This is a genomic window from Xenorhabdus littoralis (genome assembly GCF_033949345.1).
GTDB classification, from domain to species: domain Bacteria; phylum Pseudomonadota; class Gammaproteobacteria; order Enterobacterales; family Enterobacteriaceae; genus Xenorhabdus; species Xenorhabdus littoralis.
In genome coordinates this window covers 1-57671 of the sequence record NZ_VCDP01000045.1, presented here as the reverse complement: position 1 = coordinate 57671, position 57671 = coordinate 1, and the positions used below count along the sequence as shown (strand labels likewise).

Sequence of the window (57671 nt, the reverse complement as noted above, 5' to 3'; positions counted from 1 at the left end):
CGTTGTATGGAAGAATCTGCGGCTTCAATATCGGCATGTTGCCCGAATCGGCTGATCACCAGCCCTTCCTGTGGCTCACCAAATTGGCTGTCATCCACTTCTGGTTTATGGGTGTCAGCCCTGTTGAGCCTACGCTGATGGTTGGCTTGCACACGGCGTTGCTGCCCTTTGGAGAGTTTACTTTTAGCCACTGAACCTCACTTATTTCATCTATTTTGCTGATTATCGCTGTGAGTGATCAAAAACGTTATGATACATCACGGATACAGACTACCTATTTTGAAGGAAACTAGGATATATCATGTCAAAAAGTGAGAACAATCTTATCTGGATCGATTTAGAAATGACTGGGCTAGATCCCGAGCGTGATCGCATAATTGAAATTGCGACTATTGTCACGGACTCGGATTTGAATATCCTTGCGGAAGGCCCGGTGATGGCGATACATCAGTCGGATGAGCAACTGGCATTGATGGATGATTGGAATGTACGGACGCATACTGCCAGTGGGTTAGTTGAACGAGTGAAACAGAGTCAGTTTAATGATGCTCAGGCTGAAAAAGCGACGATTGCTTTTCTCGAACAATGGATTCCGGCCGGGAAATCGCCAATTTGTGGTAATAGCGTGGGACAAGATCGTCGTTTCCTGTTCCGTTATATGCCCGAGTTGGAAAAATATTTTCACTACCGCTACTTGGATGTCAGTACGCTCAAAGAATTGGGGCGCCGCTGGAAACCTGAGATGCTGTCTGGGTTCAGTAAGAAAAATACGCATCAGGCATTGGATGACATTAGGGAATCCATTGCTGAGTTAGTGTATTACCGCGAGCATTTTATCCAGAAGTAATTATCCAGAAGTAAAAAGCAGTACTCAGTACAAAATTGTACGTAAATTAATCTCTGCGTTGATGGTTAAACGGATAATCTGCCGATTTAATCATCAATCAGAAAAAAATTCTTTTTTTTTTGTATTTTAGGGCTTGTCAGAAGAATAATTCCTCGTATAATCCGCTCCCCGTACCGATGAAGAATTTCAAAAGTACGAATACCAAAATATTTCATATCGAAATGTAAGCGGGAATAGCTCAGTTGGTAGAGCACAACCTTGCCAAGGTTGGGGTCGCGAGTTCGAGTCTCGTTTCCCGCTCCAAATTTTCTTTCTCAGTTTTTCCTCTCTTCCCGAATTACCGAATCTGTATATAATCCCTGAAAAATTCTCAAATGCCTTGTTAATTCAAGAAAAAGATAGCATGCATGATAAATCATGCGCACTATCCCCGGCTATGCTTGTCGTCTTTCAAATTGCAGCTTTGTTGAGCGGGGCTGAAACAGATGTTCGCGGAGACCTTAAGGCGATTTCATTGCCATTCTTACTCTACGTGGTATGAGTGACAGTATGGCGAAGAGAGCCAGAATCAAACCAATCCACAGTGGTGATATCAATCCATATCCCGCTCCGATGCTTAACCCGCCAGCCCAAGCAATAAATGCCAGACCGCTGTTAATAACCGATACATGGACACTATTGATTAATGGGCCTGCATTCGCTACCCGCATAACACGGGTAATCATTGCTGGACTCATGGGAACACCCACAAGACCGATCACTAAAAAAGCAATGACGCTGATGTAGCGGTTCTCCGGGCAAAGCGCGAATATCAGCAGTGATACAGCCAATATGCTCAGCCCGATAGTCAGTACCGCGAAAGTATACCGATCAGCAAAGCGACCCGTAATCATGTTGCCAATGACATTCGCAGCGCCATAAAGACCGAGTACAAGGGGCACGATAGCAGGCAGTAATCCCGCAACTTCAGTTAGAATCGCGGAAATATAGCTGAAAGCAGCGTAAGATGCCCCTATGATTAAGGCACTTGTGGCATAAGCCGCCCAGAGTTTTCCGTTGCGAAATGAGGTGAGTTGATTGCCAATACGGATATCAGAAGTATTGCGCGAAGCAGGCACTAGCGCCCATACGATCAAGGTGCAAGCGATGGTAAATATGACAACTAACCAAAAACTCAAACGCCAGCTAAAATTCTGATCAATCAGGGTTGCTGCCGGTACACCTAGAACAGTTGCCAGCATCATGCCACTAAGCACAATTGACGAGGCTCTTCCCCGCATTTCAGTTTTGACTGCCTCGCCGCAGACTGCCAAAGAGATGCCGATACACGCTGAGCCGGCAACGCCGGTGATAACGCGGGCAATTGCCATCACCTGATAGCTGCTAGCTGTTGCGGCGATGATCCCGCCGATACTGTAGAGTCCCAGCAGCCAAAGCAGGGCCTGTTTGTTTGGCATTCGTAGTGTGACAAATAACGCCGTCAGGATCGGCCCACCAACGACCATTCCAACGGCGTAGAGTGAGATCAGATAACCAATATCCGCAACAGTGACATCAAATACCGTGGTTAACGATGGCATCATACCCACAACCATAAATTCAGAGGTCGTGAGTGTGAATATAGTCAATCCAAGCAAATAGATGAAGATTGGGATATCCCGCTGCTTCGGTGCTGGTGACATCATCCCTGACGAGGCTTTCGGCCTTTTTCCTTTTGATCGAACTTTATTCATGGTGTGGTTTGCCTAATGCAGCAGAACTTCGATTTGTGAACAGAAGCGTCAGCAATGCTGCAATAGTGTAAGCAACAGCGGCAGTTCCGAAGGCCCATATGTAGCCATCAATGGTATCGATTTGTGTTGCGGCGATAGCCATTAATGCGGATAGACCGACGGTCGGGCCGAGCTCCATGGCCGTGTTCATGACACCACCGGCTAATCCCGCCTGATGCTGTGGCACATTCATTGTGGAAAGTACCGCAGCGCCTGAAAATGCCAGTGAAATACCGACGGCTATCAGAACCAGACTGGGTAGCAAGCCCGCAATATAAGTCGTATTTCTATCAATACCGACCAACAATCCAAACCCGAGCGCAGAGATAATTAGACCCATACCTGTTACCCGGGCTGCGCCAAGACGACCAACCAGAGATGGTGCTATTTGTCCTATCGCGATGAGGGCGACGGCGAACGGCAAGAATGAGGTCGCCGTCATCAGCGGTGTCCATCCCAATTCTTGTTGAAGGTAGAGTGATAAAATAAAGTTGATAACGCCTGATCCGACGGCGGCAAGGAACATGCCAAACAATCCGGTGAGACGATACCGCTCCAAAATAAATCCGGGGGGAAGAAGTGGGTCACGGACGAGACGTTCGATCACGGCAAAGGCGAGTAATAAGCCAAGTCCAGTTAGCAGAGGGATCAGTACGATGGATGATGACCAGGAATGATCACCCGTCAATATCAGACCATAGCTACTCAGGGAAATACCGAATGTGGCAAGTATCGCACCAACCAGATCCAGCTTGGGACGATGTTGATGAGACTCGTCAATTCCAGCCGGCAGCAGGCCACGGGTACTTATTAAGCCAATGATCGAAACAACGACAGGAACGGCAAACATCCATCTCCAGGAAATCCACGTTGTTGCTACTCCTGAAATAACAAATCCCAAGACGGCACCAAGCACGGAAACGCCTCCCCATGTGACCATTGCCCGGGAAAAAGCACTTTGTTCCGGGAACAGCGCTCGCAGTACTGCCATTGCCGCTGGTGCTGTCAACGCTCCGCCCACACCTTGAGCAAAGCGCATGGCGACAAGTATTTTGAAAGAGGGAGCGAAACCGGCAATAATGGAGGATATGCCGAAAATAAATAAACCAATGGCGAGCATCCGCCGGCCCTGAAATCTATCTGCCAGCCGTCCGCCAAAGAGTAGTAGTCCGCTGAACGGGAGACCGTAGGCAGCAAGAACAAGCAGTAAGTCAGCAGATGTGAGATTGAATTCTACTGCAATTTTGGGAAGTGGGATCGTAATCAGTGCAATGGTGAAAATCAACGTGGTCTGTATGACTGCCAGTATCGTGAATGCTAAGCGTTGATTACTTTGAGTCGAATTTTGCCGTAGCTTATTGTTGTTTTTAGATGACAGATTATTCGATGGCATTATGAGAGCTCCTAATTGATAAAGTCGTAGTAAGAAACCAGTGACTTCACCAATGCAATACATTCAATTTATAGATTGAATGATAGATTAATATGACTTTAACTCTTCGTCAATGGAGAGCAGGTGATGATATTTTTTCTTTATTACCGATGGAGTGCAGATTACGTTTTAAACGTGATGGAGAACTGAGTTTTTTAGTGAAAGCCGCCAATCTTCGCCCATTGCGTCATTTAGCATATATTTTGAGCGCTTGGATTTTGATTGTGTGTAAAGGGCTTGCCATTGTTATCAAACAAAGCCATAATAGCGCCCATCTTATTTTCCTTTTTATAGAAAACGTCCTGTTAATCAATAGGTTACAGGTTTTATCATAAAGTTTTCTAATGTATGGATAATGAGAGCTGGTGGAAGTCCATCAATAATGCGGGAATAGCTCAGTTGGTAGAGCACAACCTTGCCAAGGTTGGGGTCGCGAGTTCGAGTCTCGTTTCCCGCTCCAAATTTGGGACGGTAGATTTTATAGTAAATTTTATAAAAGTCTGCAAGTCATAGAAAAAAGCGCCGGAAGGCGCTTTTTTCGTTTCTGCATATCTCATCTAACTTCATTAATGTCCAATTTTCATAATCACACTGCCTTTTTCAATTCTTTCAGCAATGTTTCCTTACGTCTCATCATGTCTTGTATCGCTTTTTGCTTCACATGACCAAAACCACGGACTTGATCGGGGAGTTCCGCAAGTTGCCGGCAGATTGCCAAATTATTGTTATTCATTTTTTCGAGCAGAAAATCAATTAATTGTTCATATTCGAGCAGTAACTTTCTTTCCTGTTTACGCTCTTCCTGATAGCCAAAAATATCGAAAACAGTCCCACGCAGTGGCTTACTTGCAGCGAGTAGATGTAGTATGGGAATGATCCACGAGCCATATTCCCTTTTTCCTCGCTGTCCCGTGCGGGGATCTTTGCGGTTAAAAAGGGGAAGGCTGAGGTGAAAGCGAATTTCATCTGTATTATCAAACTGTAAGCGGAGATTATCGAAAAAACCAGTTTTGACGTATAGGCGGGCAACTTCATATTCATCCTTATATGCCATCAGTTTGAATAAGTTTTCAGCAATAGATTTAGTCATATCTTCGGCATCAATCTGCTGAGCTACCAGTTGAATCTGGGCTATGCGGCTGAGATAGCGCATCGCATATCTTTCATTTTGGTAATCAACCAGCAATTGATATCGATGCATAATGAGATCGTCCAGACTTTTAATATCTTCTTGCTGATTGACAGCCAGATGTTTCTGCAAGATAGCTGGTTGTGCCGCCGCAATGCGACCGATGTGAAATGCTCGCCGGGCACTGTCGGCTGATTTTCCCAATTCTTGAATGGCACTGTTAATAGCAGATAGCGTGATTGGAATTGTACTGAGTTGCCAGGCATAACCGATTAATATGATATTCGTTTGGTTCCTGTCCCCGACCAGATGAGCCGCCATCATCTCTGCATCGAGGGAGTGTAATGTCTGAATGTGTTGGTTAAGGTTATCCAGCATTTTAGGGGTATCCAAATCCATCATAGGAACTCGAAGCATCGTGCCGATTTGGGTTTCATGGGTATTCAGTATGCATTTTGTTGCACCCCTCGACATAACTTCCAGTGAATTTTGCCCTGTTGATGCCACTAAATCAGCCGCGATAACCAGATTGGCACGTCCCCGATCGATTCTGACTTGATGCAGATTATTCGTATCATGAGATAAGCGAATATGGGTTATTGCTTCTCCGCCCTTTTGGGCAAAGCCGGTAAAATTAAGTAAACTGACGGCGCAATTATCCAACTGCGCGGCATTTGCTATCAGATGTCCGGCAGTAACAATGCCTGTACCGCCAATCCCGACCAGCAGGATTTCGTAAGGTGTCTCCATGGGGATAAGCGTTGGCTGCGGTAATTTATGGATGAGTTGTTCTAATTCGGTCTGTGAGATGATTTTGCTGAGATCGGGGCGAGGATTGGCATTTTCGACCGTGATAAAGCTGGGACAAAATCCTTTCAGACAGGATAAATCTGAATTACAAACGTGTTGATCTATCGTGCGTTTACTACCTAAAGGCGTTTTGACGGGAACTACCGCAAGGCAATTTGATTGTATTTGACAGTCACCACATCCTTCACAAATCAGCTCGTTAATAACGGCACGGCGCGGTGCTTTGGGTATTAAACCCCGTTTTCTTTTGCGGCGTAGCTCTGTGGCACAGGCTTGATCGTAAATGATAACGGTGACACCAGGGATCTCCCGAAAACGTTTCTGTATATCTTCGAGATAATCTCGTCCATAAAGTTTTACATTGGCAGGAAAGACTTTCTTACCTTTGTACTTATCAAGATCATCTGTTACGACAGCGACTTCTTTCACGCCTTCAGCAAGCATCAAAGACGCAATTTGCGGGATGGTGATGCTTCCATCCAGTGGCTGTCCTCCCGTCATTGCCACTGCATCATTAAACAACAATTTATAAGTAATGTGGCTTCCTGCGGCCACTGATTGGCGAATGGCTAAGTGACCAGAGTGAAAATAAGTGCCATCACCCAGATTCTGAAATACATGAGAACGATTCACAAAGGGGGAATGTCCTACCCAGTCAATACCTTCACCCCCCATTGGCAGGAGGCCGCTGCCCGTATTGCGATCCATCCACGCTGCCATGACATGGCATCCAATACCGATCTGGCCTTGGCTACCGTCAGGCAAGCGAGTTGAAGTGCTATGAGGGCATCCGGCGCAGAAATAAGGTGTACGCTTTGGCAGCGTGGCATCGTGTGGATTGAGGGCGGTTGACCATTCCGGGGGCACGGAGAGAAATAGGTTGAACTGTTGTAACCAGCCGGCCAGCGGAACGGCTACCCGTGAAGGGCGTAATTCAACGTCTGAGGGTAACAGTGTTTGACCAAGATGATTATGTTTACCTATCAAATGGACACTTTTCTGTAACTTAACCAGTTTATGTGCGAGCAGAATTTCAACAACGGCTGCTTTCTCTTCAATGATAAACAAATCGTTGACTTGTGTAGCGAGCTCGCTGAGAAACGGTGATAAAGGATAGACCAAACGGACATGGAGAAGAGCCACTCCCTGCCGTGCCAGTTTGGAAGGCGTCAGTCCTCCTGTTCGCAGAGCTTCCATGACATCCTGATGAGCTTTTCCAACGGTGACTAATAAGGCTCGCGGATGTTCACAGGGAGCAAGGAGGTAATCAATGGGATTCAGTTTGGCGAAGTCTTCAATGGCTTTGAGTTTATAGGCTAAGCGTTTCTCAATTTGCGGGCCGGGGAGATCAGGCCAACGCCAGTGCAGGCCATCTGGGCCGGGATCAACCTGAGGAATTTTATATTCAGGAAATGGCTTACTTTCCCTGACAGCGCTACTTTCCACGACTTCACTGATGGCCTTGAATCCAAACCATGCACCGCTTACGCGCGACGCAGCCCAGCCCCACAAACCGACATCAAGATAATCAGCAACTGATGCCGGATGCAAAATGGGCATACTCCATGCCATCATGGTGAGATCAGATTGGTGGGACATAGAGGAAGAAACACAACCGTGGTCGTCTCCGGCGATAACGAGTACTCCCCCGTGCGGAGAGGAACCATAAGCATTGCCATGCCTGAGTGCATCACCCGAGCGATCCACCCCGGGCCCTTTACCATACCACATGCCAAAAACGCCATTAATCTGCCTGTCTGGGTCTGATTCCACTTTCTGCGTCCCTATCAAAGCGTCTGCCGCAAGATCCTCATTGATGGCGGGTTGAAAGCGAATATTGGCTTGGATAAGTTCTGAATTATGTTGCCATAATGCTTGATCTAAACGAGCTAAGGGAGAACCACGATAACCTGAAACGAATCCTGCTGTTTTGAGATTGTGGATTTCATCCAGCTCAGCTTGAGCGAGCAGAAGGTCAACCAGAGCTTCAGTGCCTGTAACAAATTTAGATTGATAGTATCGAGCCATTTTTTTGACCCTCTCTGAAGAGAATAACCATCTAATTAGCGACCAAAATTGCAGTTAATCTATTTCCACAAAATGGTTACGACAAGCATAAATCTTATCACATGTTAGTTAGTTGTTTGTTTATTGTTAAATATTGGTAGGCTGATTGTTCTTGACGGCTGTTTTTAGGTATGACGTGAGATTATTGTCAGAGATGGCGAATGTCTTTTGAGCGTTTAGCACAGAAATGGACGTAAAGGGCTTGCCATCTTACCTTAACACATTCATAATGGCGCCCGTTCCTGATATGCAGGTGAAGAAAGTTATCTTGCAATTCATGCGGTTAACAAGTGTTAGAAACCAGCATTCAGGCATCTTAGGCTAATATTAGCCGTCAGCGACGCGGGAATAGCTCAGTTGGTAGAGCACAACCTTGCCAAGGTTGGGGTCGCGAGTTCGAGTCTCGTTTCCCGCTCCAATTTATAAAATCCCAATCCCAATCCCAATCCCAATCCCAATCCCAATCCCAATCCCAATCCCAATCCCAATCCCAATCCCAATCCCAATCCCAATCCCAATAAAGTTACCTCCTCACAATAATTTCAGCTAGCATTTCCTCATCAATTCTTCTGACTCCTTCCAACACAACACGATCCACTCAATTAATGCAGATATTCGACTGGGAACATAGTGGCTTTTCATTCTTAGCAGATGAACCGGCAATGTCGGTAGTTGCCAGTCAGGTAAAAGTCTGACTAATTTTTTATTGAGAATGGCTTCATTGAATAGCCAGGCAGGGCCAGCATGAATTCCCACTCCGCGACATACGGCTTGGTAGATGGCACCGACATTATTCAGATAAAAATTACCGGATAGCTCTACGTGTTCTACTACATGATCACGAGAGAGTTGCAAGCGGGTAAGGGAAGCATTTTGATGGAGCGAATAAATAACCGACTTATGATAATTCAGATCTTGAGGATGTTCCGGAGTTCCGTGTCTTAGCAGATATTCAGGGCTGGCGCATAAGACCCCGGACATATTGCCCAGATTTTTGGCGATCAGAGTAGATGCCGGTAACTCCCCGATACGTATAGCAAGGTCAATGCCTTCTTGCCGAAGATCCAAACACTGGTCTGAAAGCACTAAGTCGAAGGTAATATCAGGATTCTGATGTTGAAAAAGAGTCAACCATTGCGTGACATAGCGTTCCCCGAAATTTACCGGGGCGGTTATTTTGATTTTGCCAGCCAATGATTTATTACTGATATCACCCAGTACGCTATCCATTTCATCCAGTAAAGGACGCATTTGTTCATATGCTACCGTTCCGGCCGCTGTCAGACTCAGTTTTCTGGTCGAACGATTAATCAACTGGACTTTGAGTTGATGCTCAAGAATAGCTAAGCGTCGGCTGGCAACCGAGGGATCGAGGTGTAAGTCTTTTGCTGCTTTTGTCAGGCTTCCTCTCTCGACAATACGAAAAAAGAGATGCCAAAGTGTCAGATCATGATTCATGCTATTTCCGCAATTTATATTTGAGTATATAGCAATATTATTGCTGATTTTACATAAGTAAAATCAAACTTTCGAGCGCTCTTTATTGAAAGACACTTATTGAAAGACACTTATTGAAAGACATCGTGGAGAACATGGCATGCAGATGGTAGAGAAGAATTCATTGAGTCGCTACTGGGTTTTAGCGGCGGTTTGCATGGCAGGGCTAATTCTACCCTTGGAATATACTGGCCCGGCTGTCGCGTTGCCCGCGATCCAATCCGAATTGGGTGGCAGCGGAATTGCTTTATCCTGGGTTATTAATGCATTCGCTTTAAGTTTTGGTAGTGCTGTCATGGCTGCGGGAGCACTGGCTGATCAATATGGGCGCAAGAAGATGTTTGTGATCGGCATTGCGGGTTTCACGCTATTTTCGATCATTGTCAGCATTGCCAGTAATGTCGTTTTTCTGGATTTGGTGCGAGGTCTCCAGGGTTTTTTTGCCGCCTTAACGATGGCGGGAGGAAATGCTTCCTTGGCCCAGGAATTTGAGGGGCGGGCAAGAACCAAGGCTTTTGGATTGCTGGGAACGGCTTTTGGTGCAGGTTTGGCATTTGGCCCCGTGATATCAGGCGTTTTGGTAGAAACTCTTGGCTGGCGTTCTGTTTTTCTGCTGGGAGCTGTGTTCGGGGGCGCTGCACTGATAATCGGTGGTATTCATATGCGGGATTCGCGGGACCCTGATGCCGCTAAACTCGATATTAAAGGCTTGCTCAGCTTCACGTCATTTTTAGTATTGCTGACATTCGGCATCATGCAAATTCCACAAAGTGGAATAGGTAGCCTCACGGTTATCTCGCTACTCAGTGCCGCTGTAATGATGTTAGCTATTTTCATTGCCTGTGAGTTAACTCATGCTCGTCCAATGTTGGATATTTCCCTTTTTCGGTTCAAAAAATTTGTCGGGGTGCAATTCTTGCCATTGGCAACGGCAGTCTGTTTTATTGTTTTGCTGATATTGTTACCGATCCGTCTGATTGGTATTGAAGGCTATAGTGCCATTGAAGCGGGAGAGATGATGATTGCTCTGTCGGCTCCAATGCTTTTTATTCCCTTTCTTGCGGCATTACTGACCCGTTGGATTTCATCACCGATACTTTCTTGCATGGGCTTATTATGTGCTGCTATTGGATTGGCATGGTTAGCAAATATGCCCGTTGGAAGCGCACCGACAGCCTTAATGCTCCCATTGTTGCTCATTGGCGTTGGCACTGGTTTTCCTTGGGGATTAATGGATGATCTTTCAATCCGTGTCGTTCCGATTGAACGGGCAGGAATGGCGACGGGCATTTTCACTACAATGAGGGCTTGTGGCGAAGCTATATGTGTTGCGGGTGCATTGGCAATGCTGAATTTTCTTTTGCATATGAATCTGCAACAGGTTTCCCAACAATCTCCTGATGTCATTTCAGCCGCAGCGAATAATATGACAACCGGCAATTTTGAAGGTGCCAAAGAGGTACTTGCCAGTTTATCGGGACAGGATCTAATGACCATTTATAGTGGTGCTTTCAGTATCCTGACCTATACCCTGATGGGAATAACATTATTTGCTGTGGTTATTTCTTTTTATACTTTTAGACATTTTTAAATAGAAAATAATCTTATTTATATATTCTGATAATATAGCTTGTATGTTTTTATTTAAATTAACTTTCAGAATTTTTTTCATGACACCAGGGAATCTTTATCTTTTTTCATATAGTTATAAATTAAATGAAATAGAGTAAATTTTTTTAGCTCCGAGAAGTTAATATCTCTCTAACCATCTTTGAGAATCTGCTTTATAGATAGAATCATTACAATAGATGTTAGTGACACCAATAGATTCTCTCCCTTTGTGATATTTAACTTATGTGTCATCGTTACATTTGTCCTAAATAGGGGCAATTATCTTTATATTAATCGTAAGTGTTAATTAAAAAATCTCTCTGGTTGGTTCATATAGGCCACTTAAGCAGGGGATTGATGAGCGATATGCGCTCTCGTTTGCCTGCCGGATCATCGCAGTTGTCCCAGTAATGGAAGAGTGCCAGTATGCTGATGTTGCACTTTTTACCCACACTTTTTACCCAAAATAATCCGGCCCAAACAATCCAAAATAAATTGTCGATAAAGCGCTTGCTATCCTGTATCAACAAGTCCATAATGCCGCCTCATTTTTGAAGAGGCAGAGGAAAATTTCTCCACTAGCGTCTAGAATGGATAAGTAGTTTTTTATTTCTTTGCTGATTTCTGGTATTTTCCGGCACAATTCAATTCTCGTTTTTTATCCACAGTATTTAAGATTACGGTCACACTGAGTTACCTGATAACATTTTGCTTGTTACACAGAGTTATCCACAGGGCGCTTGTCAGTATTTGGATTTTTCTATTCATCATTAAAAATAATGAGTCATAATTAACTCATTGTTTAATTAAACTAATTAACCTCATTTAAAAAATAATTGATTAATATTTGTTCTTTGTTTGCCCGTTGATCAACAAAGCATTTTTATTTTATTCACAAGGAAACAGAAGGCTTTTTTAACAAGAAATTTGATTGATTGATTATTAAGCGTCTCGGGGTAATCCTTTAGTAATTGCTCGTATTAATCGTTTTTGTTGTGAGGTTTGTACTTCAATTGCATTGGCATTTCGACGGCTTATTTGCTGACCGATCGCCCAACGGATATGTTCATCCAAAACATCACTTATTCCAGTTCTGTTTTCCAATGCTAATACGATGTCATCCTGATAAGGCGCATTGCCCAAAGCAACTGAAATGTTGCGTAACCAACGCAAATAGCCAATCCGACGGATCGCCGACCCTTCCGTAATACGCAGAAATTTTTCCTCGCTCCAATTGAACAAATCAAGTAACTCAGGTGTATGCAGCGCTGCACGAGGACTGAAATCAGTCTCATCCGTTAATTGTGAAAAACGGTTCCACGGGCAAATAAGCTGGCAATCATCACAGCCATAAATCCGGTTGCCCATCAGTGGACGAAATTCTTCCGGTATTACACCTTCTAATTCAATCGTCAGATAAGAAATACAACGTCTGGCATCAATAGTATAAGGTTCAACAATAGCGCCTGTCGGACAGGTTGTCATACACGCGACACAGCGCCCGCATTGCTCTTCTTGCGGAGTGTCGATAGGTAAGGGAAGGTTAATCAACAATTCGCCAAGGAAAAACCAAGAACCTGATTCTCGATTTAATATAAGTGAGTGTTTACCAACCCATCCTAGACCGGCTTTAGCCGCCAGTGGACGTTCCATAATAGGAGCAGAATCAACAAAAGGACGAAAATTCAGAGTTCCTTGATATTCATGGGTGTTGCAATAGTCTTGGATCTGATCACCCAGTTTTTTGAGACGTTGGCGTAGCAGTTTATGGTAATCTCTGCCCAGCGAATAGCGGCTAACATAGCCCATTTGCGGATTGTTCAGTGTACTGGCAAAAGCGGCTTTCGCTGGCAGGTAATTCATGCGCACGCTGATAACGCGTAAAGTGCCGGGCAGCAGTTCGTGAGGACGGGCGCGCATCATACCGTGACGTGCCATCCAGTCCATTTCGCCGTGGTATTGTTTATCAAGCCATTCCTGTAATCTTGGCTCTTCTGTTGATAAATCAGTGTCACAGATGCCGATTTGCTGGAAGCCAAGGGAAATACCCCATTGCTTGATATTTGCTGCCAGAAGGTTCAGATCGAGAGGGGATGTCATGGAATATCAGTTTACTGCTGTAGGAGGAGCGTAGCTTAACATATACCTGTTGTCTTTCAAGTTGCAGCGGTACAGAAGATATTAAAGGATAATACCTGAGCTATGTTATGGTTATTGGTTAGACTATTTAACTGGTAAGCCTATTAGGTCAGACTCTAATTCAATAAATAAAATAGATATTTTTCGATGAAAGAACTCGTTTTATCACTTCCAAATGAAGAGGCTACTGTTGCACTAGGCAATGCAGTGGCAGCAATCGGCGATCGCGGCTATGTTATTTATTTATATGGCGATCTTGGCGCAGGAAAAACGACATTCAGTCGTGGTTTCCTACAGGCACTCGGTCATCAGGGACATGTAAAAAGTCCGACTTATACGCTGGTTGAACCTTATGAACTACAGCCACGATCTGTTTATCATTTCGATCTGTACCGTCTGGCTGATCCTGAAGAGCTGGAGTTTATGGGTATCCGTGATTATTTTGATCAGGATTCTATTTGCTTGGTGGAATGGCCACAACAAGGTGCGGGTGTTCTGCCTGCGGCCGATATTGAGCTGCACTTGAGCTACGATAGCGACGGGCGGCAGGCGCATTTTGTCGCGTTATCTGAATATGGTGAAAGTCTGTTGGATAATTTGAAGTCCTGATGAAGGAATACCCGACCATGCTGAATGCCGTTTTCGTGAATGCCCTTTTTGTGAATATTTTTGTGAATATTTTTGTGAAAATAAGTGTGAATATAAGCAAAAAATGGCATGCCCATTGGATGAAGGTTTGTGTTTTGTTTGTCATGTTGAGTCAACTGGTCATGACAACAGCCGTAGCAGCCACGTTGTCTAATGTACATGTGAGTAATAGCCCATCTGAAGCGATAGTCACGTTGGAATTCACTGGCGGGCATCCTGATTATCGGTTTTCCCCCCTGCATTCTCCTGAACGGTTGATGGTGGATATTCGTCAAGCGAGCAAAATAGCAGGATTGCCTATGCGTTTATCCGGTCAGGATTTAGTCAGACTGGTACGTTCCAGTCAGCCGCCTGATTCTCATCATCAGCGGATCGTGCTGGAATTGGCGCATAAAGTGACGGCGACGTCTTTAGTGAAGAAAGTCGGCAGTGGATATCAGGTGGCTATTACGCTGAAAACCAATATGCTGAAAACCAATATGTTGAAAACCAATGGCGTAGAGAACAAAACATCTACCTTTAAGAATAACGCTTCCCAGAATGATGCCTCTCAGAATGAAAGTAAGCAGTTACTGACAAAACCGGCTAGCCAAACTGCGCAAAGGAAAGGCATACATCCCGTTGTTATAGCCATTGATGCAGGACATGGCGGGCAAGATCCCGGTGCGATTGGGCAACGGGGATCAAAGGAAAAAAATGTTACTATCAGTGTCGCACGTAAACTGGAAATGCTTTTGCGCAATGATCCCATGTTTAAGCCTGTGTTGACGCGGAATGGAGATTACTTCATCTCTGTAGCAGGGCGTTCTGAGGTTGCCCGCAAGCATAGAGCCAATATGCTGATATCGATTCATGCAGATGCAGCGCCTAACCGCAGCGCCAGAGGCGCTTCTGTCTGGGTGCTTTCTAACCGTCGTGCAAACAGTGAATTGGGAAACTTGCTGGAACAGCATGAGAAGCAATCGGAATTGCTGGGAGGTGCAGGAGATGCCCTCGCTAATGGTACAGACCCTTTTTTAAGTCAGGCGGTGTTGGATTTGCAGTTTGGTCATTCTCAGCGCGTGGGCTATGACGTTGCGATGCAAGTATTGAGTCAACTGACTAAAATTGGTTCTCTGCATAAACGCACACCTGAACATGCGAGTCTCGGTGTTTTGCGTTCGCCGGATATTCCTTCCATTCTGGTGGAAACTGGTTTTATCAGTAATCAGTCTGAAGAAGAGTTGTTGGGTTCAGAACAGTATCAGGAGAAATTGGCGAAGGCGATTCATCTTGGATTGCGTCAGTATTTTCAGGCTAACCCATTGCAGGCGGCACCCAAGTAACCCATGTATGCCTATTGGGATAGGCTTTAAATTGTAAGTAAGGTCGAATATGGCTATCAAGATATTACCTCCACAATTGGCAAACCAGATTGCTGCCGGTGAAGTGGTTGAGCGTCCCGCGTCAGTGGTGAAAGAGTTGATGGAAAATAGCCTTGATGCCGGTGCTACACGTATCGATATTGATATTGAGCGTGGAGGGGCAAAGTTAATCCGCATTCGTGATAACGGGTGCGGAATCAGTCAGCAGGATCTCACATTGGCACTGGCGCGCCATGCCACCAGTAAAATTGCTTCACTGGATGATTTGGAAGCGATTGTCAGTATGGGGTTTCGTGGTGAAGCATTGGCCAGTATAAGTTCAGTCTCGCGACTGACATTGACTTCTCGTCCTGAAAGTCAGACCGAGGCATGGCAATCTTATGCGGAAGGCCGCGATATGGAAGTGACGGTTAAACCTGCCGCCCATCCTGTTGGCACAACAGTTGAAGTATTGGATCTGTTTTATAACACGCCAGCGCGACGTAAATTTCTGAGAACGGAAAAAACGGAATTTGGGCACATTGATGAAATCGTGCGTCGAATTGCGCTGGCTCGGTTGGATGTCGCCATCAATCTGAATCACAATGGCAAATTGATGCGCCAGTATCGGCCTGCCAAAGAAGAATCCCAGCATGAACGGCGCTTGGCGGCGATTTGTGGTACAGCGTTCGTGCAGCAGGCTCTGGCGCTGTCATGGCAGCATGATTCCTTGTCCATCAAGGGCTGGGTTGCTGATCCCATGAATTCGACAGTCGGAAGCGATATTCAATATTGTTACGTCAATGGGCGCATGATGCGGGATCGGTTGATTAATCATGCGATTCGCCAGGCTTATCAAGACCTGATTCAAGGGGAACAACAGCCGGCTTATGTTCTGTACTTAGAGGTCGATCCGCATCAGGTGGATGTGAATGTGCATCCCGCCAAACATGAAGTCCGTTTCCATCAGGCGCGTTTGGTACATGATTTTATTTATCAAGGTGTGGCTGCTGTATTGCAACAACGTGGCAAGGGAAATGAGTTGGCGCTCGGTTGTCAGGAGCCCGCTACAAACTGGATACCGGAAAATCGCCCTTCTGCGGGAGAAAACCATTTTCTCCAGAAAAATGTCACTCCAGCAGATACAGCATCAGCCCGACATCATGGCAGCGATAGCAAGAAAGAGCATGGAGAACGTCCGTATTCAGGTCGTGAAGAGCAACAATTGCATCATGGTGAAAGCTATCAGAAAAAACAGGGTGAGATGTATCAGAAATTGATGCAGTTTGCTCCGGAAGAAAAACGTCCGTTGTTTCCGGCAAAAAACATCCCAACGTCTAATGCATCAGCCTCCAATGTATCAACCTCCAACGTATCAACCTCCAACGTACCAGCATCTAATGCATCCGGCCTTGGCTCAAAACCTGTCACATCGGCACAATCGAATCAGGGGAAAAACAGCAGCCCCATTTCCGGTAATAACTATGATCTTGCTAATAAATATAATCTTGATAATAAATACAGTCTTGATAATCAATACGGTCTTGATAATAAATATAGTTTCGGAAAAGTATTGAGCATTTATGCTGACTGCTATGCGTTGATTGAGTCACAGTCAGGTATCGGGCTGCTTTCTCTGCCAGTTGCTGAACGCTGGTTGAAACAGGCACAACTGACGCCGGGAGAGCAGGGGCTTAAATCTCAACCGTTGCTGATCCCACTGAAACTTGCTCTCACTCAGGCAGAAATAAGTGTCTTGAAGCAGAATAGTGAGCTATTAAAGACTTTTGGCATTGAATCTACAGTCGCGCATGGAAAAGTAACCATTCATGCGGTATCGTTGCCTTTGCGTCAACAGAATCTGCCGAAACTTCTATCGGATTTGTTGGGCTATCTTGGAGAGCAGTCAGCAGTTTCTGCTGAGCAGATTGCAATTTGGCTCTCCTGTCATGTGGGTAGCGAGCATGAAACGTGGAACGTCGCCCAAGCTGTTCAGCTTTTGGCTGATGTCGAACGCCTTTGTCCTCAACTGGTGGGATCGCCGCCGGAAGGGGTATTACAGTTAATTGATTTACAAGCAGTGGTGGCACGTCTTAATCATGAGTGATTTAAAAACTCAACATCTGCCAACCGCCATTTTCGTCATGGGGCCAACGGCTTCAGGAAAAACGGCGTTATCAATCGCTTTGCGTCAGCATCTTCCGGTTGAATTAATCAGCGTCGATTCTGCGTTGGTTTACCGCGGAATGGATATCGGAACAGCAAAACCTTCCGCAGAAGAGCAGGCACAGGCACCTCATCGTTTGATTGATATTCTCGATCCTGCTGAAATTTACTCCGCAGCCGATTTTCGTCGTGATGCCCTGAAAGAAATGGCAGACATCACGGCAGCAGGGAGAATTCCACTCCTGGTTGGTGGAACCATGCTATATTTCAAAGCATTATTGGAAGGATTATCACCTTTACCCTCTGCAAATCCTGCAATACGGGCGCAGATTGAGCAGCAGGCAGCGGAGCTTGGATGGGAGGCATTGCATCAGCAATTACAGGAGATCGATCCGGTTGCTGCTGTGAGGATTCATCCGAATGATCCACAACGTCTTACTCGCGCACTGGAAGTTTTTCGAATTTCGGGTAAAACTCTAACTGAATTGACAGAAACGTCTGGAGAAATGTTGCCTTATCGCGTTCATCAATTTGCGATCTCACCCTCAAGCCGGGAAATTTTGCATCAGCGTATCGCCGCCCGTTTTGAACAAATGATCAAATCAGGGTTTGAAGATGAGGCAAAAGCACTTTATGCTCGTAGTGATTTGCATGCAGATTTACCCTCCATTCGTTGTGTTGGTTATCGTCAGATGTGGTCTTACCTCGCAGGCGAAATATCTCATGATGAGATGGTTTATCGTGGTACCTGTGCGACACGCCAATTGGCGAAGCGTCAGATCACGTGGCTCAGGAGTTGGGACAATGTGACTTGGTTGGATAGCGATCAACCTAAACAAGCACTAAATAAAGTCATACAGGTTATTAGTACATAAATTCATTGATTGTGTACAATTGATCAGTACAAATCGTCATTTTTGAGTAGTTACTTTTTCGAACCAATAGGTTCTTAGTTAAAACAACAAAATAAGGAAAATATAGAATGGCTAAGGGGCAATCTTTGCAAGATCCATTCCTGAATGCTTTACGGCGTGAAAGGGTCCCGGTTTCTATTTATTTGGTCAACGGCATCAAATTACAGGGTCAGATTGAATCTTTTGACCAATTTGTCATTTTACTGAAAAACACGGTCAGCCAGATGGTCTATAAACATGCCATCTCTACTGTTGTGCCTTCTCGTCCTGTGTCTCATCACGGTAGCAACCAAAATGCGCCTGCTGGCGTTGGTAACTATCACGCTGGTTCTAACCCAGCTACACAACAGGAAAGTGATGGCGCTGAGTAAATCAGTGGCCGTACCTGATGTAAATATAAAAACATAGGTAGGGAGACTTTACCTATGTTTTTTCCTATGGATTTTTACTCAGCCTGAGGGGTTGCGCCGTTGTTTGATCGTTATGAAGGCGGAGAATTAGCCGTTCTGGTGCATGTTTTCTTCTCACAGGAAAAAGATACGGAAAATCTCAATGAATTTGAATCATTGGTGACTTCCGCAGGTGTTTCTCCTGTGCAGATTGTAACGGGAAGCCGGAAGGCGCCTCATCCGAAATATTTTGTCGGAGAGGGCAAGGCGGAGGAAATTGCTGATGCTGTTAAAAATAGCGGCGCAGATGTGGTGTTGTTTAACCATACCCTCAGTCCTGCTCAGGAACGTAATCTGGAACGCTTGTGCGAATGCCGTGTTGTTGATCGCACGGGAGTGATTCTGGATATTTTTGCTCAGCGGGCAAGAACACACGAAGGTAAATTACAAGTCGAATTGGCGCAGTTGCGTCATTTGTCTACCCGTCTGGTACGGGGCTGGACTCACCTTGAGCGTCAGAAAGGTGGGATTGGTTTACGTGGCCCCGGCGAAACTCAGCTGGAAAGTGACCGTCGTATGCTGCGTGACAAAATCAAGCAGATTTTGGGACGCCTCGGCAAAGTCGAAAAACAGCGTGAACAGGGACGGCAGGCCCGAAATAAAGCAGATATTCCAACCGTCTCCCTTGTTGGTTACACCAATGCGGGAAAATCCAGCCTATTCAACAGATTAACCTCAGCCGAAGTCTATGCTGCCGATCAGCTTTTTGCCACCCTCGATCCGACACTGCGCCGGATAGATGTCAATGATGTTGGCACGGTTGTTTTGGCGGATACGGTAGGTTTTATCCGTCATTTGCCCCATGATTTGGTTGCAGCATTCAAGGCGACTTTGCAGGAAACCAGACAGGCAAAATTGTTGTTGCATATCGTTGATGCGGCGGATAACCGTCTGGATGAAAATATCATCGCTGTTGACAATGTTCTTGAAGAAATTGAATCTAATGAAATTCCTTCATTATTGGTGATGAATAAAATCGATATGCTGGAAGATTTTATTCCTCGCATTGATCGTGATGAAGAAAACCGACCGATCAGAGTGTGGCTGTCAGCACAGACGGGAGAGGGTATCCCGCTGTTATTGCAAGCGTTGACTGAACGCCTTTCAGGTGAAATCGCACACTATGAATTGCGTCTTCCTCCAGAAGCGGGGCGTCTGCGTAGTCGCTTCTATCAGCTTCAGTCCATTGAGCGTGAGTGGGTGGAAGAGGATGGTCTGGTTGGTATTGAAATCAGGATGCCAATGGTAGATTGGCGTCGTCTGTGTAAACAAGAACCAAATTTACCTGACTATGTTGTCTGATTGATTGGCGCAGAGCAACAAACAAGGTATTATTTTACCCGCCATTTCAAGGTGCTTATATTAAAGTACTTATAGTCATGGAGTAGCTGAGATGGCGGTGATGAAATGACTGTGCCAGAATTGCAGTGACTGAATGGTACTGTCAAAAGTATCACCAAAATAATATTGGTTGCTTACAAAAACGACGAAGTTCGTCGCTTCTGACCATGGAGGCCGCTGCCAGACCTGTCAGGGACGGGCACGACCTGTGAAGTGGGAAGCCTCACCCGTCAGGGTGGAGAGCAGTCACCTCTGAAAAACCAGTAAAAACTAAAAAGTGGAGCTAAAACATGGCGTGGAATCAGCCCGGTAATAACGGACAAGACCGCGACCCGTGGGGAAGCAGCAATAATAATGGCGGCAACTCCGGCGGCAACAATAAAGGTGGTCGAAACCGTGGGACAACTGATCTCGACGATCTGTTCCGTAAACTGAGTGAAAAACTTGGTGGTTTCGGTAGAAACAAAGGTGGAAATGGTTCTGAACAGAGCCCTAAATTTGGCGGCCGTCTGGTTGGTATTGCCGTTGCTGTTGCAGTAGCTGTCTGGGTTGTAAGTGGTTTTTATACGATTAAAGAAACAGAACGTGGCGTAGTTACTCGTTTGGGTAAATTTAGTCACGTTGTTCAGCCTGGCTTGAACTGGAAAATAACGTTTATTGATCGCGTAAGGGCCGTTAACGTTGAATCTGTGCGTGAACTGGCGACATCCGGTGTCATGCTGACATCGGATGAAAACGTTGTACGCGCTGAAATGAACGTACAGTATCGCGTTAGTGATCCCGCTGCCTATCTTTTCAATGTCACCAATCCTGACAACAGCCTGCGTCAAGCGACAGACAGTGCTGTGCGTGGAGTGGTTGGCAAATACACAATGGAAAAAATCCTGACAGCGGATCGTACTATTGTGCGTAATGATACTCAGAAAGTGCTGGAAGAAACGATTCGTCCGTACCAGATGGGGATCACACTGTTGGACGTTAACTTCCAGACTGCGCGTCCGCCAGAAGAGGTGAAAGCCGCATTCGATGATGTTATCGCCGCCCGCGAAGAAGAGCAAAAAACCATTCGTGAAGCAGAAGCCTACCAAAACTCTGTTCTGCCGATCGCTAAGGGTAATGCTCAACGCATTATTGAAGACGCTAAAGCCTATAAAGCCAGTGTGGTATTGAATGCACAGGGTGAAGTGGCAAGTTTCGCTAAAATTCTGCCTGAATATAAAGCTGCACCGGAAATTACCCGTGAGCGCCTTTATATTGAAACAATGGAGCGTGTTCTGAGCCATACCCGCAAAGTTATTGCGAATGAAAAAAGCAACAGCATGTTGGTATTGCCACTGGATCAAATTCTGCGCAATCAGACTGAAGCACCTAAGTTTCACCAGAATACTAAGGTAGCGCCAGAGAAAAATAACACGACGCATTCTACATCGACGCAAGAGCACTCAAGTTATAACAGCAATTCTGGTTATGACAGTTCTGGCTATGGAAATTCAAACAACCCGCGTGGTGATGCGCTAAGACAAGGGAGACCATAATCATGCGTAAGTCATTCGTCTTCGCTATTGCCGCCGTATTGGTTGTGCTATATTCGTCGATATTTATCGTGTATGAAGGTCAGCGTGGCATCATGCTGCGCTTTGGCAAAGTTATGCGTGACTCTGAAAATAAGCCTTTGGTTTATCAGCCCGGTCCGCATTTCAAAATTCCATTTATTGAAACTGTGAAAACACTTGATGCCCGTATCCAAACTATGGATATCAAGGCTGACCGTTTCCTGACAAGTGAAAATAAAGACCTGATTGTTGACTCATATCTGAAATGGCGCATTAAAGATTTCAGCCGCTATTATCTGGCGACAGGTAATGGAGAGATTGCTCAGGCTGAACTTCTGTTGAAACGTAAATTCAGTGACCGTCTGCGTTCTGAAATTGGTCGTTTGGATGTGCGTGGTATCGTGACAGATTCCCGTGGTCGCTTGACGACGGATGTGCGTAATGCACTGAACTTGGGAACAAATGAAGATGATTCAAGTGCAGACAGCGATATCGCTTCGGCGGCAGCTCGTGTAGAGAAAGAAACGAAAGGCAAACAACCAGCCCTGAACCCGAACAGTATGGCGGCATTGGGGATTGAAGTTGTAGACGTTCGTATCAAGCAGATTAACTTGCCAGATGAAGTCTCAGGCGCGATTTACCAGCGTATGCGTGCAGAACGTGAAGCCGTAGCGCGTCGCCATCGTTCACAAGGTCTGGAAGAAGCGGAGAAAGTTCGTGCGGCTGCTGATAAAACAGCAACTGAAATCAAAGCTGAGGCAAACAGCAAGGCATTGGTTTTACATGGTGAAGGTGATGCGGAAGCGACCAAGCTGTTCGCTGATGCATTCAACAAAGATCCTGAATTCTATGCATTCATCCGTAGCCTGCGGGCTTACGAAAAGAGCTTCCAGAATGACGGAAACATCATGGTACTTAGCCCGAATAACGATTTCTTCCGTTATATGAAAGATCCATCCAAGCAGCGTCACGACAAAAATGATTGAGCGGGTTTGATAGGTAAATTGCCTTAAAGCCACTTAATTGACAAAATGCGACTGATTTAATTTGGTCGCTTCTAAGCCACTGTAAAAAAACGTACAGTGGTTTTTTTGTATACTTCTGTCATTACCAATGTTTACTTAGCAGCCCATTTATATGACGAAACGAAATAACAGAAGTGACAAAAAATACTGAAAGGTGCTAAATGAGATGGTAGAATCCATTTTTAAGCAACCGAGTGAAATTTTGAAATGGGTAAGAACGTTGTCGTATTGGGCACCCAATGGGGTGACGAGGGCAAGGGTAAAATCGTCGACTTGCTGACTGAACGAGCTAAATACGTAGTTCGTTATCAAGGGGGCCACAATGCGGGCCATACACTAGTCATCAACGGTGAAAAAACCGTTCTCCACTTAATCCCATCTGGGATCTTACGTGAAAATGTCATTAGCATTATCGCAAATGGGGTCGTTTTAGCACCAGATGCTTTAATGAAAGAGATGAAACAGCTTGAATCACGTGGGATTCCTGTACGTGAGCGCCTGCTTATTTCTGAAGCCTGTCCGCTGATCCTGCCTTACCATGTTGCACTGGATAATGCCCGCGAAAAAGCGCGTGGTGCCAAGGCGATTGGTACAACTGGCCGTGGTATCGGTCCTGCATACGAAGATAAAGTTGCACGTCGTGGTCTGCGTGTTGGCGATCTGTTCGATAAAGAGAATTTCGCAGCTAAACTGAAAGAAATCATCGAATACCATAACTTCCAATTGGTTAACTACTACAAAGAACCTGCTGTTGATTATCAGAAAACACTGGATGACATTCTGGCTGTTGCAGACATTCTGACTGGCATGGTAGTTGACGTTTCTGACCTGCTCTACAAAGCAACTCAGAAAGGTGAGCTGGTAATGTTTGAAGGTGCTCAGGGTACGTTGCTGGATATCGACCATGGTACCTATCCTTATGTCACTTCTTCCAACACGACTGCTGGCGGAGTTGCAACAGGTTCCGGTCTGGGTCCGCGTTACGTTGACTATGTACTGGGTATCGTCAAGGCATACTCCACCCGTGTAGGTGCAGGTCCATTCCCGACTGAACTGTTTGATGAAACGGGTGAATACCTGCGTCAGAAAGGTCAGGAATTCGGGGCAACTACGGGTCGTAGCCGTCGTACTGGCTGGTTGGATATCGTTGCTATTCGTCGCGCGATCCAAATTAACTCTTTGTCTGGCTTCTGCATGACCAAACTGGACGTGCTGGACGGCCTGAAAGAAGTGAAAATCTGCGTAGGTTACCGTCAGGCTGATGGTTCTGTCATTGACACTACGCCACTGGCAGCAGAAAACTGGGAAGGCCTCGAAGCCGTTTATGAAATTCTGCCGGGCTGGGATGAAAGCACTTTCGGCGTGAAAGATCATAGCCAGTTGCCACAAGCAGCATTAGACTACATCAAACGTGTAGAAGAGCTGACCGGCGTTCCTGTAGATATTATCTCTACAGGTCCAGATCGCGCAGAAACCATGATCCTGCGTGATCCATTTGATGCTTAATTGATTATTTAATCTTTTAGCACACATAACCGGGCATAAAGCCCGGTTTTTGTTTTTAGGCCACTCGTTTTGCTTAATTTTTAAAATACCCACATAATGATGAATAACTAACGAAAACCAATATACAGACATATACCCAATGGATTTCGGGTAACCACGAGTATATTTTGGTTCCAAATAAACTCCGTTATATTCAGTCTCCCAGAGGTGAGTGTGCAGTTAACCAGTTTTACCGATTATGGATTACGTGCCTTGATTTACATGGCTTCTTTACCTGAAGGTCAAATGACGAGCATTACAGAAGTCACTGAGGTTTATGGTGTCTCACGTAACCATATGGTGAAAATCATCAATCAACTTAGTCATTTAGGATTGGTGAATGCTGTCAGAGGAAAAAATGGCGGCATTAGTCTGGGTAAATCTGCCAGCGATATCAGAATTGGTGATGTAGTTCGTTCATTAGAACCGCTTTCATTGGTTAACTGTAGTGCCTGTCAAATAACGCCTGCATGTCGCTTAAAATCAGTCTTGAATCAAGCGGTAGAGAATTTTTTGGAAGAGTTGGATAAACATACTTTGGCTGATATGGTTAAAGACAATCGTCCCCTTTATCAATTGCTTTTGACTAAGTGAAACAAGGGGATAAACAGCTTGCTGATGACAACAGAGGAATGACGATGTCAAAAGATCCTTTTCAGGAACGAGAGGCTGAAAAATACGAATCTCCAATCCCAAGCCGTGAATACATCTTGGATATCATTTCTAAACACACCACTCCGGTAAGCCGTCAGGAACTAGCACAAGAACTTCAGTTAACCAGTGAAGATGCACAGGAAGCATTGCGCCGCCGTTTGCGGGCAATGGAACGCGATGGACAGTTGGTTTTTACCCGCCGTCAATGTTATGCGTTGCCAGAACGATTGGATTTGTTGAAAGGAACGGTCATCGGACACCGTGATGGTTACGGTTTCCTGCGGGCAGAAGGCCATAAAGACGATTTTTATCTGCCTGCTGAACAGATGAAAATGACGATCCACGGTGATGTCGTTCTGGCGCAGCCGTTGCGTCCAGACAGAAAAGGCCGTGTTGAAGTGCGGATTGTACGGGTATTAGAGCCGAAGAACAGCCAAATCGTTGGTCGGTACTTTATGGATGCAGGCATGGGATTTGTCGTCCCTGATGATAGCCGCCTGAGTTTCGATATCTTGATCCCCAAAGAGGAAACTTGCGGGGCAAGAATGGGTAACGTTGTGGTGGTTGAATTGACCAATCGCTCAACCCGTCGAACTAAAGCCATTGGTAAAATAGTGGAAGTGCTGGGTGAGACGATGGGAACGAATATGGCGGTTGAAATCGCGCTTCGTACCCATGAAATTCCCCATAGCTGGCCACCAGTGGTAGAAAAACAGGTGGCCTCCCTGGATGAAAATGTCCCGGAGTCCGCTAAGCAAGGCCGTGTTGATTTACGTGAATTACCGCTGGTCACTATCGATGGTGAAGATGCCCGTGACTTTGATGATGCCGTATATTGCGAAAGAAAACGCGGTGGTGGCTGGCGTTTGTGGGTTGCGATTGCGGATGTGAGTTACTATGTTCGTCCGCAAACTCCATTGGATACAGAAGCACGTAGCCGTGGTAACTCGGTTTATTTCCCTTCTCAGGTTGTACCGATGCTGCCGGAAGTGCTGTCGAATGGATTGTGTTCCCTAAATCCAGAAGTTGACCGCCTGTGTATGGTGTGTGAAATGACCATTTCCGCTCAAGGCAAGCTATCTTCCTATAAGTTTTACGAAGCGGTGATGAACTCTCATGCCCGTCTGACTTATACAAAAGTCTGGAAGATTTTGCAGGGCGATCAAGAGCAGAGAGATCATTACAAGCCGCTGGTGGAGCATATTGAGCACTTGCATGAGCTTTATCAGGCACTGGAACGCGCGCGCGAAGAACGCGGGGCTATTTCGTTTGAATCAGAAGAAGCCAAATTTATTTTTAACGCAGAACGCCGCATTGAGCGCATTGAACCAGTTGTACGTAACGATGCCCATAAACTTATTGAAGAGTGCATGATTCTGGCTAACATTGCGGCAGCCCGTTTTGTTGAAAAACACAATGAGCCAGCGTTATACCGTATTCATGATTGCCCGAGAGAAGAGAGTATCCTGAACCTTCGTTCAGTCTTCAATGAGCTGGGATTGAGCCTATTAGGCGGCCTGAAGCCAGAACCGAAAGATTATGCGCAATTGATGAAAGACGTCGCAGAGCGGCCCGATCACGAATTGCTGCAAACGATGCTGCTGCGCTCCATGAAACAGGCAATCTATGAGCCTGAAAACAGGGGACACTTTGGTCTGGCGTTGCGCGCTTATTCTCATTTTACTTCACCGATCCGTCGCTATCCTGATCTGGCGCTGCACCGTGCGATCAAATATTTGTTGTCGAAAGAAAAATTAGCGCAAGAAGATAGTGCTGTTGAGCATAGTTGGACGCCAACCGGTGGCTGGCACAATGATATGGAGCATATGCTGCAATTGGGCAACCATTGTTCCATGACTGAGCGTCGTGCTGACGAAGCGACAAGGGATGTGGCTGATTGGCTGAAATGTGATTTCATGCAGGATCAGGTGGGGAATGTTTTCACCGGATTAATTACCAGCGTGACAGGTTTTGGTTTCTTTGTCCGCTTGAATGATCTGTTCATTGATGGCTTGGTACATGTTTCGAAGCTGGATAACGACTATTACAGATATGATAATGTCGGTCAGCGTTTGATTGGCGAATCTTCCGGGCAAACTTATCGCCTTGGTGATGAGGTTGAGATCCGCGTGGAAGCGGTTCACATGGATGAGCGTAATATTGATTTCAACTTGCTTTCAACGACACGTAAGGCACGCAATCAAGGTAAGACTGAGCGTGATAAGGCGAAAAAAGGCAAGCCAGAGCGTAAAAATGGTAAAAAAGGCCGTGATAATAAAAAATCAGCCAATTTTGAACCAGACAACGCTGTTCGCAAAAAGAAAAAAGCGGAAGAATCAACGCCAAATAATAAGCCAGGCAAAAAGAAAAAACAGTCAGACAAAACCAAAAAAATTACAGCAAAACTGAAAGCGAAACGCGCGAAAAAAAGTACGGGCGAATAGCCATAATAGCATTCAGTAAAAATAGTTAATCAGTGAATCAGGTATCAGTCAGTCATGAGTGAAATTATCTACGGTATCCATGCCGTCAAAGCTTTATTAGAGCGTGACCCACAGCGGTTCATGGAAGTTTATGTATTGAAAGGGCGGGAAGATCGCCGTTTAACTCCATTGTTGCAGGAGTTGGAAAGTATCGGTATCGCGGTACAACTTGCTAATCGCCAGTGGCTGGATGCCCAAACAGAAAGCGCTGTCCACCAAGGCATTATTGCGCGGGTTAAACCGGGGCGTCAGTATCAGGAAAACGATTTGCCTAACCTGTTATCTCAGTTGGATCGCCCATTTTTGTTAGTGCTGGATGGTGTCACTGATCCACATAACTTGGGTGCCTGCCTGCGTACTGCGGATGCTGCGGGTGTTGATGCCGTTATCGTTCCTCGCGACCGCTCGGCACAACTGAATGCGACAGCCAAAAAAGTCGCTTGTGGTGCCGCAGAAAACGTCCCCCTGATCCGTGTGACTAACCTTGCCCGTACCCTGCGCTTACTGCAAGAACACAATGTCTGGGTTGTCGGAACGGCGGGTGAAGCGACTCATGCGCTATATGAAAGCAAACTGACTGGCCCGATGGCTTTGGTCATGGGGGCGGAAGGTGAGGGCATGCGCCGACTGACCCGCGAGCATTGTGATGAACTGATTAGCATCCCAATGGCAGGTTCAGTCTCTTCCCTGAACGTATCGGTTGCAACAGGAATATGCCTGTTTGAAATCGTGCGACAGAGAAATACGCAGTAAAATCATTCTTTATTTATGATTGGATGATTTGAAAGAATAATAAATGCGTTTTTATTTACCCGTACCTTGAGTTTTTTGTATGGTGCGGGTATAGTGACGCGTCGATTTTTCAGCCGTATTAAACACGTTCCTTGCCTCCATGGGCCACGGCTGACCCTGACAGGAGGCTGAATAATCCGTAAGGAGCAATGCTAATGCGTAATTACGAAATCGTTTTTATGGTTCATCCTGACCAAAGCGAACAGGTTCCGGGCATGATCGAGCGTTACAGTGCGACTATCACTAACGCGCAAGGTCAGATTCATCGTCTGGAAGACTGGGGTCGTCGTCAACTGGCTTACCCAATCAACAAACTGCACAAGGCTCACTACGTTCTGCTGAACGTTGAAGCGCCACAAGAAGCGATTGATGAGCTGGAAACTAACTTCCGCTTCAACGATGCCGTTATCCGCAGCATGGTTATGCGCGTTAAGCACGCAGTAACTGAAGCATCACCAATGGTTAAGGCTAAAGACGAACGTCGCGGCCGTGATCTGGTCTTGGAAGAAGGCCTGGTTGATGATGTTGATGAAGCTGGGGATTCTGAAGAGTAATCACCGTGACAACCAATCGTTTGGTGCTCTCTGGCACAGTGTGCAAGACACCGATACGAAGAGTCAGTCCATCCGGTATTCCACATTGTCAGTTTGTGCTTGAACATCGCTCACAACAGCAGGAAGCCGGATTCAGCAGGCAATCATGGTGCAGAATGCCCGTTATTGCCAGCGGACAGTTGTTACAGGAATATACTCACAGTATAACGGTCGGCAGTCGAATCACCGTTTCGGGGTTCATTAATTCCCATTATGGGCGTAATGGTCTTAGTAAACTGGTTCTTCATGCCGAGCAGATTGAATTGATAGATTCTGGAGACTAGCCAAATGGCACGTTATTTCCGTCGTCGCAAGTTCTGCCGCTTTACAGCGGAAGGCGTACAAGAGATCGATTATAAAGATATTGCTACGCTGAAAAACTACATTACCGAAAGTGGTAAAATTGTACCAAGCCGTATTACCGGTACCCGTGCAAAATACCAGCGTCAGCTCGCTCGTGCTATCAAGCGTGCTCGCTACCTGTCCCTGTTGCCATATACTGATCGCCATCAGTAATAGGCTCAGTCCATTCACGACTTTGAGAGGATAAGGTAATGCAAGTTATTCTGCTTGATAAAGTAGCGAACCTAGGTAGCCTGGGTGACCAAGTTAACGTTAAAGCGGGTTATGCCCGTAACTTCTTAGTACCACAGGGCAAAGCTGTTCCTGCAACTAAGAAAAACGTCGAATTTTTCGAAGCTCGCCGTGCTGAACTGGAAGCTAAACTGACTGACGTTCTGGCAGCAGCAGAAGCTCGTGCAGAGAAAATCAATGCACTGGGCGTTGTCACCGTCGCTTCTAAAGCGGGTGACGAAGGTAAACTGTTCGGTTCTATCGGTACTCGTGACATCGCTGATGCAGTTACTGCGGCTGGCGTTGAAGTATCTAAGAGCGAAGTTCGTCTGCCTAACGGCGTTCTGCGTACTGTTGGTGAGCACGAAGTTCACTTCCAAGTACACAGCGATGTATTCGCGAAATTGAACGTTAACATCGTTCCAGAAGCTTAATCCCTGATTAGGCTCACGAACATGTGATAAAAAACGCTGGCATCTGTCGGCGTTTTTTTGTTTTATGCCTCAAAATTATTTTCTCTTAAATGAATCATCATCTCTTAACGAGAATTCGGAGCTTATTTCTCTTATAGTTAAGCCCAAGCCACCATCGAACTTGATGATAGTTCAATTAAACCCTTTCACGCGTTTACCCGTCCAGACAGTGCTGTTATGCTTGAGTCTTCACCCATTTAATTACAGGTATTTTCATGACAAAACCTTCTTTTGAGTCTATTGAAGCACGAGCAAGTTACGGTATCGGCTTACAGGTTGGGCAACAATTACAGGAATCAGGTTTGCAGGGTCTGGAGCCAGAAGCACTGTTGGCAGGACTGTGTGATGTACTGGAAAGTCGCGCTCCTGCTATTCCTGTAGAAGAACTGCATCGTGCACTGCGTGAGATACATGAACGTGCTGATAGCGTTCGTCAGGAAAGCCAACAGGCGATGGCAGAAGAAGGCAAAAAATTTCTGGCAGAAAATGTTCAGCGTGAAGGCGTAAGCAGCACTGAATCTGGTTTGCAGTTTTCTGTCCTGACTCAAGGCGAGGGAACGATCCCTGCTCGTACTGATCGTGTTCGTGTTCACTATACTGGTCGTCTGATTGATGGCACTGTATTTGATAGTTCAGTACAACGTGGTACGCCAGCAGAATTTCCCGTTAGCGGCGTGATCCCGGGTTGGATTGAAGCCCTGACTCTGATGCCTGTGGGTTCTAAGTGGGAACTCTATATTCCTCACAATCTGGCTTATGGTGAGCGTGGTGCAGGTGCATCTATTCCTCCTTACAGCACTCTGATTTTTGAAGTTGAATTACTGGAAATCCTGTAACTGACTATCAGTAACTGACTATCAGTAAATGACTATCAGTAAATGACTATCAGTAAATGACTATCAGTAAAAATAATTAGTCAGATCTGTTTTTCCTGCAAATCCCTTGGCTTATCCGAGGGATTTTTTTTGAATTTTTATTCGCCTTTTTAAGTTCAACAAAAAACAGTGATTGAAATAACATCTATATCAAACAACGACTGAACGGGTTACGCTCTGAGTTTTACTTTTGTAAAATATTTAAATATAGTTATACTTAAGTATAACATAAGCGAGGGGAGAGACAGACATGACTGCTGTTGTCATTCGCCAATCTGGCGGTGCTAACATTGTTAGCATTCCAAAGGCCATAGTGAAAACACTTAATCTGCATACTGGCTCAAAGCTAGAGCTATCTATTCAGGATAACAAAATTGTACTCACTCCAGTCGAAGAAGAGTTGACGCTGGAATCGCTGTTAGCAGGAAGCCCTAAAGAATGTTTCAGAGTCACAGATGAGGATAGAGAGTGGCTTGAGGCTAATCCTGTTGGTAAGGAAGTGATTTGATGTATATACCAGACAAAGGTGACATTGTTTCATTAAACTTTGATCCGAGTGCAGGAAAGGAAATCATGAAACGCCGTCCTGCATTCGTTATATCTCGTAAAATGTTTAACGAGCACACTGGATTTGCTGTTGTAGTTCCAATCACGAGTACAGCGAGAGGAATGAAGCTAGAAGTTGTCTTACCCGAAGAAGTATCTGTTCAAGGCTCAATTCTCATTCATCAGGTAAAATCCTTAGATTTTTCGGAGCGTCAGGTCAAATTTATTGAGAAAGCGCCTCAATATATTATTGATAGAGTGACTGAGCTAACTAAGGCCATCATCTTATAGATAGATATGCGAAAACAATAAAATACTCGCTATTTCAGTAAAAAATGCGTTAAAAATGTAGCTATCAAATGTTATACCCAAAATAATTTTCAATTTGTCACACTGCTGACAAAGCAGTGATTTGAAATTGCCGAAGGGAATAGCTGAACAGTGAATGCAGAGGTGTATTATGCTACAACAGATCTGCCAATTGGCACGTGAAGCAGGGGCTGCGATCATGGAGGTCTATCAGGCTGAGCAACCGTTGCAAGTAGAGCACAAGACGGATGATTCACCGGTTACCGCTGCGGATATTGCCGCCCATCAGGTTATTAAAGCCGGATTATTGCGTATTGCGCCTGATATTCCGTTGCTATCAGAAGAAGATCCGCCCACATGGGAAGAACGGCAAAACTGGCAGCGTTACTGGCTGGTTGACCCATTGGATGGCACGAAAGAGTTTATCCGTCGAAATGGCGAGTTTACCGTTAATATCGCATTGATTGAAGATGGTATACCTGTGATGGGAGTTGTTTATGTCCCGGTGCAGAATGTTCTGTATTCAGGGCAAGGCCATCAGGCACGCAAGGAAGCCAATGGACAAATTCTTCCCATTAAAGTTACTCCTGCGAAGCCACCCGTCGTCGTCGTCAGCCGGTCTCACCGGGATGATGAGGAATTACAAGATTATCTTGCTCAGTTAGGCGTTCACGATACGCTTTCGGTAGGATCTTCACTTAAGTTTTGTATGGTGGCAGAAGGAAAAGCCCAGCTTTATCCTCGTTTCGGACCAACCAATATTTGGGATACTGGTGCGGGTCATGCTGTTGCGATTGCCGCAGGCGCACATGTTACCGACTGGGAAGGGAAGACACTGAATTACTCGCCGCGTGAATCTTTCCTGAACCCGGGATTTAGGGTCAGTATTTTTTAATGTCTAAGTGATAATGGTTCACTATTTTGGAACCATTATCACTGAACGCTAAATTTCAGTTATTTTTTCAATTCTTCTTCAATGATACTGATAACGTGTGCGATCTCTTCACTGCTTAACTTGCCATCTTTGACAAATTTCACGTTACCCTTTTTATCCAGCACAATGATTGCTGAGCTTTTGGGCTCCAGTCCCCAGGCTTTTTTAGCCACTCCGTTACTGTCGACAATAAATTGTGACCATGGAAACTGTTGTTTGCTATCTTCGAGGCTGTTGCGAACGAAGACGCTGGTGCCAAAAATAGCATCATCGGTATTCACGATGCTGGTAGTCTGATATTTATCCTTAGGTAAATCAGCGTGTTTCAGTGCCTGAATTAAAAGATCATTCATCTCTTTAGCGGAACTACGGCCAGCGATATGCTGGATAGTCCGCACTTTTCCCGGAAGTTCAGCGCTGCTCCAGTTTTGGTAGCTGAACTTACCATCATTGAGTAACAGCTCACCTTTATCAGTCACACTAACTACAGAGACGGGTTGTCCCAATGTGATGTTATGTGCGAATGCGAATATCGGCATGAAGCTCAACATTATAGATAACGCAATGTTTTTTATCATATTTATTCCTTATTTGTCATGGTGTGGAATGTTATCAGGGAACTTCTCATTCAGCATAGCGCTTGTTAACTGGTCTGTCCTCGATGAATTAAACAATTTGATAACATTTAGAATAAATATTAAGTTAACAAAGAATTTTATATAAAATAATACTTTTATATTTCATCATGTTAAGAAAAACCAGTGATTACTCCTTGGTGGCAGGGAACAAATTTCCACATATGTAGTCTATACCTATTGCATAACAGTGATGTGCGGTTTGATTCACTAATTATGTGATGTAATAGAATGGTATCGTAAGAAGCATGGGAGGAAAAAATAGAGATGAAAATCTTTCACCATTATAACCCACTGAAAATTGCTCTCTACGTGAAAACCCTATTTCGTGGGCGCTTATACATAAAAGATATGGGGGCTTTTGAATTTAACTATGGGAAAATCTTACTTCCGAAGGTAAAAGACAAACGTCATTTCCATGTAATGAGTGAAGTTAATCAGCAAGTATTGCGCTTACAGACCGAAATGGGGTGAATGGCTCATTCACTGATAGATATGTGCCGTTATCGATAGCACATCATTAGTATAATCAACGGCCTTTCGGCCGTTTTTTGATCGGATTATTCACTTTTCAATATGCATCTTTGTTAGCTGCATATTGAAACAGAATGGATATAACTCGTTATTCTTACACTTCATACTGCTGATCGGTGCTGGATTGATTGGGTTGTGCGATGGTATCGACAACTTTTGTCACCAATAATTGATCGATTTTGTAATTATCAATATCCACGACTTCAAACTTATAGCCACTGAATTTCACAAAATCTGTGCGTTTCGGGATTTTCCGCAGACGGAACATCATAAAGCCAGCGATAGTTTCGTAATGACTTGAGTCCGGAAAATCATCGATATCCAATGCTCGCATAACATCTTCAATCGGTGTGCCGCCTTCAACCAGCCATGAATTTTCATCACGGACAACAATTTGTTGTTCTTCCTGCCCCTGACCAATTAAATCGCCCATTAAAGTCGTCATGACGTCATTCAGGGTAATAATACCCATCACCAAAGCGTATTCGTTCAGAATTACCGCGAAATCTTCACCTGTCGCTTTGAAACTTTCTAATGTGTCAGAAAGTGAAAGCGTATCCGGGATCATCAATGCATTGCAGATCTGGACACCGTCTTTCAGATTGAGGCTTTGACCACTCAGTACACGGTTAAGTAAATCCTTCGAATCCACATAACCGATGACATGATCGATGTCGCCATCACAAACAAGAAATTTTGAGTGGGGATGGGTGGAGATTTTTTCTTTGATATTGTTTTCGTCTTCATTTTTGTCAAAGTACACCACGCTTTCGCGGGAGGTCATGGCTGAAGGGACGGTCCGGGAATCCAGTTCAAAGACATTTTCGATCAACTCATGCTCTTGTTTACGCAATATACCTGCGATAGCGCCTGCTTCGACGACCGCATAAATATCATCGGAGGTAATATCTTCATTTCTCGCCATCGGTATTTTAAAGATCTTGAAGATGTAGTCAGCGAGGCCATTGAACAACCAGACCAATGGGCGGCTTATTGTCAGACAAAAACGCATTGGATTGACAATTCTCACGGCAACAGCTTCAGGTTTAATCATACCAATGCGTTTAGGGGTTAAATCAGCAAGCAGGATAAAGAAACTAGTAACAATGATGAAAGAGCAGATAAAACCCAATTGTTCGGCCCATTCCGGGCTCATAAATCTCAGGAATAAGGTTTTCAAGGCTGGGGAAAATGTGGATTCGCCCACAATCCCTGCAAGGATTGCCACGGCATTCAGGCCAATTTGGACAATAGTAAAGAATTTGCCGGGCGTTTCTTGCAGTTTAAGGACATGGGCGGCATTGAGGTTTCCTTCATCGACCATGAGCTTTAATTTAATTCTTCTTGAAGCGGCGAGAGAAATTTCTGATAACGAAAAGAATGCACTGATGGCACACAGCAAAAGTATCACTAATAAACTATTTAACATAAAGTATCCGTGTCTTATCTCCAGCGATAGGGTAGGATTTATTTGAATAACACTGGAGGCGAGATAAAAAATTATACAAATAAAAAATATTCCGGCGGTATGCCGTAAAATAAATAAATCTATACTTTTTAGGTATAGCCCAATGATTATAACATTGGGCTAACTGAACCGGCTAGTTTCTGTGCGTTGGAGGGAAACAGATCCCCATTCCCCCTAGTCCACAATATCCTTCAGGGTTTTTGTCGAGATATTGCTGATGATAATCTTCGGCAAAATAGAATGGCCCGGCTTCGCGGATTTCTGTCGTGATTGTGCGTTGATCACCGTTTTGAACCATGGCTTGCTGGAATTGCTCGCGACTGATCAGTGCCTGATCAAGTTGTTGTGGTGAAACGGTATAAAGGGCGGAGCGATATTGTGTACCGATATCGCCGTGCTGACGCATGCCTTGGGCCGGATCGTGATTTTCCCAGAACAGCGTCAATAATTGTGGATAAGTGATTTTGGTTGGATCAAAGACAATCCTGACGATTTCGGCATGTCCGGTTGAGCCGGTACAAACTTCTTCATAAGTCGGATTGGGTGTCATACCACCGCTGTAACCCACTGATGTCGTGTAAATACCTTCCTGTTGCCAGAAAAGGCGCTCAACGCCCCAGAAGCAGCCCATTCCGACATAGGCGATTTCCATATTTTCTGGGATGTTATCTATCGCGTGCTGTGTAATGACATGGTAGGGTGATACAGTTATCGGAGTAGCCCTACCAGCTAAGGTTTCCTGTGAGGAAACATGTTGGCGTTCATTGGCTGAGTTTGGCAAGATTTTCTCCCTTTATTCACGAATTTTATGGTTATGTGCTGCTTGTATATCTTTAAAACTTTACCAGAATTAATTTATTGCGGCATTTTTATATTGTTTGAATCTACCCTACAGATAGATAAATATTAGGAGTCCGAGTGTCACGATATCCTTTCATATGTGCGCTTTTTGTATTTATCGCAACTCCGTCGGCTTATAGTGCTAATTTACGTTTGAAAGTTGAAGGACTTTCTGGCGAGTTGGAAAAAAATGCCAGAGTACAACTTTCAAATATCAGCACCGATGAAGTTTCCCCTGATGGCCGTTTTCGGTCACGAGTGGAGAAAGCGATACGAGAAGGGCTTCGTCCACTGGGATATTATGCTCCCACCGTTGAGTTTACCTATCAAGAAAATACTCCGCCTGCCCGCCCTGTTTTAACTGCAAAGGTCACGCTTGGTGAACCTGTGCGAGTCGCTGAAGTGAATGTTGATTTAGCAGGGGGAGCGAAAACAGATCAAGATTATGCTGCCCTCATTAAAAAAAATATGCCGAAAGAAGGGGCAATCCTTAATCACGGAGAGTATGAGGATTTTAAGGGAGCGTTTACTAATCTGGCCGTCAAAAAAGGTTATTTTGATGCGGCGATGAAGAAAAGCGAATTGGGTGTATCAAAAGAGCAGCACAAATCCATTTGGGATTTCGATTTTGACAGCGGGCAGCGTTATCGTTTTGGTCCTGTAATATTTCATGGTTCGCAAATCCGTGAAACTTATCTGGATAACCTTATTCCTTTCAAACAGGGTGAATATTACACCTCGGAACAGTTAGCCGAGTTTAACCGTCGGTTGGTGGATACTGGCTGGTTCAATTCTGCGGTTGTTGTACCGGATTTTAAAACAGGGCGCGAAAGTCAGGATAAATTACTGCCGCTGGATGCGTCCTTAGTCCCGCGTTCTGCAAATTATGTTGAATTGGGGGGCGGTTATGCAACGGATGTGGGTCCCCATGTTAAGGCAAAATGGAAAAAACCCTGGCTCAATTCCCGTGGACATAGCTTGGGTACCAGTATTAACGTCTCTTCACGAGAACAGATCATTGATGCATCCTACAAGATGCCGCTTAAAGCCAATCCACTCGAAGAATATTATGAACTGCAAACGGGTTATAAGCGTAAAGATATTAACGATACTATTTCGGACACCGCAACGCTGAACTTTGCCCGTAACTGGGATCGTTCCACGGGCTGGCAGTATGGGGTCAATATGCGCTGGAGTCTCAGCCACTTTACGCAGGCTAACGTAACAAATACCACCATGCTGCTTTATCCGGGCGCAAATCTCAGTCGCATTCGCCAGCGTGGCGGGACGATGCCCTATTGGGGAGATAGCCAGCGTTATTCGATTGATATTTCTGACACGACATGGCACTCCGATGTGGATTTTCTTGTGTTACAGGCCCATCACGTCTGGATAAGAACTTATCAGGATAAGCACCGTTTTGTGACACGTGCGGATTTCGGCTGGATAGAAACGAATGAATTCAACAAAGTACCCCCGGATCTTCGCTTTTTTGCCGGGGGGGATCGCAGCATCCGTGGTTATCAATATCAGAAAGTTTCACCCACAGACAGTAAAGGCAAATTAACCGGGGCATCAAAGTTGGCCGTCGGTTCGCTGGAATATCAATACAATATTTATGGTAACTGGTGGAGTGCGTTGTTTGTTGATTCAGGTGAAGCTGTGCTTGACATTAAAAGAAGTAATTTCAAAACAGGCGCGGGAATTGGTGTGCGCTGGGCTTCACCTGTCGGGCCGATAAAATTTGATTTGGCGACGCCAATCGGAGATCCGGATAGTCATAATGTTGAATTTTATATCGGGTTAGGGGCTGAACTATGAAGTGGGTAAAAAGGATCAGTATTACTTTCCTGCTGATTGTTGGCCTGTTATTGATGACGATGGTAGGATTGGTTGGGACACAAAGTGGTCTGCATTTCATGATTAACAGTGCGGCACGTTGGGTTCCCGGATTGGACATTGCCAGTGTCAGCGGAGGTTGGCGCGATCTAACGCTCAAAGGCGTGAAATATCAGATGCCGGGCGTCAATGTCAGCGCTGATAATTTATACCTGTCGTTACGGCTGTCTTGTCTGAAGGATAGTCATCTGTGTGTCAACGCATTGACGACTGAAGGTGTCACTGTTTCTGTGAATACGGCTGAACTCCCGCCTTCGGAACCGTCTCCTCCATCAAAGCCATTGACCGAATTGAAGACACCGTATCCTATCTCACTGGATTTGCTTTCTTTGAAAAATATCCACGTCAAAGTGGATGATATTGTCATTGCATTGGATGAGTTTAAGACAGGTGCTCAGTGGCAGGAAAAACAGTTAGTGTTAAAACCGACTGAAATCAGTCAATTATTGGTCGCACTGCCAAAATCCTCTTCTGAACCCATCGTCACGGTAGAAAAAGCACAACAGAGTGAATCTGAGAAATTAATGCCTGAGAAACCAATACCTGAGAGATCAATGCCTGAGAAATCATTGGGCGAAACCTTGAAGGCGTTGTTTGCCAAACCGCTGTTAGCAGAATTGCCTGATATCCCGATCCCCCTTGATATCACGGTAGAAAGTATTCATGGCCGTCAGCTTCGTCTGACCGGGGATACTGACATCACGATCAATGACCTTCGTTTACAGGCCAGTAATCAGGGGCAGCAAATTGATGTAAAAAACCTGAACATGCAAACACCTGAAGGTTCAGTTGCGATTCAGGGGACGGCAAAAATGTCAGAACAGTGGCCGGTCAAGCTGGCAATTAAAGGCCATGCCGATAATTTAACTCATCTGAATCTGAACGAACTGACCGGGCAAAAAATCGATTTAATGCTGGATGGCGCTTTATTGAAGCAGCTTAATCTCACATTGAATCTTTCCGGGCCTGTTACGGCGAGTCTGGATGCGCAGACTGAACTGGCAAAGGCGGGTTTGCCTGTGCGCCTGACGCTGGAAAGTAAGCAACTCCAGTGGCCATTAACAGGTAAACCGGAATACCAACTGGATGGCGTCAAGCTGCGCCTGAATGGCCAAGCCAGTCATTACGATTTATCCCTTCGCTCTGGCATTAAGGGCAATGAAATTCCTCCGGCTTTATTAACCTTGGATGCTGAAGGCAATGAAGAATTGCTTAGGCTGACCCGCCTGCGTTTGGCTGCATTACAAGGCAAGGCCGATGTCACCGGCGTTGTGGATTGGAGTAAGGCGATTAGCTGGAATGCCAAGTTGATTTTGGATGGCATCAATACAGTCGAACAGTGGCCGGAATGGCCTGCCAGAATGGAAGGTAAAATAGCGGTGCGTGGCAGCTTGTATGGTGGAAGCTGGCAGCTCCAGATCCCTGAGATTGACCTTCATGGTCATGTGAAGCAGAACATCATCAAAGCGTATGGCAAGGCATCGGGGAATGCGGCCGGGCAGTGGGATATTCCTCAATTTGATCTGTCTTTCGGGCGTAATACCTTAAATGTTCAAGGGCGGCTGACGGACGAAGCATGGCGATTGGATGGTGAAATTAATGCGCCACAATTAAATGGATTACTTCCGGGGTTAGCCGGTCTGATGACGGGTCATGTCAAACTGCGCGGTAATATGAAAGCCCCCCAAATTGAGGCAGATTTGGATGCCCGTGGTGTGCGCTGGCAGGACGAGCTTCGGGTGGATAGCGCCATCATTAAGGGCGATGTACGTTCGGCGGAACAGATCCAAGGCCAGCTATCGGTGGTTGTTCATCAGTTAAAGCAGGCGGATTTAACCATCAAAAATCTGGTGCTTAATGCGAAGGGCACCGAAAAACAACATGATTTGCAATTGAAAATTGAAGGTGATCCGGTTTCAGGCGAACTGGCGCTGAATGGCAGTTTTGATCGTCAGCAGGAGCGCTGGAAAGGAAATATCAATAATACTCACTTTGATACGCCGGTCGGTGAATGGCGTTTAAGCAAGGCGATAGCTGTCGATTATCAGAACTTACAACAGAAAGTCACGATTGGCGCTCACTGCTGGCTTAATCCCAACGCGCATATCTGTATTTCAAAACCGATTGATGCAGGAAGTAGCGGCCATGCCCAAGTTGCACTTGAACGCTTTGATTTAACCATGATCCAGCCCTTCCTTGATAAAAGTACTCAGCTCAAGGGAGTATTCAGTGGTAATGCGGATATCAAATGGACAGCAGATCAAGGATTGCCGCAGGCAAAAATTGCCTTGCAAGGAAATGGTGTTCGGGTTCGTCAGGTTATAGATGGCATTATCCTGCCGGTTGATTTTGAAACACTCACTTTAAATGCCGGGCTGGCTAACGGTAAGGCCAGTCTGGCATGGCTGTTCAAACTGGCCGGTAACGGGCAGTTGAATGGTAATGTTCAGGTGGCTGATTTAGAAGGTAGCCGTAAATTATCGGGGAATATAGATCTTCAGGCACTTTCCCTGAATCTGATTAAACCTGTTTTGGATAAAGGTGAAAAAGCGGAAGGAGGTGTGAATGCGAATTTACGTCTCGGGGGAAATGTCAAAAATCCGCAGTTATTCGGTTTACTTAAAGCTGATAACCTGCAAATGGTCAGCCATTGGCTGCCATTTGATATTTCTCAGGGTCAGTTGGCTGTCCACTTTGATGGTGCCCGTTCTGATTTAAACGGGATGATCAAAACCCCTAAGGGGCAGCTAAATCTGAATGGCCGTGCTGATTGGCGTAATCTGGATGCCTGGTATGCCAGGATCGCCGCCAATGGCGACAAATTACGTGTCACTGTACCGCCAATGGTAAAAGTTGATGTCAGCCCGGATCTGATACTGGAAGCAACGCCGGATTTACTGAAACTCAATGGTAATGTGGATATTCCGTGGGCACGCATTACGGTTCAGGAATTGCCGGAATCAGCGGTAGGTGTTTCTTCTGATGAAGTTATGCTGGATAAGAACTTACAACCGATAGAGAAGAAAAAATCGTCCATTCAAATCCAAAGTAACTTAAATATTCATATTGGTAATGATGTGCGCTTGAGTGCTTTCGGTTTGACGGCCCAGCTTAAAGGTGCGTTGAAAGTCCTTCAGGATCAACAAGGATTGGGTCTGAATGGTCAAATTGATATTCCAGAGGGACGTTTCCATGCTTATGGTCAAGACTTGCAGGTGCGCAGGGGGACGATCATGTTCTCAGGCCCGCCAGATCAGCCATTGTTGAACATTGAAGCGATTCGTAATCCAGAATCAACGGCGAATGGTGTTATCGCGGGCGTAAGAGTAACCGGCTTAGCGGATAAACCCAAAGTAGAAGTTTTCTCTGATCCGGCCAAATCACAGCAGGAAGCGCTGTCTTACCTGCTGCGTGGACAAGGTTTGGAAAAAGGAGACTCTGACAACTCCCAGATGACAGCCATGCTGATAGGTTTGGGTGTTGCCCAGAGTGGTCAGTTGGTCGGCAAGATCGGAGAAACTTTTGGTGTCTCTGATCTGGCTTTGGATACTCAGGGTGTTGGTGATAAATCTCAGGTCGTCGTCAGCGGCAGGATTACCAACGACTTACAAGTGAAATATGGCGTTGGTATTTTTGATTCTTTGGCGACGCTGACTTTACGTTACCGAGTTATGCCAAGATTGTATCTGGAAGCAGTATCTGGTATTGATCAGGCTTTAGATCTGCTCTATGAGTTTGAGTTTTAAAAATGCGAGTTATTGTTTATGGTAGCCTGAGGCGCAAACAAGGTAATCATCACTGGATGACGGATGCCCAACTGTTAGGGGAACACAGGTTGGAAGGTTATGAGATTTATGACCTTGGGCATTATCCGGCGGTTATCCGTGGTGAAGGGGTGATCGAATGTGAAGTGTATCGCATTACGACATCTATCCTGACAGAACTGGATGCATTGAAAAAAAATGCTCAGGAATACCACAGGGAACTAATTGAAACACCTTACGGCAAGGCATGGATTTACCTCTATAAATTGCCTGTTGAGGGATTGCATCGGATAACAAGTGGTGACTGGCTTAAGCGCCACGGAGAAGAATAAAAGGGCAGCGATTTGCTGTTGGCTAATAAAATCGAAAGCTATGTGCAATGAAAAACCTCTGTCCTGATAAGGAGAGAGGTTTTTTGAATCAAAACCCGCGGTTATCCGTCAGGATTATTTTTTCGCAGCGCGTTCGAAAGAAGTCAGGATTTCAGCTTTAGCGGCTTCGACATTATCCCAGCCTTCAACTTTAACCCACTTACCTTTTTCCAGATCTTTATAGTGCTCAAAGAAATGGGTAATCTGAGCGCGCAGTAATTCCGGCAGATCGTTCACATCTTTGATGTGATCGTATTCTTTGCTCAGCTTGGTATGAGGGACAGCAACCAATTTCGCATCTTCACCGGATTCATCGGACATTTTCAGAACACCCACCGGACGGCAGCGAATAACAGAACCCGGCTGTAATGGGTATGGTGTCGGAACCAGCACGTCAACCGGGTCACCGTCAAGGGACAGCGTATTGTTGATGTAGCCGTAGTTGCATGGATAGAACATAGCCGTTGACATGAAACGGTCTACAAACAGGGCACCAGAGTCTTTATCTACTTCATATTTGATCGGGTCAGCGTTCGCGGGGATCTCAATGATGACATAGATATCTTCAGGCAGTTCTTTACCTGCTGGTACGTTGTTCAGGCTCATAAAAGGTTTCCTTCAATTTCAAACCAAAATGGAGTGCGGGCTATTATAGCCAAAACAGCTTTAAAGTCCTCGGGTTTTTAGGTTGCAGAAAGTGACAGAGATGACGGTTTATCGATAAACGATTGCCTGATATTGAATGATGCACAGTAGGAAAATGCTAAAAATAATCGGGTAAATAAGTTGTATTATAAAAAAGCACAGACCCAATCATTATTGAGCCTGTGCTGACTTTTATTAATTATGACTTAACATAATGCGTTAGTCAGTAATTTGACATACCATCAGTCCTTGTGGCCAAGCAGCGAGGTTGCGGTTAATGGCGCGTACCCTAGCATCATAAATGCCATAATTTCCTGTATTGAATTTAACTTTAACGTTCGGGTTCTTTCCTGTTGCAGGATCCATTTTACTTATCTCATAAAATATTCCTCCAAAGTCGAGAAAATGCTTCAGATCAAATTGACGACTGTATGATGTTGCAGGATCTTCTGATTCAGTTATGCCAACATCGGTTCCCATCAGCAGAGTTTTTGTGGGATATCCGTATGAGTATTGAATATCAAGAGTTTCACATGATTGATTCGGGTCTGTGGAGTTATAGGACACGGTACCACCAATATGGGGGTTGACTTTCGTGTCCCATACCCCAAAAACATATGTTTTAGGATTGATTGTATAAGTATAGAGTTCCTGTTGGCCTGTTTCAGTGTGTTTGATCAATGCTGAAATCTTTATTGACCCTTGCCCTGGTCTATATTTTTCAATAGGGAAAGATAATTGACCGCTTTCATCCACTTTCACCATATTTTCCTTGCCCGGTTCGACGGATACTTTAACTGTATACTTCTGAGGATCTTGATTCCCAATAATCTCTACCTTTCCATCTACGATTCGTGTTAGGTCAAGTCTTAACTGTTTAGTTAAGTAGTGAATCTCCCCTTGTTGTGTATGAGAATAGAATTTTTTGTATACTGTGCCATTGTCATCCGTCGTACTTATTCTTAGCCCTGCTAATTGTTCTTGAAGCAGGAACGCCACAGAACTGGATACAGGATTCCCGGAACCTAAGGAGAGTGAGACAGTCACATCTTTAAAACCAGAATTCTCTGTACTGGTCAACCTGGCAGTTAAATTACCTTCTTTATCTGTTGTCAGATTATCAGGAAATTCGAGTGTAAGTCCCTCGTGTTTGGTTGGAGATTCTATTTTCCATACCGCGTCGGAGATACTTTGATTTACCAAAGGTGTTGTTCCATCTGCACCGACTATTTTTGCAGAAAAGACATAAGGGGTTTCACTACCAGCGACTAACGGCCCATCCGGTGAGTGAGTCATGGATTTTTCGATTTTGGCTCCCAAAGAGGTCGAATCAGGTGCAACAAAATTGAGTGAAGGAGATTCAAATACGGGGCTATTATCAACCGACAAGCCGATTTGAGCCTGTTCTATGCTTCGGGTACTGCTGAAGATCGCTGTAACTTCACCTGTATCCGCTGAGTAACTACCTGGTTCAACAGTTATTCCCGGCAAGGGCGATATTATGGACCATTTGACATTCGGTGAGGCAACACCCGTGAGTGGCTTCCCATCTTTCATCAAATAAGCAGTCAATGTGTGTTTTTTACCGTCTGCTTTGTAGTTGCCCTTGTCGTCTCCGGCAGGAAGTACATAGCGTTCGACAGCCAGAGAACTATTGACAAATTCGACCGGAGCAAACGTTTTTCTGGGACCATTATCAACGGAAAGTGTCGCGGTAATTTCATGGGTATTTTCGTTGGCACTTCTCAGGATTGCAGTCAACTCTCCTTTAGAGTTGGTTTTGTAATTGTCTTTCGATTCTATTTTCGTCTCAAGACCTGATTCTAACGTTGCGTTCCATTTGGCTTTGATCTCCTGATCCGCCAGTGGCTTCCCGTCTTTATCTAATACTCTCGCGGTAAAGGTATAATAATTCGTTGAGTTAGCAGCCAGTTTCTCTTTGGGATTAACCTGTGCATCATCAATATTATATTCGAAATGAGTATTGGTAAAATCCAGTGGCTTATCATTTATGGCCACTTTAGGCATACCGGCAATTTCCAGATAAACTGTGGTCTTCGGATCGAGAGGTTCATTACTGCCTAAGGTGGCAGTTAACTGGCCCTGACTATTGAGTGGGGCACTGTGAGTCCAAGTTAATGTTGCGTTTGGATTAGCCGGTTCGATACTCCATTTCACATCTGGGATCACTATATCCTTACCCTTGAGAGGGGCATTATCTTTACGGCCGTAAGTGACGGCTGCCGCTAGATCATAAGCGGGTCTTCCATCGGCAATGACAGGGCCTTCTTTATGGGGTTTAATGCTTCCGTCTTTGATGACGAAAGGCTCAACAACGATATCCATATTAGCTGTCTCAGTCTTCCTGCCTTCTTCTTCAGCCGTGACAGAAATGGGGTAGACGTTGAGGTTGTCAGGACCATTAGCAGCATACTGGTATTGAGGCAGCGTGATTGTGGGGTTTTGGGTATTGCTGCCGTTGATAACGCCACCATTTGCCGCGAACTTTTGACTGGCTTTCCAGAGAATATTCTTCACTGGTTTTGAGGAAACAATCGTGGCAGTAACCGGAATCATTTGGGAACTATACCCGCTTACGGAACTCGGCAGGGTAATGGCTAGTTCAGGTTTTTTCTTGTAATCCAGCACGATGTTATTATTTCTCTCAACGAGATCATAACGGCTGCCGGCCAATGTGCGCATGGAAGCAACACTGTCAGGTGAAATCTGATAGCTGAAAGGCATGCCAAAACGGTAGTTCAGATTGGCCAGAAAGAGGGTTTCACTGCTTCCGCCACTCCCGAGTTTATAATCCACCCCCATAGTCACCAGTGGGATAGGGGTATAATTCAGGCCAAATCTGGCAAGGCTGGGATCTTTTTGCTTGGTATCACGATTGAACAGAGCGACGTTATCACCGAAGTACTGCTCATAACTGAGCTTACCGCCAAGATTCGGATAAGCGGGTAAGAAGAACTCACTGTTGAGATCAAACCCATTGGCAGGGCGTTCTTCATAGGCATTGTCGTGCGGTGAGTCTCGCCATTTGCTCAAGCGCCAATAAGTATTGGCAGAAAGCTTGACATAATCCGTCCAGGCTTCTCCTCCTAAGCCTAATCGTTTATTATTCCCCGTTACATCATGGTCAAAGAAAGTATTTAAACCATACATCCAGTCAGGGGTAAAATAACGCCCGCCGAGACCCAGGTTGACGGTATGGCGGCTGTCTTTATTGCGATAACCTAATTGAGAGAAAACCAGCCAGTCTTCTTTATTATCATAGAGCGGTAATAGCAAATCTAAAGAACCGTTATCTAATTTGCCTTTTCTATCGAGGGAAAAATTAATTCTGGCTGTGCCAAATTGGGACAACCATTTTTGAGTCTCTGTGTTTATAGTGCTATTTATTTTTCCCAAGGCGTAGGATTTTGCCTGCTCCGTTAGTTGGGATGGGGAAGAAGAAAGCATACTACCGACCCGCTGAACATTCTGGGCAATGACGCCTGCTGTATCATCTTCCTTATTATCGATGTTATTTTCATGCAACGATTTCTGTAAGAACTTTCTTTCAGTTTTCTTATCGTAACTTTCTTCACCTGCCGAAAATGCACTCATCGGAGTAAAGGGTAAAAAAAGCGAATACGCGAGAACAGAAAGGCGAAAAACTTTATGATTAAAATACGAGTCCATATATGAGTACCTCATAAAATATGGGCTGTTGCCAGCGCTTCTGTGTTACACCTTTGACGTTTAAAATTAAAGCCTTACTGGGTATAGATATCTCATTAATATAAAAAGGATAATATTCCCCATGCCTACATACATTAGGAAATATTTTATTGTTCTGCGTAATGAAAAATTGTTATCGGTTGATAACAAAAAGTTTTCATCTTATTTTCTATGATGATTTTATTTTTATGAAAATATTTTTCAGTAATGCTGATGTTTTTTATTTAGCATGTGATTAAATATTTATGGCTATATTTATGGCTGTATTTATAGCTGCATCTATAATGCAGTGAAGGAGAGCGGACAGGAAATAACGCTGTTATTTGATAATAGATTTAAAGATAAAAAAGGAATTTAAAAGAGGCGAAATTTCGCCTCCTTAATTATTAACAATCAATAAAACCGCTTATTCATCAGGAAATTCGGCCATAAAGCTTTCTGCTTTCTCGACCATTGATTGTGTACCGACAAAGAAAGGGACACGTTGATGTAGTTCGCTTGGCACGATATCCAAAATGCGGTTTGCACCGTCACTGGCTTTTCCACCCGCCTGTTCTGCCAAGAATGCAATCGGGTTGCACTCGTACAGTAGGCGTAGTTTACCTGTTGGGTGAGTTGCCGTACTTGGATAAATATAGATGCCACCTTTCAGCAGGTTGCGATGGAAATCAGCAACCAGAGAGCCAATATAACGGGTAGTATAAGGGCGCTGTGTTGCTTCGTCCTGCTCCTGACAATATTTGATGTACTTCTTCACGCCCAATGGGAATTTGATGTAGTTCCCTTCGTTGATAGAGTACATATTGCCTTTTTCCGGGAACTGCACTTTTTCATGGGTCAGACAGAAAACGCCAAGGGAAGGATCGTAAGTGAATGTATGAACACCATAACCCGTCGTATAGACCAGCATTGTGGATGAGCCATAAACCACATAACCTGCTGCTACCTGACGATGCCCCGGTTGTAGGAAATCCTCTTCGGTCACAGGCTGCCCGATAGGCGTAATTCGATGGTAAATTGAGAAAATAGTCCCGACGGAAACGTTTACATCAATATTCGAAGAACCATCCAGTGGATCCATCAAAACAACATATTTGGCAGTTTCTGCACGATCGCCATCAAAAATAACGATTTCATCTTCTTCCTCGGAAGCAATACCTGCCACTTCACCTCGTGCTTTCAGTGCTGCCTTGAGTTTCTCATTAGCATACAAGTCCAGTTTCATCTGAACTTCACCCTGAACATTGGAAACACCACTTGCGCCTAAAATGTCTACCAAGCCAGCTTTGTTGATATCCCTGTGAATGATTTTTGCGCCTAACTTGATGGCAGACAGCAGAGCGGTCAGTTCACCTGTAGCATGAGAAAAGTCTTGCTGTTTTTCGACGATGAATTCGCCTAATGTTTTCATGACAAAGGCCCTGAATTTGATTGTGGTTTTTAAGAAGCGTGCTTCACTTTTTGTGTTGCACTCATGCGCGGGCAGTTTAGCTAAAGAATGAGATCATTGATAGGTCATTACATTTCTTATATTCGAATTGATGGTTAGAATAGTGATACAGTTCATGATATCGGATAGAAATAAATGCGTATTCATATTCTTGGCATCTGCGGTACTTTCATGGGAGGACTGGCTATCCTTGCCCGTTCACTAGGGCATGAGGTGACCGGTTCTGATGCCAATGTGTATCCACCAATGAGCACTCTGCTGGAAAAACAGGGCATTGCGCTGATTCAGGGATACGATCCTGCACAACTCGATCCTGTACCAGATATGGTCATCATCGGTAACGCTATGACACGGGGAAATCCTTGTGTGGAAGCCGTACTGGATCGTGGAATTCCTTATACCTCCGGCCCACAATGGCTGCATGATCATGTGTTACCGGAACGCTGGGTATTGGCTGTCGCGGGAACTCACGGAAAAACAACAACAGCCGGTATGCTGGCATGGATTCTGGAAGCTTGTGGCTATAAACCGGGATTTTTGATTGGTGGCGTTCCGGGGAATTTTGATGTTTCGGCGCAAATCGGTGAAAGCCCGTTTTTTGTGATTGAAGCGGATGAATATGACAGCGCCTTTTTTGATAAGCGTGCAAAATTCGTTCATTACAGTCCTCGCACACTGATCATGAATAACCTTGAATTTGACCATGCCGATATTTTCGAAAATTTGGCCTCTATTCAAAAGCAATTTCATCATCTTGTCAGAGTTGTACCGGGCACGGGTAAGATCATTGTTCCTGATAATGACATTAACCTGAAGCATGTCCTTTCGATGGGATGCTGGAGTGAGCTGGAGCAACTTGGTGACAGCGGAAACTGGCAGGTAAAGAAAGTCAGTCAGGATAGCAGCAATTACCAAGTATTCCATCATGGCGAATTAGTTGGTGAAGTGAACTGGTCATTAGTCGGTGAACACAATATGCATAATGGCTTAAGCGCGATTGCGGCTGCCCATCATGTTGGGGTTCAACCTGCGGATGCCTGTCAGGCACTGGACGAATTTATCAATGCCCGTCGCCGCCTTGAGTTGCTGGGGGTAGTCAATGGGATCTCGGTTTATGATGATTTTGCCCATCATCCGACAGCCATCTTAGCCACATTGGAAGCGCTGAGGAGTAAAGTCGGTGGAATGGCTCGTATTCTTGTCGTACTGGAACCTCGTTCTAATACCATGAAAATGGGTATGAGCAAAAATGATATCGCGCCTTCGATGGGACGCGCCGATGAAGTGTTCCTTTATCAGCCAGCCAATATTCCGTGGCAGGTTGTTGAAATTGCGGAACAGTGCATTCAGCCTGCGCGTTGGAGTGCGGACATTAATACTTTAGTGCGGATGATTGTTGAAACGGCACAGCCGGGTGACCATATCCTTATCATGAGTAATGGCGGATTTGGTGGCATTCACGATAAATTAATGACTGAATTGGTTGCGAAAGTAAACGCTGCCTGATTGGAAAATTTCTTTGATTAATTAACCCGAACTCTGTTTTAAGAAAGGAAAGAAAAAAGGCACTCATCAGCCCGACGCGTTCGGGCTTTTTTGTTCCCGCTATCCAGACTCGGCTCCACCATCAGTATGTCCACACAAAACACCCATAAAAGGGTTTTTTATGTGCTGATATAATAGTTATAATATTTAACTTTACACAAAACATCCTTAATGAAGGTCTTAATGTGGAGGTGGTGGAATGGATAAGATTACTGCAATTAAAACATTCGACGAATTCAGCAAGATGGGAAAAAACATTTTCCTCTTGCAGGATTTGGCGGTCATCTTTGCTGATGAAGCGCCACGAACATTGAAAAAGTCCATTGATCGCCTTATCAAGGCCGGGTTGTTGGTGCGCATCACCAAAGGGGTCTATGCAAATGCACTCGCGAGCCTCGGGCCTTATCCGCTGGAGAGTATCGCAATCAATATCCGACGCGGCGAATACAGCTACATCAGCTTAGAGTCAGCGTTGTCCCAATATGGGATTATCTCCCAAATCCCTATCGACAGACTCACGATCATGTCTACCGGCAGGTCAGGGGAATTTGAAACACCGTGGGGTGTTATTGAGATCACGCACACAAACAAGAAACCGAGCGAAATCCTGAAAGGAACGCTGGAAAACCGTGGACCAATGCGTATCGCAAGAAAGGAAACGGCTCTTCGTGATTTAAGGAGAGTGGGCAGAAACACACACCTGATTCAAAGGGAGGAATGGGGTCATGCCTGATAAAACCGATTTTAATATTCTTGTCGATGAAATCGTTACACAGGACGGGTTTGCCAACATCAGACCTGTAGTTGAGAAAGAGCTGCTGCACTATGACATTTTGTATTGCCTGGCTAAAGATGGTTTGCTGAGAAAGCTTACCTTTCAGGGAGGCACGTCACTAAGGCTCTGCTATGGTTCCAACCGATTCAGTGAAGATTTGGACTTTGCAGGTGGCCGTGATTTTTGTTCGGCAGATCTGAGTAGGATTAAAGAGAGTGTCGAAAGCTATCTGGGTGCACGTTACGGCCTTGAGGTTACCGTAAAGGAACCTAATGCACTCAGAAAAGCGCCAGAGTATGCCGATGTGAAAATCGATAAATGGCAAATTTCTGTTACAACATCCCCAGAGCGTAAGGACTTACCAAAGCAGCGCATCAAAATTGAGATCGCTAACATCCCGGCCTATACAAAGAATCCGCGCCCATTAACGCGCAACTACCCTGTGTTGCCTGATGGCTACGCCGAAACTATCGTGTTGGTAGAAGAGTTAACAGAAATCATGGCGGATAAACTGGTTTCATTCCCTGCGACAACCAAGCATATTCGTCACCGTGACATGTGGGATTTGGTCTGGCTGAAACAACAGGGAGTTGAGCCTGACACCGATCTGATCGAGCGCAAGCTATCGGATTATTATTTAACTGATTTTGGTGAACGGCTTCAGGCACGATTGGACTCGATTGAAAACCTTATCGCTTCAGGCACATTTCAGGAAGAAATGAAGCGGTTTATTCCTGCGCCCGTTTACAACAGGACTATCGGGCAGACAGACTTCATGCGCTACCTCGAAACCACCCTGAAAGAATTACTCACTACAGTGCAAAAGGCGTTGTACTCATCAGCGACCAACACCGTTCCTTTCAAGATGTAAAGGGTATTTTTCACCAGATTTAAGTGATGAACTGGAGGCAGAAGGGATAACACTTATCACACGTGTTCATTGGTCTGAGAATACCTTCAGTTAAAATCCCACCTTGCTGTTATCTGACAAAGCAAGGTGAGATGACCTGAGCCTTATTGTTCATTGGATGAGTATTGGATTTATCATAGTGAGTATCAAATTTTATATGAATAAAAAATAAGGGTGTAATATTTTTTGATATACCTATTAATAATTATTTAATTAAATGAGTTAAATATATCTGATGGATACATATGATATATTATAGGTAGGTAATAGAATGGCTCTCCATAGATATATGGATATTAAACTTCCAATTAATCGCATTAACGGTAGGTTAGTAGCAGGTTAAAGCCTTCTTAAGTAGAATTTGAATTCTAGTGTAGGTATATCTATCGTGAATGTGTCTGAAAAATTTACGTTTTGTTATTTCATTTCTATTGAGAATATTTGTTTAATGTTAATGTCATGTAAAATATTTTTTATAACATAGTTTCCCTCTAATACCTTAGGTGTGAAATTTAATCACCAATATAAATAATATCACACGAAACTTCACTATTATATTCTAATAACCAACCCTAATTATAAACTTTGGTGATAAATATCAATCGGAATATTTCTATATCATTCTTTGATCTGAATTAAGTATATAAACGTATCACTATATTAGTGTCTGTTATCAAATGCTGTGCCCTATTAGAAATTAGAACGATGTTTAGTTGATAGATCAAAACCTGACGCTTTGGAATTATAAAATGAATGTGCCACATAGCCACAACCTATCATTAGAGAATCCTCTTACTTCCTCTCATGAATTATCACTTAGTTCTACTCAGCAAGTCGTTTGGCTTGACCAAATTCTTCATCCTGACACTTCAACTTACAACATCAGTACATTGGTCTGTATTGATGGAGATCTGGATGAAGTATTGTTCACTCAGGCCTTTGAAGCTGTTGTTTCTCGCCATGAAGCATTGCGCTTACGGCTTGTGGATACCCACGGATTACCTCGCCAAAAACTCGTCGATACTCTCTCAGTATCTTTAGCTGTGCACGATTTTTCACAATATGCTGATGCAGAAATCCAAGCCGCCCAGCAAATTCACATGACTTTTATTCGCCCGTTCAATTTGCATGGAGAGCTGTGGCGTTCCGAGTTACTGCGAGTCAGCGATACACGCTGGTACTGGCAATTTTGCTGTCATCATTTGATCTCAGATGGTCTGGGTTTGAGACTGGTTATCAAAGATCTTGCAGATAATTACAATCGCTTGGTCAAGGGGGAAGCATTAGCAGAAGCCGCTCCTTCCTATCTCGACTTCATTGTTGAAGATCGTACCTATCTTGACTCCAAATTACACACACGCGACCTGCAATTTTGGCTGGAACACTATGAAAAACTGCCTCCAGCCCTAATTCCGCCCTCAAATCCAGGCACATCTGTTACTCACAAGCCAGCAAAACCCGTTCTTTGGCAATTGGACAAAACACTTTTTCAACAGATTGAAGATACAGTGGCTGTTCATGGGTTATCCGTCCTCCATTTTATGTATGCCGTTCTGGCTTGCTATTTCGCACGCAGTGCGGACGCAGAGGAAATTGTTATTGGCATCCCAGTGCACAATCGCAGAAATGCGAAACAGAAATGTACCATGGGGATGTTCTCATCAGTCATCCCCATCGGAGTGACTGTTCATTCTGAGGATTCTTTCCTTGATGTCATGCGTAAGGCAGCAACGGAATTGCGTCGTTGCTATAAGCATCAGCGGCTGCCAATTGCAGAGATTAACCAGCACACACAAATCAAACAGAAAACAGGCCGCACTCAACTTTTTGATATCATGCTTTCGCTGGAGTTGTTCGAAACGAATGCTAGTATGCAAGGTGCCGTCACAACACTCAAACAATCATATCGTGGCGCCATGTTTCCTCTCACGATAGCTATCTACCAATACACATTTACCCACCTTGAAAATGTAAACCAACCTGCCACAATCGAATTCAATTACGATACTAATTACCTGAGTCACGAAGAGGTCATTACCCTTCAATCTCGTTTGGCCCTATTGGTGGAAACAGCCATCACATCTCTGGATATGCCCGTTGGAAAAGCACCGCTATTGCCAGCGGCGGAGCGCCAGCAACTACTGGTGGACTTTAATGCAACCGATGCTGACTTTCTACAACATACTCTGGTACATCAACTGTTCGAACAACAGGCTGAACTTACTCCGGATGCTACTGCAGTAGTGTTTGAAGCATATTCCCTTAGCTACGATGAACTCAACCGACGCGCTAACCGTTTAGCACACCACCTGCTCACTTTAGGAGTACAACCCGATAACCGAGTCGCCATCTGCGTTGAACGCAGTCCGGAAATGATAATAGGGCTGTTGGCTATCCTCAAAGCTGGCGGCGCTTATGTGCCGTTAGATCCGGCCTATCCGGCTGAACGACTGACATATATGCTTGATGATGCGGCACCAGTGGCACTGCTTACCCAGTCTTCACTCATTGAAAGGCTGAACAGTCATCTGCCTACCGTGCTACTTGATATCCAAGCCCCATCCACCTTTGATGAAGAGTTAGGAAAAAATCCTAATATTCAGGCACAGGGACTGACCTCACGTCATCTAGCGTATGTGATTTATACCTCGGGCTCCACCGGATTACCCAAGGGAGTGGAAATGCCTCTGGCGGCATTGTCGAATTTGTTGCAATGGCACAATCAAAACCCTTCCCAACTCTCTGGAAGCGGTAAAACACTACAATTTTCTGCATTGGGGTTTGATGTCGCCTTCCAAGAAATATTTACGACCCTGTGTGAAGGCGGATGTTTGGTCTTAATTAATGAAGCCATACGTAGTGAGCCGCAACAACTGCTCAAACTTATTCAGCAAAAACAGATTGATAGACTCTTTCTTCCCTACATTGCCCTACAGCATCTTGCTGAAGCCTCCAACGGCATTGAGGGCGATTTTACTTGTCTGGCTCACATCGTTACCGCAGGCGAACAATTACGCATTACACCGGCCATTCGCCGTTTTCTACAACGCGCTGGGTCATGCCAGTTACACAATCACTATGGCCCGACGGAAAGCCACGTGGTTACAGCATATATACTGGACAAAGATATTAATCAGTGGTCAACATTACCTCCCATAGGTCGCCCGATTGCTAACACCCAAATTTATATTCTGGATACGCAAGGTCAGCCGATGCCCCTCGGCGTGGCTGGGGAGATTCATATCGGCGGTGTTAGCTTGGCCCGTGGTTATCTAAACCGCCCAGAACTAACGGCGGAGCGCTTTATTCCTGATCCATTCTCAGCAACTCCAAATGCCCGTCTGTACAAGACCGGTGACCTTGGCCGCTGGCTGCCCGATGGTAATATTGAGTACATCGGCCGTAACGACTTTCAGATTAAGCTGCGCGGCTTCCGCATTGAACTTGGAGAAATAGAAGCGCGGCTGATTCAGTGCCCAGAAATAGACGAAGCTGTTGTTATTGCCCGCGAGGATATCCCCGGTGACAAACGCTTGGTAGCCTATTTGCGAACTCAGCCTGATATTGAACTGGAGCCAACCAAACTGCGTCAGCAACTGGCACAGCATCTGGCCGACTATATGCTGCCCAGTGCTTTTGTCGTGTTGGATACCTTTCCACTGACCCCTAACGGTAAGCTCGACCGTAAAGCACTGCCAGTCCCTGACCAGTCAGCAATGGTAACGCGTGACTATGAAGCCCCTGTTGGTGAACAGGAAACAAAACTGGCCGAAATCTGGCAAGACCTGCTGGGACTCGCACGTGTCGGCCGCCATGATCATTTCTTTGAACTCGGTGGTCATTCGCTGATAGCGGTAAGCCTGATTGAACGACTGCGTCATGCAGGATGGTTGCTTGATGTTCGTGGCGTTTTTTCTGCCCCCGTGCTTGCTGACATGGCTCAGGCTATCCAGATAAATCAGGATGACTCTGTTTTTATTGTGCCACCCAACTGTATTCCTAAAAACTGTGCTGTTATTACTCCCGACTTGTTGCCCTTGGTAACATTGTCTCAAGCGGAAATCGACACGGTTGTCAAAACCGCAGTTGGCGGCGCGGCCAATGTGCAGGATATCTATCCACTTGCCCCGTTACAGGAAGGTATATTGTTCCACCATCGGTTGCAGGAGCAAGGCGATACCTATCTGTTAAGTAGTCTGATTGCCTTTGATAGTCGTGAATGTCTCGATGCCTTCCTTGGCGCATTGCAACAAGTTATCGATCGCCACGATATCCTGCGTACCGCCATCTGCTGGCAAAACGTAACGCAACCTGTGCAGGTAGTCTGGCGTCAGGCGCCACTGTCAGTGATTACATTTGTTCCAACCTCAGAAGACAATGTGCAGGCTCAGTTGCAAGCGCACAGTGATCCACGTCAGCGCCGACTCGATCTGAGCAAGGCCCCACTGCTTACCACCGATATCGCTCATGACCCTAACAACCACCAGTGGTTACTGGCGCTGAGTTTCCATCACTTGGTCTGTGACCATATGACACTAGCGCTTATCGTTGACGAAATTCGCCTGCTGTTGCAGGGACGTACGGGAGAATTGCCCAATCCGCTGCCGTACCGTAACTTCATTGCCCAAACCCTGAGCGTGCCGTCCTCGGTACATGAAGATTACTTCCGTGCTCGATTCGCAGACGTCGATGCACCAACGGCACCATTTGGCTTGCTGAATGTAAAAGATGACGGTGAAGATATTGCTGAAACCCGTTTATTGCTGGGTCGCACGCTGGCTGGCGCAATCCACATTCAGGCCCGTCGTTTGGGAGTCAGCTCAGGGGTACTGTTCCATGTTGCCTGGGCGCAAGTGTTGGCGCAAATCAGCGGCCGTGATGATGTGGTCTTCGGTTCTGTACTGCTCGGCCGCCTGCAAGGTTCTGTCGGCGCCGACCAAGTGATGGGAATGTTTATCAATACCCTGCCAGTGCGGATATCTCTCGCCGATCGCAGCGTGTTGGAGGTAGTGCAAGCCACCTACTGCGACCTGATGACATTACTGGAACATGAACAAGCACCGCTGGCACTGGCGCAACGCTGTAGCAGTGTTACTCCGTCATTACCGTTGTTTAGTACCTTGCTCAACTATCGCCATAACCAATCAAGCTCCGCTGATGTTGTTTGGGACGGTATCCGCTTGCTGACCAAATCAGAACGCAACAATTATCCGCTCACTCTCTCGGTAGATGATCTAGGTGAAGATTTTAGTCTGTTGGTTCAAAGCGTTGCGGAGATCGACCCCGCCAGAATAGTGGGCTACTTGACTACGGTCATTGGTCATCTGATCGAAGCTTTGGCGACCGACCCTCAACGGCCTATTTGTCGCCTGCCAATCTTGTCCGCCAACGAGCGTCAACAACTTTTGATAGATTTCAATGCGACCAAAGCTGACTTTCCACAAGACGCTCTGGTGCACCAATTGTTCGAACAACAGGCTGAACGTACTCCTGACGCCATTGCTGTGATGTTCGAAGGATGCGCTCTCAGCTACAAAGAACTTAACTGCCGTGCTAATTATCTAGCCCACTACTTGCTTGCGTTGGGGGTAAAACCCGATGATCGGGTGGCCATCTGTGCTGAACGCAGTCCAGAGATGGTGGTGGGGTTACTGGCTATTCTCAAGGCTGGTGGTGCCTATGTACCACTGGACCCGGCCTATCCGGCCGAACGACTGGCCTATATGCTGGATGATGCGGCGCCAGTAGCACTACTGACTCAAGCAGCCTTGAGGGAAACACTGGGCAGCAGTCTGCCTACTGTGGTGCTTGATGCCCAACAACCCTCTATTTTTGATAAAGCGTCGGCAGAAAATCCCGATGCTCTGGCACTGGGATTGACCTCACACAGTCTGGCGTATGTGATTTATACCTCAGGTTCCACCGGGCAACCCAAAGGAGTTATGGTTGAGCACAGCGGATTCAGAAATTATCTACAGTGGGCGCTTGGACATTATGCTAATGAAAATCGACTAAACAGTATTGTGTCATCACCGGTAGCTTTTGATGCGACTGTTACCAGTATTTACCTGCCCCTGCTTTGTGGCGGCAGAATACACCTGCTCCGTGACGGACAAGAATTGATCGAGTTGGTACCCACCCTGTTATCTATGGATGCCACTACTCTGGTCAAGATCACACCAACCCATTTTGCTGCGGTTGGTCAGGAATTGCTGACGGCAAAACAAACTTGTCCTGCACACTGTTTCATTGTGGGGGGAGAATCACTTTCTAGTTCAACCGTAGCACGTTGGCGTGAACTTTCTCCTGAATCACGCATTGTCAATGAGTACGGCCCAACCGAAACGGTTGTTGGCTGTATCACGTTTGACGCCAATGAGCTGAATGGTTTCATTGGCAACGTTCCTATTGGCCGTCCAATCGCCAACACCCAAATCTATATTCTGGATGCACAGGGTGAACCCGCGCCTCTCGGCGTTATCGGTGAGCTCTATATCGGCGGCACCGGTGTGGCCCGCGGCTACTTTAACCGCCCAGAGTTGACAGCAGAACGCTTTATTCCCGATCCGTTCTCCCCCGTATCGGG

44 protein-coding genes and 3 tRNA genes (1 of these 47 running past the window's edge) are annotated in these 57671 nt (G+C 45.3%); 34 read left to right on the top strand and 13 right to left on the bottom strand.

Features of this window, described 5'->3' with window-relative positions:
• A protein-coding gene (gene rsgA, locus FE394_RS12110) for a small ribosomal subunit biogenesis GTPase RsgA (RefSeq protein WP_319926637.1) crosses the window boundary here: on the bottom strand, window positions 1–191 show its 5' portion. The gene continues 868 nt to the left of window position 1, outside the view; 191 of the gene's 1059 nt are visible here — the first part of the coding sequence; it begins with the start codon at window positions 189–191; the stop codon falls past the left edge of the window.
• Between the two features lie 110 nt (window positions 192–301).
• Here rsgA and orn point away from each other — a divergent pair, with 110 nt between their 5' ends.
• On the top strand, window positions 302–847 hold the full coding sequence (orn, locus tag FE394_RS12105) for an oligoribonuclease (RefSeq protein ID WP_319926636.1): 546 nt from the start codon (window positions 302–304) through the stop codon (window positions 845–847).
• A 227-nt stretch (window positions 848–1074) separates the two neighbouring features.
• Window positions 1075–1150, top strand: a tRNA-Gly gene (locus FE394_RS12100).
• Between the two features lie 197 nt (window positions 1151–1347).
• Here FE394_RS12100 and FE394_RS12095 read toward each other — a convergent pair.
• Complete coding sequence (locus FE394_RS12095; RefSeq protein WP_319926635.1) at window positions 1348–2580, bottom strand: MFS transporter; 1233 nt, start codon at window positions 2578–2580, stop codon at window positions 1348–1350.
• Window positions 2573–4012: an MFS transporter gene (locus FE394_RS12090; RefSeq protein ID WP_319926634.1), complete on the bottom strand. Its 1440-nt coding sequence runs from the start codon at window positions 4010–4012 to the stop codon at window positions 2573–2575. The genes FE394_RS12095 and FE394_RS12090 overlap by 8 nt, the downstream gene beginning before the upstream one ends.
• A 92-nt stretch (window positions 4013–4104) precedes the next feature.
• On the opposite strand from FE394_RS12090, the gene FE394_RS12085 reads away from it, so the two are divergent.
• Both FE394_RS12085 and FE394_RS12080 read left to right on the top strand, forming a co-directional pair.
• Window positions 4105–4386, top strand: coding sequence for a hypothetical protein (locus FE394_RS12085; RefSeq protein WP_319926633.1), 282 nt, complete (start codon window positions 4105–4107; stop codon window positions 4384–4386).
• A gap of 49 nt (window positions 4387–4435) precedes the next feature.
• Window positions 4436–4511, top strand: a tRNA-Gly gene (locus tag FE394_RS12080).
• 126 nt (window positions 4512–4637) lie between these two features.
• Here the strand turns inward: FE394_RS12080 and FE394_RS12075 are convergent.
• Window positions 4638–8018 (bottom strand): indolepyruvate ferredoxin oxidoreductase family protein, encoded by a 3381-nt coding sequence (locus FE394_RS12075; protein ID WP_319926632.1) that lies wholly within the window; start codon window positions 8016–8018, stop codon window positions 4638–4640.
• A gap of 381 nt (window positions 8019–8399) precedes the next feature.
• On the opposite strand from FE394_RS12075, the gene FE394_RS12070 reads away from it, so the two are divergent.
• Window positions 8400–8475 (top strand) — tRNA-Gly (locus tag FE394_RS12070).
• A 128-nt stretch (window positions 8476–8603) separates the two neighbouring features.
• Here the strand turns inward: FE394_RS12070 and FE394_RS12065 are convergent.
• Window positions 8604–9515, bottom strand: a complete 912-nt coding sequence (locus FE394_RS12065) for a LysR family transcriptional regulator (RefSeq protein WP_319926631.1) — start codon at window positions 9513–9515, stop codon at window positions 8604–8606.
• 139 nt (window positions 9516–9654) lie between these two features.
• On the opposite strand from FE394_RS12065, the gene FE394_RS12060 reads away from it, so the two are divergent.
• Entirely contained in the window at window positions 9655–11145 is a 1491-nt protein-coding gene (locus tag FE394_RS12060; protein ID WP_319926630.1) for an MFS transporter, read from the top strand.
• A gap of 349 nt (window positions 11146–11494) precedes the next feature.
• Here the strand turns inward: FE394_RS12060 and FE394_RS12055 are convergent, their stop codons facing one another.
• Both FE394_RS12055 and queG read right to left on the bottom strand, forming a co-directional pair.
• Window positions 11495–11701, bottom strand: a complete 207-nt coding sequence (locus FE394_RS12055) for a hypothetical protein (protein WP_319926629.1) — start codon at window positions 11699–11701, stop codon at window positions 11495–11497.
• Window positions 11702–12107: 406 nt separating this feature from the next.
• Window positions 12108–13265 carry a tRNA epoxyqueuosine(34) reductase QueG gene (queG, locus tag FE394_RS12050; protein ID WP_319926628.1) on the bottom strand — a complete coding sequence of 386 codons (1158 nt, stop codon included), beginning with the start codon at window positions 13263–13265 and terminating at the stop codon, window positions 12108–12110.
• A gap of 186 nt (window positions 13266–13451) precedes the next feature.
• Between queG and tsaE the strand changes: the two genes are divergently transcribed.
• The 20 genes from tsaE to cysQ all read left to right on the top strand — a co-directional run bounded on the left by tsaE (window position 13452) and on the right by cysQ (window position 32481).
• Window positions 13452–13913, top strand: a complete 462-nt coding sequence (gene tsaE / locus FE394_RS12045; protein ID WP_319926627.1) for a tRNA (adenosine(37)-N6)-threonylcarbamoyltransferase complex ATPase subunit type 1 TsaE — start codon at window positions 13452–13454, stop codon at window positions 13911–13913.
• On the top strand, window positions 13913–15277 hold the full coding sequence (amiB, locus tag FE394_RS12040) for an N-acetylmuramoyl-L-alanine amidase AmiB (RefSeq protein ID WP_419836334.1): 1365 nt from the start codon (window positions 13913–13915) through the stop codon (window positions 15275–15277). Before tsaE ends, amiB begins: the two co-directional genes overlap by 1 nt.
• Before the next feature lie 49 nt (window positions 15278–15326).
• The gene (gene mutL / locus FE394_RS12035) at window positions 15327–17402 is read left to right on the top strand and encodes a DNA mismatch repair endonuclease MutL (RefSeq protein WP_319926626.1); all 2076 of its coding nucleotides are present in this window, start codon (window positions 15327–15329) and stop codon (window positions 17400–17402) included.
• Complete coding sequence (gene miaA, locus FE394_RS12030) at window positions 17395–18336, top strand: tRNA (adenosine(37)-N6)-dimethylallyltransferase MiaA (RefSeq protein ID WP_319926625.1); 942 nt, start codon at window positions 17395–17397, stop codon at window positions 18334–18336. Before mutL ends, miaA begins: the two co-directional genes overlap by 8 nt.
• A 107-nt stretch (window positions 18337–18443) precedes the next feature.
• Window positions 18444–18746, top strand: coding sequence for an RNA chaperone Hfq (gene hfq / locus FE394_RS12025; protein WP_010845257.1), 303 nt, complete (start codon window positions 18444–18446; stop codon window positions 18744–18746).
• A gap of 99 nt (window positions 18747–18845) precedes the next feature.
• Complete coding sequence (hflX, locus tag FE394_RS12020) at window positions 18846–20126, top strand: ribosome rescue GTPase HflX (protein WP_319926624.1); 1281 nt, start codon at window positions 18846–18848, stop codon at window positions 20124–20126.
• 329 nt (window positions 20127–20455) lie between these two features.
• Window positions 20456–21700 (top strand): FtsH protease activity modulator HflK, encoded by a 1245-nt coding sequence (gene hflK, locus FE394_RS12015; protein ID WP_319926623.1) that lies wholly within the window; start codon window positions 20456–20458, stop codon window positions 21698–21700.
• Window positions 21701–21702: 2 nt separating this feature from the next.
• A complete protein-coding gene (gene hflC / locus FE394_RS12010; RefSeq protein ID WP_319926622.1) occupies window positions 21703–22704 on the top strand; it encodes a protease modulator HflC in 1002 nt (333 codons plus the stop codon).
• 246 nt (window positions 22705–22950) lie between these two features.
• A complete protein-coding gene (locus FE394_RS12005; RefSeq protein ID WP_319926621.1) occupies window positions 22951–24249 on the top strand; it encodes an adenylosuccinate synthase in 1299 nt (432 codons plus the stop codon).
• A gap of 213 nt (window positions 24250–24462) precedes the next feature.
• On the top strand, window positions 24463–24882 hold the full coding sequence (gene nsrR / locus FE394_RS12000; RefSeq protein ID WP_319926620.1) for a nitric oxide-sensing transcriptional repressor NsrR: 420 nt from the start codon (window positions 24463–24465) through the stop codon (window positions 24880–24882).
• A gap of 44 nt (window positions 24883–24926) precedes the next feature.
• Window positions 24927–27386, top strand: coding sequence for a ribonuclease R (gene rnr / locus FE394_RS11995; protein ID WP_319926619.1), 2460 nt, complete (start codon window positions 24927–24929; stop codon window positions 27384–27386).
• A gap of 54 nt (window positions 27387–27440) precedes the next feature.
• Complete coding sequence (gene rlmB / locus FE394_RS11990; RefSeq protein WP_319926618.1) at window positions 27441–28178, top strand: 23S rRNA (guanosine(2251)-2'-O)-methyltransferase RlmB; 738 nt, start codon at window positions 27441–27443, stop codon at window positions 28176–28178.
• A gap of 194 nt (window positions 28179–28372) precedes the next feature.
• Entirely contained in the window at window positions 28373–28771 is a 399-nt protein-coding gene (rpsF, locus tag FE394_RS11985) for a 30S ribosomal protein S6 (RefSeq protein ID WP_319926617.1), read from the top strand.
• 5 nt (window positions 28772–28776) lie between these two features.
• Window positions 28777–29094, top strand: coding sequence for a primosomal replication protein N (gene priB / locus FE394_RS11980; protein ID WP_065814087.1), 318 nt, complete (start codon window positions 28777–28779; stop codon window positions 29092–29094).
• 4 nt (window positions 29095–29098) lie between these two features.
• A complete protein-coding gene (gene rpsR / locus FE394_RS11975) occupies window positions 29099–29326 on the top strand; it encodes a 30S ribosomal protein S18 (RefSeq protein WP_000135199.1) in 228 nt (75 codons plus the stop codon).
• 38 nt (window positions 29327–29364) lie between these two features.
• Window positions 29365–29817, top strand: coding sequence for a 50S ribosomal protein L9 (rplI, locus tag FE394_RS11970; RefSeq protein WP_319926616.1), 453 nt, complete (start codon window positions 29365–29367; stop codon window positions 29815–29817).
• Between the two features lie 254 nt (window positions 29818–30071).
• Window positions 30072–30692: a BamJ family beta-barrel-assembly machinery protein gene (locus tag FE394_RS11965; RefSeq protein ID WP_319926615.1), complete on the top strand. Its 621-nt coding sequence runs from the start codon at window positions 30072–30074 to the stop codon at window positions 30690–30692.
• A 289-nt stretch (window positions 30693–30981) separates the two neighbouring features.
• Entirely contained in the window at window positions 30982–31239 is a 258-nt protein-coding gene (locus FE394_RS11960; protein WP_010845238.1) for an AbrB/MazE/SpoVT family DNA-binding domain-containing protein, read from the top strand.
• Window positions 31239–31568 carry a type II toxin-antitoxin system PemK/MazF family toxin gene (locus FE394_RS11955; RefSeq protein ID WP_319926614.1) on the top strand — a complete coding sequence of 110 codons (330 nt, stop codon included), beginning with the start codon at window positions 31239–31241 and terminating at the stop codon, window positions 31566–31568. Before FE394_RS11960 ends, FE394_RS11955 begins: the two co-directional genes overlap by 1 nt.
• A gap of 169 nt (window positions 31569–31737) precedes the next feature.
• On the top strand, window positions 31738–32481 hold the full coding sequence (gene cysQ, locus FE394_RS11950) for a 3'(2'),5'-bisphosphate nucleotidase CysQ (protein ID WP_319926613.1): 744 nt from the start codon (window positions 31738–31740) through the stop codon (window positions 32479–32481).
• A gap of 59 nt (window positions 32482–32540) precedes the next feature.
• On the opposite strand, the gene FE394_RS11945 is transcribed toward cysQ, so the two are convergent.
• On the bottom strand, window positions 32541–33098 hold the full coding sequence (locus FE394_RS11945) for a YtfJ family protein (protein ID WP_319926612.1): 558 nt from the start codon (window positions 33096–33098) through the stop codon (window positions 32541–32543).
• A 324-nt stretch (window positions 33099–33422) separates the two neighbouring features.
• Here FE394_RS11945 and FE394_RS11940 point away from each other — a divergent pair, with 324 nt between their 5' ends.
• A complete protein-coding gene (locus FE394_RS11940; protein WP_319926611.1) occupies window positions 33423–33629 on the top strand; it encodes a DUF1107 domain-containing protein in 207 nt (68 codons plus the stop codon).
• A gap of 154 nt (window positions 33630–33783) precedes the next feature.
• Here FE394_RS11940 and paeA read toward each other — a convergent pair whose 3' ends face one another.
• Both paeA and msrA read right to left on the bottom strand, forming a co-directional pair.
• Window positions 33784–35118, bottom strand: a complete 1335-nt coding sequence (gene paeA, locus FE394_RS11935) for a polyamine export protein PaeA (protein ID WP_319926610.1) — start codon at window positions 35116–35118, stop codon at window positions 33784–33786.
• 172 nt (window positions 35119–35290) lie between these two features.
• Window positions 35291–35938: a peptide-methionine (S)-S-oxide reductase MsrA gene (gene msrA, locus FE394_RS11930; RefSeq protein WP_319926609.1), complete on the bottom strand. Its 648-nt coding sequence runs from the start codon at window positions 35936–35938 to the stop codon at window positions 35291–35293.
• Window positions 35939–36075: 137 nt separating this feature from the next.
• Between msrA and tamA the strand changes: the two genes are divergently transcribed.
• The 3 genes from tamA to FE394_RS11915 are packed head-to-tail and all read left to right on the top strand — an operon-like array spanning window position 36076 to window position 41992.
• Window positions 36076–37818, top strand: coding sequence for an autotransporter assembly complex protein TamA (gene tamA / locus FE394_RS11925; RefSeq protein WP_319926608.1), 1743 nt, complete (start codon window positions 36076–36078; stop codon window positions 37816–37818).
• Window positions 37815–41642, top strand: coding sequence for an autotransporter assembly complex protein TamB (gene tamB / locus FE394_RS11920; RefSeq protein WP_319926607.1), 3828 nt, complete (start codon window positions 37815–37817; stop codon window positions 41640–41642). The genes tamA and tamB overlap by 4 nt, the downstream gene beginning before the upstream one ends.
• 2 nt (window positions 41643–41644) lie before the next feature.
• On the top strand, window positions 41645–41992 hold the full coding sequence (locus FE394_RS11915; RefSeq protein WP_319926606.1) for a gamma-glutamylcyclotransferase family protein: 348 nt from the start codon (window positions 41645–41647) through the stop codon (window positions 41990–41992).
• A 114-nt stretch (window positions 41993–42106) separates the two neighbouring features.
• On the opposite strand, the gene ppa is transcribed toward FE394_RS11915, so the two are convergent.
• The 3 genes from ppa to fbp form a co-directional block, all read right to left on the bottom strand.
• Window positions 42107–42637, bottom strand: coding sequence for an inorganic diphosphatase (ppa, locus tag FE394_RS11910; RefSeq protein ID WP_319926605.1), 531 nt, complete (start codon window positions 42635–42637; stop codon window positions 42107–42109).
• A 258-nt stretch (window positions 42638–42895) separates the two neighbouring features.
• The gene (locus FE394_RS11905) at window positions 42896–46366 is read right to left on the bottom strand and encodes an inverse autotransporter beta domain-containing protein (RefSeq protein WP_319926604.1); all 3471 of its coding nucleotides are present in this window, start codon (window positions 46364–46366) and stop codon (window positions 42896–42898) included.
• A 445-nt stretch (window positions 46367–46811) separates the two neighbouring features.
• Complete coding sequence (gene fbp, locus FE394_RS11900; RefSeq protein ID WP_319926603.1) at window positions 46812–47816, bottom strand: class 1 fructose-bisphosphatase; 1005 nt, start codon at window positions 47814–47816, stop codon at window positions 46812–46814.
• 174 nt (window positions 47817–47990) lie between these two features.
• Here fbp and mpl point away from each other — a divergent pair, with 174 nt between their 5' ends.
• The 4 genes from mpl to FE394_RS11880 all read left to right on the top strand — a co-directional run.
• Entirely contained in the window at window positions 47991–49361 is a 1371-nt protein-coding gene (gene mpl, locus FE394_RS11895) for a UDP-N-acetylmuramate:L-alanyl-gamma-D-glutamyl-meso-diaminopimelate ligase (RefSeq protein ID WP_319926602.1), read from the top strand.
• 238 nt (window positions 49362–49599) lie between these two features.
• The gene (gene abiEi / locus FE394_RS11890) at window positions 49600–50133 is read left to right on the top strand and encodes a type IV toxin-antitoxin system AbiEi family antitoxin (protein ID WP_319926601.1); all 534 of its coding nucleotides are present in this window, start codon (window positions 49600–49602) and stop codon (window positions 50131–50133) included.
• Window positions 50126–51046: a nucleotidyl transferase AbiEii/AbiGii toxin family protein gene (locus tag FE394_RS11885; RefSeq protein WP_319926600.1), complete on the top strand. Its 921-nt coding sequence runs from the start codon at window positions 50126–50128 to the stop codon at window positions 51044–51046. The genes abiEi and FE394_RS11885 overlap by 8 nt, the downstream gene beginning before the upstream one ends.
• Window positions 51047–51834: 788 nt before the next feature.
• A partial coding sequence (locus tag FE394_RS11880) for a non-ribosomal peptide synthetase (RefSeq protein WP_319926599.1) occupies window positions 51835–57671 on the top strand: 5837 nt, incomplete at its 3' end.

Coding starts and splice junctions, on each gene's coding strand:
- orn (WP_319926636.1), top strand. CDS start 302: ATGTCAAAAAGTGAGAACAATCTTATCTGGATCGATTTAGAAATGACT.
- FE394_RS12095 (WP_319926635.1), bottom strand. CDS start 2,580: ATGAATAAAGTTCGATCAAAAGGAAAAAGGCCGAAAGCCTCGTCAGGG.
- FE394_RS12090 (WP_319926634.1), bottom strand. CDS start 4,012: ATGCCATCGAATAATCTGTCATCTAAAAACAACAATAAGCTACGGCAA.
- FE394_RS12085 (WP_319926633.1), top strand. CDS start 4,105: ATGACTTTAACTCTTCGTCAATGGAGAGCAGGTGATGATATTTTTTCT.
- FE394_RS12075 (WP_319926632.1), bottom strand. CDS start 8,018: ATGGCTCGATACTATCAATCTAAATTTGTTACAGGCACTGAAGCTCTG.
- FE394_RS12065 (WP_319926631.1), bottom strand. CDS start 9,515: ATGAATCATGATCTGACACTTTGGCATCTCTTTTTTCGTATTGTCGAG.
- FE394_RS12060 (WP_319926630.1), top strand. CDS start 9,655: ATGCAGATGGTAGAGAAGAATTCATTGAGTCGCTACTGGGTTTTAGCG.
- FE394_RS12055 (WP_319926629.1), bottom strand. CDS start 11,701: ATGGACTTGTTGATACAGGATAGCAAGCGCTTTATCGACAATTTATTT.
- queG (WP_319926628.1), bottom strand. CDS start 13,265: ATGACATCCCCTCTCGATCTGAACCTTCTGGCAGCAAATATCAAGCAA.
- tsaE (WP_319926627.1), top strand. CDS start 13,452: ATGAAAGAACTCGTTTTATCACTTCCAAATGAAGAGGCTACTGTTGCA.
- amiB (WP_419836334.1), top strand. CDS start 13,913: ATGAAGGAATACCCGACCATGCTGAATGCCGTTTTCGTGAATGCCCTT.
- mutL (WP_319926626.1), top strand. CDS start 15,327: ATGGCTATCAAGATATTACCTCCACAATTGGCAAACCAGATTGCTGCC.
- miaA (WP_319926625.1), top strand. CDS start 17,395: ATGAGTGATTTAAAAACTCAACATCTGCCAACCGCCATTTTCGTCATG.
- hfq (WP_010845257.1), top strand. CDS start 18,444: ATGGCTAAGGGGCAATCTTTGCAAGATCCATTCCTGAATGCTTTACGG.
- hflK (WP_319926623.1), top strand. CDS start 20,456: ATGGCGTGGAATCAGCCCGGTAATAACGGACAAGACCGCGACCCGTGG.
- hflC (WP_319926622.1), top strand. CDS start 21,703: ATGCGTAAGTCATTCGTCTTCGCTATTGCCGCCGTATTGGTTGTGCTA.
- FE394_RS12005 (WP_319926621.1), top strand. CDS start 22,951: ATGGGTAAGAACGTTGTCGTATTGGGCACCCAATGGGGTGACGAGGGC.
- rnr (WP_319926619.1), top strand. CDS start 24,927: ATGTCAAAAGATCCTTTTCAGGAACGAGAGGCTGAAAAATACGAATCT.
- rlmB (WP_319926618.1), top strand. CDS start 27,441: ATGAGTGAAATTATCTACGGTATCCATGCCGTCAAAGCTTTATTAGAG.
- rpsF (WP_319926617.1), top strand. CDS start 28,373: ATGCGTAATTACGAAATCGTTTTTATGGTTCATCCTGACCAAAGCGAA.
- rpsR (WP_000135199.1), top strand. CDS start 29,099: ATGGCACGTTATTTCCGTCGTCGCAAGTTCTGCCGCTTTACAGCGGAA.
- rplI (WP_319926616.1), top strand. CDS start 29,365: ATGCAAGTTATTCTGCTTGATAAAGTAGCGAACCTAGGTAGCCTGGGT.
- FE394_RS11965 (WP_319926615.1), top strand. CDS start 30,072: ATGACAAAACCTTCTTTTGAGTCTATTGAAGCACGAGCAAGTTACGGT.
- FE394_RS11960 (WP_010845238.1), top strand. CDS start 30,982: ATGACTGCTGTTGTCATTCGCCAATCTGGCGGTGCTAACATTGTTAGC.
- FE394_RS11955 (WP_319926614.1), top strand. CDS start 31,239: ATGTATATACCAGACAAAGGTGACATTGTTTCATTAAACTTTGATCCG.
- cysQ (WP_319926613.1), top strand. CDS start 31,738: ATGCTACAACAGATCTGCCAATTGGCACGTGAAGCAGGGGCTGCGATC.
- FE394_RS11945 (WP_319926612.1), bottom strand. CDS start 33,098: ATGATAAAAAACATTGCGTTATCTATAATGTTGAGCTTCATGCCGATA.
- FE394_RS11940 (WP_319926611.1), top strand. CDS start 33,423: ATGAAAATCTTTCACCATTATAACCCACTGAAAATTGCTCTCTACGTG.
- paeA (WP_319926610.1), bottom strand. CDS start 35,118: ATGTTAAATAGTTTATTAGTGATACTTTTGCTGTGTGCCATCAGTGCA.
- tamB (WP_319926607.1), top strand. CDS start 37,815: ATGAAGTGGGTAAAAAGGATCAGTATTACTTTCCTGCTGATTGTTGGC.
- FE394_RS11915 (WP_319926606.1), top strand. CDS start 41,645: ATGCGAGTTATTGTTTATGGTAGCCTGAGGCGCAAACAAGGTAATCAT.
- ppa (WP_319926605.1), bottom strand. CDS start 42,637: ATGAGCCTGAACAACGTACCAGCAGGTAAAGAACTGCCTGAAGATATC.
- FE394_RS11905 (WP_319926604.1), bottom strand. CDS start 46,366: ATGGACTCGTATTTTAATCATAAAGTTTTTCGCCTTTCTGTTCTCGCG.
- fbp (WP_319926603.1), bottom strand. CDS start 47,816: ATGAAAACATTAGGCGAATTCATCGTCGAAAAACAGCAAGACTTTTCT.
- mpl (WP_319926602.1), top strand. CDS start 47,991: ATGCGTATTCATATTCTTGGCATCTGCGGTACTTTCATGGGAGGACTG.
- abiEi (WP_319926601.1), top strand. CDS start 49,600: ATGGATAAGATTACTGCAATTAAAACATTCGACGAATTCAGCAAGATG.
- FE394_RS11885 (WP_319926600.1), top strand. CDS start 50,126: ATGCCTGATAAAACCGATTTTAATATTCTTGTCGATGAAATCGTTACA.